The 45087-nt window shown below is 57.6% G+C and carries 38 protein-coding genes; 12 read left to right on the top strand and 26 right to left on the bottom strand.

Annotation, left to right across the window (positions count from 1 at the left end; translation table 11 throughout):
* Both C2U68_RS19735 and C2U68_RS19730 read right to left on the bottom strand, forming a co-directional pair.
* Positions 1-3327 (bottom strand): PAS domain S-box protein (locus C2U68_RS19735; protein ID WP_140914187.1); only part of this gene is annotated, 3327 nt, incomplete at its 3' end.
* Positions 3328-3337: 10 nt separating this feature from the next.
* Entirely contained in the window at positions 3338-4489 is a 1152-nt protein-coding gene (locus C2U68_RS19730) for a PleD family two-component system response regulator (protein ID WP_140914186.1), read from the bottom strand.
* A 167-nt stretch (positions 4490-4656) separates the two neighbouring features.
* Between C2U68_RS19730 and C2U68_RS19725 the strand changes: the two genes are divergently transcribed.
* From C2U68_RS19725 to C2U68_RS19715, 3 genes are all read left to right on the top strand, one after another.
* On the top strand, positions 4657-5073 hold the full coding sequence (locus C2U68_RS19725) for a YeeE/YedE family protein (protein ID WP_140914185.1): 417 nt from the start codon (positions 4657-4659) through the stop codon (positions 5071-5073).
* 14 nt (positions 5074-5087) lie between these two features.
* Entirely contained in the window at positions 5088-5504 is a 417-nt protein-coding gene (locus C2U68_RS19720; protein ID WP_140914184.1) for a DUF6691 family protein, read from the top strand.
* 229 nt (positions 5505-5733) lie between these two features.
* Complete coding sequence (locus tag C2U68_RS19715) at positions 5734-6150, top strand: hypothetical protein (RefSeq protein ID WP_260839416.1); 417 nt, start codon at positions 5734-5736, stop codon at positions 6148-6150.
* A gap of 69 nt (positions 6151-6219) precedes the next feature.
* On the opposite strand, the gene C2U68_RS19710 is transcribed toward C2U68_RS19715, so the two are convergent.
* From C2U68_RS19710 to C2U68_RS19675, 8 genes are all read right to left on the bottom strand, one after another.
* On the bottom strand, positions 6220-8517 hold the full coding sequence (locus C2U68_RS19710) for a PKD domain-containing protein (protein WP_140914183.1): 2298 nt from the start codon (positions 8515-8517) through the stop codon (positions 6220-6222).
* Between the two features lie 162 nt (positions 8518-8679).
* Entirely contained in the window at positions 8680-9645 is a 966-nt protein-coding gene (locus C2U68_RS19705; protein ID WP_140914182.1) for a hypothetical protein, read from the bottom strand.
* Between the two features lie 103 nt (positions 9646-9748).
* Positions 9749-11401 carry a sulfotransferase gene (locus C2U68_RS19700; RefSeq protein ID WP_140914181.1) on the bottom strand — a complete coding sequence of 551 codons (1653 nt, stop codon included), beginning with the start codon at positions 11399-11401 and terminating at the stop codon, positions 9749-9751.
* A gap of 102 nt (positions 11402-11503) precedes the next feature.
* Positions 11504-12250 (bottom strand): hypothetical protein, encoded by a 747-nt coding sequence (locus tag C2U68_RS19695; RefSeq protein WP_140914180.1) that lies wholly within the window; start codon positions 12248-12250, stop codon positions 11504-11506.
* Positions 12251-12450: 200 nt separating this feature from the next.
* Complete coding sequence (locus tag C2U68_RS21350) at positions 12451-13269, bottom strand: PEP-CTERM sorting domain-containing protein (protein ID WP_186289680.1); 819 nt, start codon at positions 13267-13269, stop codon at positions 12451-12453.
* Between the two features lie 389 nt (positions 13270-13658).
* Positions 13659-15161, bottom strand: coding sequence for a hypothetical protein (locus C2U68_RS19685; protein ID WP_140914179.1), 1503 nt, complete (start codon positions 15159-15161; stop codon positions 13659-13661).
* 133 nt (positions 15162-15294) lie between these two features.
* The gene (locus C2U68_RS19680) at positions 15295-16284 is read right to left on the bottom strand and encodes a magnesium and cobalt transport protein CorA (RefSeq protein ID WP_186289679.1); all 990 of its coding nucleotides are present in this window, start codon (positions 16282-16284) and stop codon (positions 15295-15297) included.
* 12 nt (positions 16285-16296) lie between these two features.
* A complete protein-coding gene (locus C2U68_RS19675; RefSeq protein ID WP_140914178.1) occupies positions 16297-17472 on the bottom strand; it encodes a hypothetical protein in 1176 nt (391 codons plus the stop codon).
* Positions 17473-17662: 190 nt separating this feature from the next.
* Between C2U68_RS19675 and C2U68_RS19670 the strand changes: the two genes are divergently transcribed.
* The 3 genes from C2U68_RS19670 (at position 17663) to C2U68_RS19660 (ending at position 23318) form a co-directional block, all read left to right on the top strand.
* The gene (locus tag C2U68_RS19670) at positions 17663-20374 is read left to right on the top strand and encodes a cation-translocating P-type ATPase (protein ID WP_140914177.1); all 2712 of its coding nucleotides are present in this window, start codon (positions 17663-17665) and stop codon (positions 20372-20374) included.
* 396 nt (positions 20375-20770) lie between these two features.
* The gene (locus C2U68_RS19665; RefSeq protein ID WP_140914176.1) at positions 20771-21331 is read left to right on the top strand and encodes a PEP-CTERM sorting domain-containing protein; all 561 of its coding nucleotides are present in this window, start codon (positions 20771-20773) and stop codon (positions 21329-21331) included.
* Between the two features lie 205 nt (positions 21332-21536).
* Positions 21537-23318 (top strand): GspE/PulE family protein, encoded by a 1782-nt coding sequence (locus C2U68_RS19660; RefSeq protein WP_140914175.1) that lies wholly within the window; start codon positions 21537-21539, stop codon positions 23316-23318.
* A 182-nt stretch (positions 23319-23500) separates the two neighbouring features.
* Here the strand turns inward: C2U68_RS19660 and C2U68_RS19655 are convergent, their stop codons facing one another.
* Both C2U68_RS19655 and C2U68_RS19650 read right to left on the bottom strand, forming a co-directional pair.
* A complete protein-coding gene (locus tag C2U68_RS19655) occupies positions 23501-24127 on the bottom strand; it encodes a hypothetical protein (RefSeq protein WP_140914174.1) in 627 nt (208 codons plus the stop codon).
* A gap of 11 nt (positions 24128-24138) precedes the next feature.
* Positions 24139-24561, bottom strand: a complete 423-nt coding sequence (locus C2U68_RS19650) for a hypothetical protein (RefSeq protein ID WP_140914173.1) — start codon at positions 24559-24561, stop codon at positions 24139-24141.
* 247 nt (positions 24562-24808) lie between these two features.
* Here C2U68_RS19650 and C2U68_RS19645 point away from each other — a divergent pair, with 247 nt between their 5' ends.
* From C2U68_RS19645 to C2U68_RS19630, 4 genes are all read left to right on the top strand, one after another.
* Positions 24809-25465, top strand: a complete 657-nt coding sequence (locus C2U68_RS19645; protein WP_140914172.1) for a hypothetical protein — start codon at positions 24809-24811, stop codon at positions 25463-25465.
* A 168-nt stretch (positions 25466-25633) separates the two neighbouring features.
* Positions 25634-26410: a hypothetical protein gene (locus C2U68_RS19640; RefSeq protein ID WP_140914171.1), complete on the top strand. Its 777-nt coding sequence runs from the start codon at positions 25634-25636 to the stop codon at positions 26408-26410.
* Positions 26411-26536: 126 nt separating this feature from the next.
* Entirely contained in the window at positions 26537-27049 is a 513-nt protein-coding gene (locus tag C2U68_RS19635; protein WP_140914170.1) for a hypothetical protein, read from the top strand.
* A gap of 230 nt (positions 27050-27279) precedes the next feature.
* A complete protein-coding gene (locus C2U68_RS19630) occupies positions 27280-27930 on the top strand; it encodes a hypothetical protein (protein ID WP_140914169.1) in 651 nt (216 codons plus the stop codon).
* Between the two features lie 145 nt (positions 27931-28075).
* Here the strand turns inward: C2U68_RS19630 and C2U68_RS19625 are convergent, their stop codons facing one another.
* On the bottom strand, positions 28076-28399 hold the full coding sequence (locus C2U68_RS19625) for an EthD family reductase (protein WP_140914168.1): 324 nt from the start codon (positions 28397-28399) through the stop codon (positions 28076-28078).
* Between the two features lie 364 nt (positions 28400-28763).
* Here C2U68_RS19625 and C2U68_RS19620 point away from each other — a divergent pair, with 364 nt between their 5' ends.
* Positions 28764-29279 (top strand): hypothetical protein, encoded by a 516-nt coding sequence (locus C2U68_RS19620; protein ID WP_140914167.1) that lies wholly within the window; start codon positions 28764-28766, stop codon positions 29277-29279.
* Positions 29280-29369: 90 nt separating this feature from the next.
* Here C2U68_RS19620 and C2U68_RS19615 read toward each other — a convergent pair whose 3' ends face one another.
* The 8 genes from C2U68_RS19615 to C2U68_RS19570 form a co-directional block, all read right to left on the bottom strand.
* Positions 29370-29729: a hypothetical protein gene (locus tag C2U68_RS19615; protein WP_140914166.1), complete on the bottom strand. Its 360-nt coding sequence runs from the start codon at positions 29727-29729 to the stop codon at positions 29370-29372.
* Between the two features lie 265 nt (positions 29730-29994).
* Positions 29995-30450 (bottom strand): YaiI/YqxD family protein, encoded by a 456-nt coding sequence (locus C2U68_RS19610; RefSeq protein ID WP_140914165.1) that lies wholly within the window; start codon positions 30448-30450, stop codon positions 29995-29997.
* A gap of 798 nt (positions 30451-31248) precedes the next feature.
* A complete protein-coding gene (locus C2U68_RS19600; RefSeq protein ID WP_140914164.1) occupies positions 31249-31821 on the bottom strand; it encodes a hypothetical protein in 573 nt (190 codons plus the stop codon).
* A 146-nt stretch (positions 31822-31967) separates the two neighbouring features.
* The gene (locus C2U68_RS19595) at positions 31968-32183 is read right to left on the bottom strand and encodes a DUF2283 domain-containing protein (RefSeq protein WP_140914163.1); all 216 of its coding nucleotides are present in this window, start codon (positions 32181-32183) and stop codon (positions 31968-31970) included.
* Positions 32184-32446: 263 nt separating this feature from the next.
* A complete protein-coding gene (locus C2U68_RS19585; RefSeq protein ID WP_140914161.1) occupies positions 32447-33130 on the bottom strand; it encodes an NrdJb in 684 nt (227 codons plus the stop codon).
* Positions 33131-33191: 61 nt separating this feature from the next.
* On the bottom strand, positions 33192-33440 hold the full coding sequence (locus tag C2U68_RS19580; protein ID WP_140914160.1) for a DUF2442 domain-containing protein: 249 nt from the start codon (positions 33438-33440) through the stop codon (positions 33192-33194).
* Between the two features lie 3 nt (positions 33441-33443).
* On the bottom strand, positions 33444-33713 hold the full coding sequence (locus tag C2U68_RS19575; RefSeq protein ID WP_140914159.1) for a DUF4160 domain-containing protein: 270 nt from the start codon (positions 33711-33713) through the stop codon (positions 33444-33446).
* 20 nt (positions 33714-33733) lie between these two features.
* Positions 33734-35884, bottom strand: coding sequence for an adenosylcobalamin-dependent ribonucleoside-diphosphate reductase (locus tag C2U68_RS19570; protein WP_140914158.1), 2151 nt, complete (start codon positions 35882-35884; stop codon positions 33734-33736).
* 405 nt (positions 35885-36289) lie between these two features.
* Between C2U68_RS19570 and C2U68_RS19565 the strand changes: the two genes are divergently transcribed.
* Complete coding sequence (locus tag C2U68_RS19565; protein ID WP_140914157.1) at positions 36290-36607, top strand: hypothetical protein; 318 nt, start codon at positions 36290-36292, stop codon at positions 36605-36607.
* A 36-nt stretch (positions 36608-36643) separates the two neighbouring features.
* Here C2U68_RS19565 and C2U68_RS19560 read toward each other — a convergent pair whose 3' ends face one another.
* The 5 genes from C2U68_RS19560 to C2U68_RS19540 all read right to left on the bottom strand — a co-directional run.
* Complete coding sequence (locus C2U68_RS19560) at positions 36644-40864, bottom strand: DEAD/DEAH box helicase (RefSeq protein ID WP_140914156.1); 4221 nt, start codon at positions 40862-40864, stop codon at positions 36644-36646.
* Between the two features lie 127 nt (positions 40865-40991).
* Positions 40992-41879 carry a succinate--CoA ligase subunit alpha gene (gene sucD / locus C2U68_RS19555; RefSeq protein ID WP_140914155.1) on the bottom strand — a complete coding sequence of 296 codons (888 nt, stop codon included), beginning with the start codon at positions 41877-41879 and terminating at the stop codon, positions 40992-40994.
* Between the two features lie 9 nt (positions 41880-41888).
* The gene (locus C2U68_RS19550) at positions 41889-43070 is read right to left on the bottom strand and encodes a malate--CoA ligase subunit beta (RefSeq protein ID WP_140914154.1); all 1182 of its coding nucleotides are present in this window, start codon (positions 43068-43070) and stop codon (positions 41889-41891) included.
* Between the two features lie 128 nt (positions 43071-43198).
* Positions 43199-44152 carry an HpcH/HpaI aldolase/citrate lyase family protein gene (locus C2U68_RS19545; RefSeq protein ID WP_140914153.1) on the bottom strand — a complete coding sequence of 318 codons (954 nt, stop codon included), beginning with the start codon at positions 44150-44152 and terminating at the stop codon, positions 43199-43201.
* A 389-nt stretch (positions 44153-44541) separates the two neighbouring features.
* Positions 44542-45087, bottom strand: a 546-nt coding sequence (locus C2U68_RS19540; RefSeq protein ID WP_222101940.1) for a hypothetical protein, incomplete at its 5' end; no start/stop codon positions are given.

The raw sequence follows: 45087 nt of genomic DNA, 5'->3' as shown, positions 1-45087 counted from the left end.
CTGGTAACCGTCCATGACCGGCATTTGAATATCCATCAAAACCAGATCGAACGCCTGAGGGCCGGAGCGCTGAATCAAATCCAGCGCCTGCTGGCCGTTCTCCGCGAACACCACCTCGGCGCCTTCCGTGTGCAGAATGTCGGCCAGTACCAGCCGGTTCAACTCGACGTCTTCCGCGGCGAGTATGCGCAGACCTTGCAATCTTGCACCGCTGGCAGTCAGCGCACCGCTATCCCCGATTTCCGCTGCTGCGGCCGGCAGCGGGACAGTCAACACGAAGGTGCTGCCGACGCCGTACGTGCTTTGCGCCTCGATGTCGCCGCCCATTAATCGCGCCAGATCCCGGCTGATCGCCAACCCCAAACCGCTGCCGCCGAATTTGCGCGTAGTCGAATTGTCGGCCTGTTCGAATGCATTGAACAGGCGCTGCAACTGTTCCGCGGTCATCCCAATCCCGCTATCCATCACCGAGAAGCGCACGTTGTTGTCGCGACGGCTGATTTTGACCGCCACGTAGCCGCTATCGGTGAATTTGACAGCGTTAGCCAATAAGTTCAGCAGTATCTGCCGCAAACGCAAACCGTCGCCGAGCACCCATTCCGGCATTTCGCCGTCGAACTGCACCACCAACGTCAACTGCTTTTCCCGCACCCGTAATTCCAGTAACTCGCGGACTTCACCAATCAGGTCGGCCAGTTTGAACGGATGCGGGTCCAACTGCATTTTGCCCGACTCGATTTTGGAAAAATCCAGGATATCGTTCACCAGATTCAACAGGTGTTGGCCGGCTTCGTAAATTTTGGCCATGTTGGCATTTTCCGCCCCGGCCTTACGTAAATTCATTTTGGCCAAGCCCAGAATCGCATTCAGCGGCGTCCGAATTTCGTGGCTCATGTTGGCCAGAAAATCACTTTTGACTTGCGACAGACGCTCGGCTTGCAAGCGAGCCTGCTCTTGCGCGGCTTGGGTAGCCTTGTGGTTGCTGATATCCCGGATCACCCCGATAAAGATGTTCTCGTAATCGTCGATCAACTCGCTGACCGTCAATTCCAGCGGAAAGGTGCTGCCGTCCGATCTGAGTCCTTCGAATTCCACACAGCGGTTCATGATCGCGCGACTGCGGCTCGTCATATATCTGGCTAGATAGCCATCGTGGCTGGAACGATGGGGTTCCGGCATCAGCAGGCTGACATTGTGGTCTATTAACTGGTTTTCGTCGTAGCCGAACAAGTTACAAACCGCATCGTTAACCAACAGGATAGTCCCAACCTGATCGATCAATACCACACCGTCGGCCATGGTACGCAAAATCGCCCGGTTGCGGGCCTCGCTCGCCACCAGCTCCTGCTTGGCCCGTTTGCGCTCGCTGATGTCGTGCACGGTTGCCTGCACCAGCTCTTCGTCGCCGATGACGATGCGGTTCAGTTGCACTTCGGCAAAGAACAGCTCGCCGTCCGCTCGCTTATGTTGCCACTCGAAGTGTTGAGCGCCCTCCATCAATGTCCGTTCGATGTACAGTGCGGCCAACTCTGCGGAACAACGGCCGTCCGGCTGATATTCCGGCGATAGCAACACCGGGGACAGACTCAACAGATGCGCCAGATCGCGGCAGCCGAACAAGCTGACCGCGGCCGGGTTGGCCGATAAAAAGCCGCGGGCCTGGCTCAAGGTCATGATCGCGTCCAACGAAAATTCGAATAAGGCCCGAAAACGTTGCTCGCTATTCCGCAGAATGGCAGCGGCTTGCCTTTCGAACGAAATATCGCGAATAAAGGCGTTGAATTCGACGGCATCGGCCAATTCGATTGGCGTGATAGCCAATTCCACCGGAAACTCGCCGCCGCTGCGGCGCAATGCGGCAACTTCTATGCGGCGGTTGACCGCGCTGCCTTTGCCGCTACTGAGAAATGTTTTCAAGCCCTGCAAGTGAGCGCTGCGATACCGTTCCGGAAGAATCACATCGTGTAATGGTCGGCCCAAGACTTCCTCTGCTTGCCAGCCGAAGATGACCTCGGCTTGCGGGTTCCAGCCTGTGATTTCGCCATGGCGATTCATTTGCACAACCGCGTCCAAAGCGGTATTGACGATGCTGCGCAAACGGACCTCGTCTCGTTTTCGCTCCGCCATTAACGCGGCGAAGCCGTCTGCCATTCGATTGAAATGCCCGGCCACCCGGCCGATTTCGTCGTCGGAATCCTGTGCCAGCCGTTGCTGCAAATCGCCTTCGGCGAACGCCTTGGCTGCCTTCGCCAAACCGGCGATGCTGGCACTGATCGACAAATGGGCGCCTATCGAAAAATAAGCGATCAACACCAGCAAAAAACCCGGCACACCAACACTCAACGCCAATGAGGTGTGCATTTCGGCTATCCGGCGTTGGATAGCCCGCTCCGTCTCGGGCAAAAAACTGTCGTATATTTGCTCGAAAACGCTGTCTATCGTGATGGTCGCGGTAGAAAAAAACTGATCCGGATCGACGGTAAACCGCTGCTGCAGCATATCGTCGATCAAATGCCCGGCGATCAGAGTAACCGCATCGCGGATACGATCCAACATCGCGGCCATCAGCGGCAGTTGCGCCGGGTTGTAACGCTGGATGTCTTTCGCGGCGTGCTCCAGCGTTTTGACGTCGTCCAATATCCGGCTTTTCAGTACCGCCAGTTCCTGCTTTTGCGCGGCATCGATCTGCTTGGCGGCCAGGATGCCGACCCCCATCGCCCTGACCCGGCCAATGTTTTCCAAGGCCTTTGGCAGTTGCTCGACAACCAGCAAAATCAAGTGGTGGGTAGCCAGACTGGACTCGTTGACCAAGCGGCTTTCCTCGCTGACCAGTGCTGCGAGCTCCAGCAGGCCGGCAATCAAGTTACTATGCAATTCATAGCTGCGCTGCTGACTGATTTCGGTCCCGCCCTGTTGCAACAACAGCGCCCAATCCGTCTGCAGGCCCTCGGCTATCGCGACGCCCGCAGAACCGGCATCGCTAGCGGCCACCAGCTCGGCAAGTGCCGCAGTTGTCCTGGCTTCGACCAAGTCGCGCCGTGCCCGCAAACTTTCAGCTCCGCCGATTAAGCCCGCCGACAGGCCGCGATGCTGCTGAACCAATTGAAACGCCCGGGTAACGTGGGCAATCTGGCTTAATCCGGTCACTTCCCGCTGCGCATAGGACAGCGAGCGATTCAGATTTTGATAAAGGTTAAAAAATACCGCCAGTACCGCCAACAGCGACAACAGCCCGATCACGCTGAACTTTTTGCTAAAGCTCAAGCGGTTCATCACCGCTTCGGCCGGCAAAAACAAGACTTTTATGGGGTTCTGCCCGGTCTTCACGGGTTCCGGCTCACGCTTGCTCGCTTACTTCGGCGTTGCCGGCCAGCAAAGCGTTCTGTTTTTCCAGGATCTGATTCAAGCGCAATGCCAGCTGGTGGTCCTTATCGAACAAGCGGTCCAGCTGAGTCGTTAACTCTTCGACATAGCCGTGCAACAAATACTCCTGGCTATCGGTCAGCCCCAAATGGACGAACGCGTTCTCCATGTTGCTGCGGTGTTGTTCGGACAGATTGACCAGTTGCTGATGGTTGACCTGTTGGTTTTGTTCGATTTCGCTCAACAATGCATTCAATTCGCGAATACCTTCCAGTCTGGCTTTGGCCTGCAATTGGCGCTGCTGCTCGCCGACCATCGCCTCCATCCGGGCGCTGGCGCCCTCCACCAGAATCGCCAGGTGATCGCGCAAGCGGCCTATCGCGTCCGGATCGGTCACATCCAGGCCCATCACCAACAAGGTCACGTTCGGAAAATTCAATACCAGTCGGTCTCCGGCCTGATAGATACGGCCAAGTTTGCTCACATAGCTTAGAATCGAGCGCTCCAACGCCGAACATACCGGCTCCGGCCCGAAAACGTGTTCGCCGCAGCTATCGTCCAGTTTCACCAGACCGCTGGCACCGTATTGCGGCAGCGTCTCGATGATCAATGCCCCCAGTTGCGCCGGGGTCCGGCATTGAAACGAAGTGCGCAGAAAATGCAGGATCGCTCCGGTCTCGCCCAAACTGGACATGGCCGTGAATGCCGTTTGCTGGGCGTAATCGAGCTGAGTGCGTAGATTGCGTTTTTGCTGTTCGGTCTCGATCGCCAATTCGACCTTGCGCAGCAATACTTCCTTCTTGGCATTTTTCGGAATGAAGTCGTTGCCGCCGGCATCGAAGGCGGTTAACAGAATTTCCAGGTCATCGTGCGCCGAGACGAACATGACTTGCACCTCGTCGTTACCGTCGGCGCGAATCTGTCGGCAAACATCGATCCCGCTTTGGCCCGGCATCTCAATGTCCAGCAGAATCAGATTCGGCTGCAGATCCAATGCAGCCAAGCAATCGGCACCATTGGCAAACTCGTGAATCTGATAATTTTGGCCTTGCAACTGGTCGACAATCACCAGCCGCAACAAGGCGTCGTCATCCACAACAAAAATACAGAAGGGTTTATCGGACATCTTATTTCCTCGGTGTCGCGCAAAATCGGGGCGAATACCGTCTACAAGCTTAGTTAATTTCGCCAAACTCACCAGCCGGAAAGGTTAGAAAACCAGGCGAATGGTCCGTTCTCGCCAGTTCCGGGCTTTTCTGTTTCAATAGCGGCTTTTCCTTATATGCTGAATTCATGGATTACTCATCTGCGCTCGCCGCCGTTCTCGGCGGCGTTTTAATCGGCGCCTCCGCGGCCTTACTGTTGTTTACCCACAAACATACCGCCGGTATTTCCGGTATCGCTGCCGGTCTGTTGCCGCCTTGGCCGAAGGGCAACGTCTGGCGCATCTGGTTTCTGGCCGGTCTGGTCGCCAGCGCGCCGCTCGCGAAATTGGCCGGCGCCGACCCGGTCACGGAATTGCAGGCGTCGCCTACGCTTCTGGCGCTGGCCGGACTATTGGTCGGTTACGGTTCCCGCCTCGGCGGCGGCTGTACCAGCGGGCACGGCGTGTGCGGTATCGCCCGCCTGTCGCCCCGTTCTATCGTGGCTACGCTGATTTTTATGTTTAGCGCCGGCATCACGGTCTTCCTGACCCGCCATTGGCTTTGAGAGAGGAAAACGTCATGAAACACGGAGTGATACTCTTCGGCTACGGCCTGCTGTTCGGTATCGGTCTGGTGGTTGCCGGCATGAGTAATCCGGCCAACGTTTTGGCCTTTCTGGATGTGGCCGGAGCCTGGGACCCAAGTTTGGCGCTGGTCATGGCCAGCGCGCTGGCGACCTTGGGCGGAGCCCGGCATTGGCTGCACCGCAATACCGAAGCCGCCGACCACGAACAAGACACCGGTGCGACGCCGGCAGCGATCGACACGCGCTTGGTCTGCGGCGCAGCGATATTCGGCGTGGGCTGGGGCATCTCCGGCTTTTGTCCGGGACCGGCATTGGTCGGTCTCACCGCAGGGCTGGCCGGAAACTATGTCTTTGTTGCAGCCATGTTTGCCGGCTTCTACCTGTTCAAACGCTTTCACCGCAGCAATTGACCGGAAGCGGCTTGCAGCTTTGCCATCCAGTGTCGCCGTATTTTGTCCGCTTTACCACAACAATCCACGCCGATCCGGCGCCGGATCGGCGCCGGCTAACCGGTACGGCCTCGGCTGAGACCGCGACTAGCGGGCCTTCGGCGGTTATTTCCGGACGCTGGCAGCGGACCGCAAATTCTGGAACCGATTTTGCTGCATGTTAAGCAAACACTTGCCCAGGAGAATTACGATGAGTCTATTTATCGCTTCGATGACGCCGGACCGGGCGTTGGAAGACAGCACCATCAGCCAAGCCATCACCAAGATTGCAATCGCTTTGGCCGGCTACCGGCAATTGCCGGTGCAAAAACGTTCACCGGCCCTCGATATCGTATTTATGCTACCCGGCAGCCAGGAGCGCGCCGCGTTCGCCGGATTGCGCATCCGCGGCTTCGACCAGACCGGGCAGAGCTTGCAACTCGAAGCGGCGGTGCCGGACAACATGATAGGCTCGGCGCACGCGGAACGCTACGTCATCGCCGTGATGCAGGACGCGATCGACGCCGGTGCCGAATTTTTCCGCGAACAGCAAATCTTGTTCGATGCGGCGGAGCATCTGGCTTTGAGCGAGGCGCTGGCCGAGAAACCCCGCTACGCCATTAACTGAATCGCCGCTGGCGATCCGGCAATTTGCGGCGGCGATGGGGACGCTTCCGCCCCCATCGAAAACCGTCCCCTACCAGGAAAAACTTCCGGTGACGGAGCCGCCGCCATCGTACAGATAGCCGGTTTTAAACGCACTGTTGACGCTAAAAGCGCAGCTGCCTTTGGCCGAACTGGCAAACGTCGGACTTGTGATGGTGGCTTGGCCGGTGCTGCCGGTAAAACCGATCGCTGAGGTGGCGAGCAAGGTTTTGCTGGTACCGGCAGTCAAACCGCCGCTCCAAACGCCGTAAATCGCCGCACCGGAAACCGTCGAGTTCAAGTACTTCAACGTTACGTTCGCCACACACTGCGCCTTGCCGCCGGGAAGAGTCCGGCGCAGAACCCGGGTAGATGCCACTTTCATACTGTTCGTTACCGGACTTTGCTGGGCTTGCAGACTGACGCTGGCGCTGTTTTTCAAACCGCTGTTGTCGGTCACCGTCAAGGTTGCAGTATAGGTTCCCGGCGTGTTGTAGCTATGGGTAACCGTGGCTGAGCGGCTCACCCCGCTGCCGTCGCCGAAATTCCATTCGTAACCGGTGATGCTACCGTCGCGGTCGCTGGAACCGGATCCGTTCAATTCGACACTCAACGGCGCATAGCCTTGGTTCGGCAACGCGCTGACGATTGCCGTCGGCGCCTGCGCTTCGACAGCTTTAGGGTAGCTGCCGCTGATCTGGTAGCGTCCCAGGCTGCCGTAATCGCTGTATCCGGTGGTCAAGTCGCCGAAGCCGACGCCTTCGATTTGCAGATAATATTGCCCGGGGTTCAGCACCGCAGCGACACTAGCCGACAAACTGTCGGCCGGACTGGCTTCGATAACGGTTCCGCCTTTGGCGTCCAACAGCTTCAATTGAATATCCAAATTTTGCGACACCGGGTCCGGGCTGGCATTGAATTGCACCCCGCCGCCGCCGGTATTAAAGGCAAACACGTCGACGTCGCTGCTGCGTTCGATGATGCCGCTTTGGTCTACGGCACTGGAGTCGCCGGCGATAGGTCCGGCGCCAGCCGAATTGTTGGCATAGTCGTCGACTCTGAGCGGGGTACCGGCAGCGTGAATCACCGTAATATCGTCCTGCAGGTTGTTGGCGCCGGGGTATTCGCCTTTGCTCCATTGCGTGAGCGATTTGTAATAGCCGACCCCCATGATCGGCGCCCATCCGGTGACGCCGCTGCCGTGGCCGGAGTAGTAAGTGGTCGAGGCATTGCCGTCATGGGTCAGATTCAAATTGTGCCCGACTTCGTGCGATACCGCTTCAGCGACGTATTTCGGAAAGCCGTTGCCCAATTTGTCCAGAAACACCCAAGCCGGCTGGTAACGGTCCGGCTTGCTGGCCGAATAGTAGGAGTAGACGTTGACGTAAGCCACGCCGCCGCAAGCCTGATTGCACAGTTGCGGCATCGACCGGGTGATCACGGCCCGCGTGCCGTACTGGCCGTCGTCGGCCGCGGTCCGGAACAATTTATCTGCACTCGGCTCTTCCGTGGTCACATCGACATCGAACGGCGCGTAGTCTTCGGCAACCCGTTGCCAGATTTGTTCGATATTGCTCAATTCGGTGGCGCTAAAAGCCGCCGGATTGCCGTCGATGTCGTAAGCCGGGGCCGTCAAAGTCCCGGAATTCCATGCCGTAGCCGTAGCCACATGGCCGTTGAAATCCAGATAAATCAGACGGTTGGCGCCAGGCTTGCTGTGCAAGGCAAAGGCATCGGTGCTGGAAGCGACGCTCATGCCGCCGCTTCCAGCTTGGGCCGGCGCGGTAGTGGTGGCCTCCTGGCCGCCGGTGTCACCTTGCGGTAACGAATCGATGTAGAGCAAGCGGCCGCTCTCGTCGATCCAGGCAGTCGAGTCGGTGGCTAAAATTTCGGCCAGGCGTTCGGCGGACATATCGTAGGTTCGGGCGACCGCTTCAAGTTTGTCGCCCAGCGCTTCGATCGCCGCTTTGCCGTTTTTCTTTTCGGAAAGGCTGATTTGTATAAACGGACTTTCTCCACCATCTGCAGTCCCATCCGGCGTTGACGTGGCTGTTATGGCGGCCTGGGCCAACGCGATCGGATTGTCGTCACCGGAATCGATCAAACCAGAGACAAAAGCCTGCACCCGACCGTCCGATAAAGTCTTCAAAGCATAGTTGTACCCGACCAAGGCTTTTTCCGCGTCTTCCTTGGACGAGAAATACAAAGGCTCGCTGACCATGCCCGCCCCCGGACTAGGCATGGTTCTGGTTAAATCGTCCGTACTGGAGACATTTTTTTCGGGTTCCGTCGCGCATCCTGCCGCCAAAACCGTCAACGCCAACGAAGTGAGGAATATTTGCTTGTTCATACGCCGCTCCCGAGGTCAATAAATACGCCAGAACAGTATAGTCCTGTCAACGGAGCTTTAGCGTTGGGAGGAAGATTAAAATTGCATCCCCTCGCCAACCAAACAGCGGAGGCTGCTTAACTCAATTTTCAGCCCCCGAGCCCTTGCCCGCTCCGACTGGGTTTACTTGCCGTTTTCTTTCGACAGCAAGCTGTGGCGCAACGCCGACAGCAGCAATACCGAACCGCCGGCCCCGGCCGCAATAAGCATCTCCGCCGTTTGCGGCTGCGCGCTCAACCAAATCAGCACTAGCGTCGCCACGCTCACCAGCAATGCCGCGACAGGGATGGCGCGCAAAACGGCACGGTACGTCCTGACAGGGGCGGTACGCCGGCGCTCGGCCTGCCAGAGATAAGCACCGACACCGACCAGCAATCCGGCTATCGAGAATCCCCAATTCAATATCGACGCGCCCTGGTTGGTCCCGGTTAGCGCTTGCAGATTCCATTGCATCCAAACGCAGCCTTCCGCCAACAAGGCAGCCGGTAGCAGACCACTGGCCCACGTCAGCTCCAGCGCCAAAAACGGCAACGCCAGCGACGCCACACTGGCCGCAGTAAGCAAACTGAGCGGATACGCAACCAACACGGCCAACTCCAAAGCGCTGGCGTCTGCGGCGTTCGGCAGATACAAGGCCAAAATGAAACCCAACAGCGCGATAGTCATCGCCAGGGTATCGAGCTTGACGGCCCGTAACCGGGCTGAAGAAACACGACGGCGCAGCGCTTTTAGCAGGCCGCAGGTGAAACACGGCCCCATCAGCAGATAAAACACATCCGATGGCGCCGGAAACGGATTCCAGTAAAACAGTTCTTGCAGATTCCAACAGCATTGGCCGACAAAATACAGGCCGGTACCGTAACAAAACCAGCGGCGATACCAATACTGTCCGGCGTCCCCATGTAGCGTCCCCTGCCAGGCGATAACCCAGGCCGTACCGGCACTGACCGTCCAATGCGCGCTATCCAGCAACGCCAACCAGCTTTCGCCGGCAAACAGCGACAATACGGCTATGGCCAACAACAACAGGCTGGATACGGTCAGAATCGGTTTCAAATCGGCAGGCGTCATCGGTTGCGGAACGGTCATGCTTCATTTTAGCAACTGTTCCGAAATCCGAACCAAATCGGCGGCAAACGCCTGGCGACAATATACCGCTCCGACTCTGCGGCCCTTATGCTTTAGCCGGCCGTCAAAGGTCCGCCTCGTCGTAGCCGAATGCAGCGACAAACCGTGCCAATTGCGGCATCAGCTCGGCGAAGTTTTGTCGGTATGGCCGCCAGCGTGCCAGTGCCGAGTTGTACAAAGGTTGCGACACCGCGGCGAAGCTGGGCGTCGCCACGTAGCGACCGGCCGTGCGCTCGTGAAAACGCTCGACTTCGGGCCGCCAGTCGACGCCGAGCAGTTCGAATACGCCGCGGAAACTGGCTTCGAAATCGTTGACCACGTCTTCGTAGCGCAGCTCCAGCCAGGCCGGCGCGATCCGGTCGCGCAGGCTCAGCCATAAATCCATCACCGCCGCATACTGTTCGGCCACGCCTTGCCACGACAACAGATTGACCGTGGCCGGCGACGCGGCGAAGGATTGCATCGCGCAACTCAGGCAAACATCGCGCGGGTCGCGCAACGCAAACAGAATCTTGGCGTCCGGAAACAGGCAACTGATCAAGCCGGTTTCGATACTGTTCAACGCCACCTTGTTGACGAAGCGTTTGCGCAAGGCCTCCGGCCCGAACTCCTCCGCCACCCGCTGCCAGTAATAGGTGCGCAGTTGCCTGGCTTGCTCGATCCCGATCCGGGCCAACGCCGCCGGCGTGTCGTCGCCGATGCCGGCCATGGCCGCCAGTTGGGCGGACAGTTCCTCAAGCAGATGGTTTTCGTCGGAGGTCAATACCTGCGGATGGGCGGCAAGCACCTGTTCGGTCAAGGTCGTGCCGGAACGCAGGAAACCGATCAGAAACACCGGAGCCGGCAAGCCGTCGGCCAGTTGTTCCGAGGTCCAGCGTTTCAGCAAGGCGTCGCTATAGCCCTGTTTGAACAAGGCAATCTTTTTAAAAATGTAAGCGGCATCGAGCGCTTGATTCTCCGGCAATTGCCGCTGCAACGCGCCAGCCTTGGCAAACATCGCGAACGCCTCGGCATAGCGTTTCTGCTTATCGTAGACCTTGGACAGTTCCAGGCAGGCACGGGCCAATTGCCGGGTATCGGTTTCGGCGGCGACCACCCGCTCCAGCCGCTGCCGGGCCGCATCGTAGTGTTTGTTGTCGAACTCCAATATCGCCAGCAGGATATGAGAACCGGCATCGTGCGGCACCAGTTTCAATACCTTCTCCAGCGCAGCGATCGCCGCGTCGGTCTGATGCAAGCGCTGCAGGCAAACCGCCACCCCGTAATGGGCCGAAGCATTGTCCGGCATGGCTTTGGCGGCCGCCCGCGCCAGTTGCAGCGCCAAGTCCATATCGCCCCAAATTTGCATTTGTTCGGCAAATCCCAGCAATACCCGGCCGTCGGTTTTATCGGCCTGCCGCAGCAAGGCTTTCGCCGCCCGAGCCAGATAACGTTTGCCTTCGGCCAAACGGTGGCGCCAGCACAAGCCCTGGCCGACGCCGGCCAAGGCCTCGGCATGATTGGGCTTGAGCTCAAGCACCTGGCGATAGCATTGCTCCGCCGCCGCGAAATCGCGGCGTTGGTAGGCATGATAGCGTGCGGTTTCCAGCAATTGCTGCAAGCCGGTTTCGCCTGCCGGGGCCGCCGTCGGCTGCGCGCAGCAGTGTTTATACTTGCGGCCGCTGCCGCACGGGCAGGCTTCGTTACGGCCCGGTTTGGTCGAAGGCTTCGAATTCATGGATGGGTGTTAGGGTTAAACAGCCCGCATCATAACGGGAAAACGCGAAAACGGGAGCACCGCAGCCGGCACTCCCGTCCGCTAGGTCCAAGCCCGGCCGGGTCAGACGGTCGAGGCTTTACGCCGTGCGCGCAGACTCCAACCGGTGACGACGCTGCCGAACAACCAGACCGCGCCCGGCAGCGGTACTTGCGATACGGTAATGCTGTTGCCGTTGCGGGCGAAATTCAGCGTATCGGAACTGAAGGTAATCCGGTAATCGGCGTAGTCCAAAATCGGGTTGGCGTAACCGCCGGGTGCCGAGAAGCTGTCGCCGCTGTTGATGCCTGCGGCGGCTTCGGCATCGGTCAGCCGATAGTCGGCGATTACGAAACGATACGCGCCGGCAGCCAAAGCAATGTCGAAGGCCGGATCGCGGCGAAAATGGATGGAACCGTCGGCCGCGCCTTGCTCTTGGCTGCGGGATGTCAAACTGATGGTACTGTTGCTGACCGTCGCACAGTTATTGGCGATGTCGTCGCAACGGGCCAAGTGGTTGGCTGCGCTCAAGCCCGCAGAACCGTCGTCCAGATACCAGTGGGTGTCCGGGTCCAACCAGGTCAGTTCGCCGTCGCCGTTCAAATCGGCCGTCGCGTAGCCGGCGGTCGCGACATTGCTCTGTGAGGCCTCGTAGGCCGCCAGATTGACGCTAAAACTGCCTGCGGTTTGGATAGCGATGTTCCAAACGTCGAACGTGGTGCCGCCCGCTTGGCGGAACAGGGTGCCGTCGACCACCAGGGTATTGGCTTGCGCCGGCGCGGCCGCCGACAAAACCGCCGCCAAGGTGGCGGACAAAGTATATTTCATCATTTCAGTCTCCGAATGGCCTTTAAGTTGCGCCCGAATCGGCACCGGCGATACCGGAGTTCAGGCTTAGGCCGGACAAACAAAATCGGCCGGGATGTGCGGCCCGGCCGCCAACCCCGGCGTCCCTGCCGGGGCCGGACCGTCCTGGTCCGTAGTCGAGCGTCCTTGAGCGGTCTGACCGTTAACGTCGATTGACGACGGAATTACGCCGATAGCGCTTGGCGTCGTTTCAGGCCCAACATGCCGAACAGCGCGCTGCCGAATAGCCAAACTGCGCCTGGGACCGGAACGGCATTGATCTGCACGTTATAAGACCCCGCCAGCCAGCCGCCGGAACCGTTGGCGGTACCGCAATTGGTCTGGGTATAGCAACTGCCGCCGACGGCCATGATGTAGTAGCCCGGCGCCAAATTCGCCAGATCCAAGGCCGCCCAGTCCAAACCGCCTGTGGTACCGCGGCTGGCACCGGCGCTGCCGCTACCGACCGCATAGCCGGCGCCGTTGGTGAAGCTGCTGTCGGCCGGATTGCTGTTACCGTTCGAATAACCGACGAAACCGGTGACGTGAGTCGAGGTAGCCGGCGGCGTGCCTGCGCCCAAACCGTTCATCCATTGGTTTTTATGGGCGCCGCCGCTCGCTTCCGGGCCGCTGACCTGGCTGTAACGGTGAGCGCCGCTGGAATGGTCGACCGGGCCGTTGACGGACCAAATCGAAAAGCCGGGGTGCAACAAGGCATTGGCGTTATTGGCGCTGACCACGATTTTGACGTCGGTGGCACTCGTAACCTGGAATTGGTACCAGTCGGAGGTATGACCCCAACCGGAACCGGCCGGACCGCCGCCGTCGGCCCAGGCTTTAGCCGCCACGGTATCGTTATGGCTGTAAGAAGATCCGGGCGTCACGGTGGCAACTTGGCCGTTGGCAGTCATCGCGGTCAAGCTGAACGCGCTGGCATGGCTGGCGGTTAACGCCAAAGCCGCGCCGGTCAGTAGTTTGGCAACGGATTTTTTTGCGAATTTCATTTAAATTCCTCGTATGTTTTTTAGTCGGCGGCACGCGAATTCCCCGGTTTCGCGATACCACAGTTTGCATCTTCCAATTTGTTCGGCACGGACAGGCGGTACCGGCATCCCTGCATCGGCCTAAGCCGTACCCTGCCGTCACCGGCTCAACAACGAGCCGATAAGCGTGATGCAAATCACATACCAAAATAAAAACATGAGAATTTACGGATGGCTACATTCGAACTGACTCGACAAAAACCGCGCAACTGCTGGGTGATATGACTGATGCACTATGGCATTTGCCGCAGTTTGCGTATTCCTGCCAGACACCGACTCGGCCAAGGCCGGAACGGCTTCGCTTCCGCCAGACCGATGTGCGTCGCCGCCGGTTGGCGGCGACCTGCGATCTAAACCCGGCTGACGCCGTTCAAGCGAACCCTGCGGCGCGATAGCGCAAATCCAAACAATGCGCCGGAGAACAGAAACGCCGAAGCCGGCAGCGGCACCGGCGCCGCGGCCAGCGGCTCCATCCGCCAGGCCAACGCATAATCCCAGACGAAATCGCCGGCCGTGGCCGCAACCACCCGCAGCTCGTAAGCGTGACCGCCGCGCAAAGCCAGCCACAGGTGTTCGCTGTTGTCGACGCGGCTATCGGATAAACCGACCGTACGCTGCAGCGTGGTGTCGAACAACTCCAGATCCAGATCGTACAAGACCGTGGCCAAGCTGCTGTCGTCGGCGACGCCGATATTCCAGACCAAAGCCGCCGACAATTGCAGATCCTTTAGCGCGGTAATTTTGTAACTGGCGCTCCTATTCGAGTTCAGTCCGCCGAATGCGTCGTCGACATCGAACCCGGCCGGCCGCAGCTCGGCATTGCCGCCGTCCTCGATGCTGTCCTGCTCGCCGCCGGCGATGATCCGGTAACTATTGAACACATTGAGCTGGCCGGCACCGAAGCGGTCGTCCAAGCCGTTGGCGGTCTGGTGGCCGGCGCTGCGGTAATCGGCAAGATTGGCGGCGGTCGAGGTATTATCGGTGGTCCGTTCGGCCCCGGCCATCAGCGCCGCCTTGACCGTCTCGGCGCGTTCGGCGTTATAAACCTGGCCGATGCCGGCAATCATTTGTGCCGCGTTGGACAAATTGCCGGCACCGCTATGACCGGTTTCGACCAGCAAGGCCGCGGCCGCAGCGACCATAGGCGTCGCGCCGCTGGTGGTGGAGCGCGGCGCGACCAAATCCGGCCGGGTGCGGCCGCCGCCGTAGACGCTGTCGACCCGGTCCGAACCCCGGTCGTGGCCGCCGTCGCTGCGGCCGACCGCAATCGTGTTGTAAGCGCTGCCGAGTAACGGCGAGTCGCTCGGCCCATTGTCCATGCCGACCACCTGAATGAATTCGTAACGCTGGACGATGCGGTCCGCCAAACGCAGGTAGGCGCCGATGTCGGTTTCGCTGTCGGCCCTGCCGATCCAGCTATGGTTGGCGATCCGGGCCCCGGCAAGCGGGGCTTCGGCGCTAGCGGCGACCAAGCCGTGCAGCCAGTCGTCGGCGTTGTACACGGCAATGTTGGCGATGCCGGGGGCGATGGAATCGTTACCGAAAAACATGGCGGCAACGCCGGTGGCATGATCGGAGATGCCAGTACTGGCCAGCGGCCCCGGATAACTGAAGGTTTTACCGGCAAACCGGGTTTGCCCGGTGTTGGGGGCAAACACCGGATAGCGCAGCTTGTCGGACTGTGGAACCGTGGAGGCTTCGGCCAGAACGACATTGACGCCGGCCCCGGTCGGCACGGCACTTCCCAGCAACTGCTGCAATTGCCGATAGCCGATATCGTCCCGGTAATCGGCTTGCGCCAATCCGCACCACAGGCTCGCCAGCCCCAAACCCAGCCGTTTCGTCGCACGCATCGCTAACTCCCGTTCCAAGTGACCGCAACCGGCGGGCGGCGCTTGCTTCGGTTCGGCGACTCTAACGCACCAACCGCATCCGCTTGCCGGTCAGGCTACTATAGTCGAGAAACGTGGAGACGCCAGCCGTGGGCTACAACCAGCCGGAGCGCTTGAGGCGCCAGTACAAACCCAGGCTGCCCGCCGCCACGCCGGCCAGTACCAGCGGATAACTGAAGGCCCAATCCAGTTCCGGCATGTGGCGGAAATTCATGCCGTACCAACTGAACACCATGGTCGGAATCGCCAGAATCGCGCCCCAGCCGGCCAGACGCTTGACCACTTCGTTTTGGCGCACCGTTTCGAAGGTCAGATGCACCTGCATCGCCGCCAGCAGCATTTCGCGCATGCCCTGAATCGCTCGATCCACGCGCTTGATATGGTCGGCGACATCGCGAAAATAAAAGCGCACGTCTTTGTGGATCATGCCGCCGTGAAACCGCATCAGTTCGTTGCAAATGTCGATCACCGGATTGATCGCGCCTTCCAGCAGCAGCAACTCGCGCTTCAATTCGTACAAGCCTTCCATGGTCTGCCGGCTAGGCCGGTTCTGGAAGATGGCCGATTCCAGTACATCGAAGCGTTCCTGCAAGCCGTTGATCACCGGCATGTAGTTGTCGACGATGAAATCCATCACCGAATACAACGCAAACCCGGAACCTTTGGCCAGCAATTGCGGCATGGCCTGACAGCGTTCCCGCACCCGGGCCAGACTGTGCGAGGCGCCGTGACGCACCGTAACCAAAAAGCGCGGCCCGACGAACAAATGGGTCTCACCGAAGGCGACGCTGTCGTCGACCAACTGCGCGGTCTGCAATACGATGAACAGCGAATCGCCGTATTCCTCGATTTTCGGCCGCTGATGCGCGGAACAGGCATCCTCGATCGCCAGATCGTGCAAGCCGAACTCGATTTGGATCGCCCGCAAAATGCCGCTGTCGGCCTCGCGCAGCCCTAACCAGACAAAGGTATCCTCCTTCAGCAGCACTTCGCTGATGTCCTCAATGGTAATGTCGCCGATACCGATGCCTTTCTGGTAGGCCACGCAACGCATGACCTTGGAATTATCGATAGCCTGGTTCAAGAGCTTCTCCGCTTATTTGGCAATGGTGATGGTCGGGGCGCCTTGCTGGTTCAAATTGGCGACCGTCATCTGAAAGATCTGGCACAGCAAGCGGAAACCCTCGCGGTTCCACTGGTAGCCGGTTTCGGGTTGCAATGCGTAATTCTGCCCGCCGAATTCGACGCTGAGGTCGCCGTCGTCGGCGCCGACTTGCAAGGCCAGGGTCTGCACCGGATTTTCGCGCACCGCCGGCGTCGCCGGGTGTTTGTCCACCGCAAACTCCGGCTCGTCGCCGAGGCCTTCGCCGATGAAGTTCAACACATTATGAAAGCTGCGCAAGCGGAACACGCCGTGCAGCGGCCATTCGCCGCCCGGATAGCCGGCGCGGATATCGACGCCGACATCGTTATCGGCGCCCTTCCCGGCCTCTTCGTGCAGCCGCCGCCGCTCGTCGTTGCTCAGTAGCGCCGGATCGTAATTGGTCAGCACGATTCGCCCCACCACCCGTTTCTTCAGCCGCACTTGTCCCGATTGCGGCAGAAATTCGACGGCGTAGTCTTTTTCCAGCTCGGCCAGATGTTCCGCCGCCACGCTGCCGGCCGGCAACAGCCACTCGCGCTCGAACATCAGCGGTTCGGCAAACAGTTGGTGCCGGTCCTGAATCGACGACAAATGCAGCACCGCCTGGCGGAACATCCGGTAGCCTGCCGCATCCACCGGCCGATTCGAATAGATGCCGTTTTGCCCGTCGCCGGCCAGACGCAGTTCGCCGGCCAGCAAACGCAGCAACAAATCCACGTCGACGCCCTGGCGCAACAGCATCGTCAACTTGCTCTCCGGAAATGGCGTCAGCATGCGCTTGGTGAATTCCTCGCCTTCGATCGGCACGATGCTGATGGTCGGATTTTCGGAGACGGTGCCGCCGAACACCGGCGTCAACAACGACCCGTTGTCGCCGGTGGCCGCCGGCGTCGCCCCGGCATTCAATTGAAAATTAAAGGTCGCGGCGATATTGGACACCCCGGTGAAATGCAAGGGCTGGTGATGGTGGGCTCGGGCAATGTTCAGCAACAATTGCCGCGACAGCGTATCGGCCGTGGCTTTGTCGTATTCGACCACCGCGCGGTCCAGGGCCAGCGGCGACAAGCAGCCGGACAAGGCCAGCGGCACGGCCAGGCCGAGAATCGCAGTCAAACTGGGGAGCGACATTCGGTAACGAAACAGATTGGGCATCGTGGCAAATGGGTGAAAAAAACCGGCTAAGTTTGCACGCGCAGCCGCCGAAAACACAATCGCATTTTTTCGCCGCCGCACTCTCCGGGTCCGCCGGCCTGCGCCGCGGCCGGAGAAATTTGGGTTTACACTGTCGCCACCCGCCACTTCGCTAGCGTGCCGAACCATGAAAATCCACCATTTGACCGCTGCCGAAGCGCTGGAAAGTTTGGGCTCCAGCCTGAACGGCCTGGACGATGCCATGATCGAGGGCCGGCTGCGCGAATTCGGCTTCAACCGCATCGAAGAAACCCGGAAAACCTCTGCGCTGTTGCAGTTTGCCCAGGAGTTTCTGCATTTTTTTGCGCTGATCTTGTGGCTGGCGGCCGGACTGGCGTTCTTCGCCGAATCGCAGCAACCCGGCGAGGGCATGCAGACCTTGGGTTACGCCATTCTGGGCGTGATTGCGATCAACGGCTGTTTTTCGTTCTGGCAACGACATCAGGCCGAACAGGCCATCTCCGCCTTGCAAAAACTGCTGCCGCGCCAGGTCAAAGTGATTCGCGACGGCGAATTAGGCTTGGTTTACGCCGACGAACTGACGCCCGGCGACCTCTTGGTGTTGCAGGAAGGCGATAACGTGCCGGCCGATTGCCGCTTGGTGGAAGCGTTTGCATTGCGGGTCAACAACGCCACCATCACCGGCGAATCCTTGCCGAAAGGCCGCGACGCACTGCCGTCCGCCGCTGAAGACATCGGCCAGAGCCGCAACATCCTGCTGGCCGGCACCTCGGTGGTAGCCGGCGAAGGCAAGGCCGTGGTCTTCGCCACCGGCATGCACACCGAGTTCGGCAAAATCGCCCACACCCTGAAAACCATGGTGAAAAGCCAATCGCCGCTGCAAAAGCAAATCGCCCGTTTGAGCCGCTTCGTCGCCCTGCTGGCGCTGGCGCTGGGCCTGGCGTTCTTCTTTATCGGCCAGGCCATCGGCCTGACCTTCTGGGAAAACTTCATCTTCGCCATCGGCCTGATCGTCGCCAACGTGCCGGAAGGGCTGCTACCGACCGTGACGCTATCGCTGGCGATGGCAACACAACGCATGGCCAAGCGCAACGCCCTGATCCGCAATCTGCCGTCGGTGGAAACCCTGGGTTCGACCACGGTGATCTGTACCGATAAAACCGGGACTCTGACCGAGAACCGGATGGCGGTCAAGCAGCTGTTTGTGGACGGCCGCCATTGCGTCCCCGCACACTTGGACCAACATAGCCTGCAACAGCACGCCGCGTTTCTGGCCGGCGCCGCCTTGTGCCACAACCTGAAACGGGTGGAAGGTATCGCGGCGCTGGGCGATCCGATGGAAATCGCCTTGGTGGAAATGGCTCACGCCCAAGGCATGCGCATCGATTATCCGAAGATCGGCGAAGTCGCTTTCGACACCGACCGCAAGCGGATGTCCACCATCCACAGTACCCCGTCCGGAAACATGCTGTACTGCAAGGGCGCACTGGAAATGGTAATGCCGCTATGCCGGCAGATTATGTTCGACAATAAGATAGAGACTCTCGACGACGACCGCCGCCAACAATTGACCGACGCGCTACAAACCATGGCCGACCAAGGTTTGCGGGTACTGGCGCTGGCTTATCGGCCGCTGCCGGAGGCGTTACCCGACGATCCGGAACAGGATTTGGTATTCAGCGGCCTGGTCGGTCTGGAAGACCCGCCGCGGCCGGAAGTCGCTGCTGCCATCGGCCAATGCCATCGGGCCGGCATCAAAGTCATCATGGTGACCGGCGACCACCCGCACACCGCGGTCGCCATCGCCCGTCAAATCGGCCTGGTGCGCAGCGAGCATCCCAAGGTCATCGTCGGCGACAAATTGAAGAAACTGACGCCCAGCCAATTGCAAGTCGCGCTGGATGCGGAAGAGATTGTTTTTGCCAGGGTCGGCGCCGACCAGAAAATGCAGATCGTCGAAGCCCTGCAACGCAAGCGGCATATCGTCGCGGTCACCGGCGACGGCGTCAATGACGCTCCGGCGCTGAAAAAGGCCGACATCGGCATCGCCATGGGCAAGGCCGGCACCGATGTCGCCAAAGAAGCGGCCGACATGATTTTGCTGGACGACAACTTCGCCAGCATCGTCGCCGCGATCGAGGAAGGCCGCGCCGTATTCGACAACATTCGCAAGTTTCTGACCTATATACTCACATCGAACATTCCGGAAGTGGTGCCCTATCTGGCTTTCGTGCTGTTCAAGATTCCGCTGCCGCTGACCATCATCCAGATCTTGGCCGTCGATCTGGGCACCGACATGCTGCCGGCGCTGGGCCTGGGCGTCGAAAAACCCGACACGGATGTGATGAAGCAAGCCCCCCGCTCCCAAAAGGAAACCCTGATCGACTGGCGCTTATTGGCTCGCGCTTACGGCTTCCTGGGCGTGTTGGAAGCCGTCGCGGCGATGGCGGCGTTCTTTTTCGTGCTGGAGCGCGGCGGCTGGGAGTACGGCCAAATCCTGCACGGCCGCCAGCCCTTGTATTTGCAGGCAACCACGGCCTGCCTCAGCGCGATCATCATGATGCAGATCGCCAACGTCTTCGTCTGCAAGCAGCGCCAGCGCGGCCTGGTCGGCACGGCGTTGCTGGACAATAAACTGATCCTGTCCGGCATCCTGTTGGAACTTGGGCTGATCCTGGCCATCGTCTACACGCCGTGGGGCAACGCCCTGTTCGGCGCCGCACCGATCGGCGGCGAGGTCTGGCTGTTCACGCTGCCCTTCGTCGTCAGCCTGCTGGTCCTGGAAGAATTGCGCAAATGGCTGGTGCGGCGCTTCCAGCCGTTTCCGGTCCGGTTTAAGCCGGTCAAATTGCGCAAAAATGCACGCACCCAACGCTGAGTGATACCGGGAAGTAAGCCCCGTCGATGTCAGCCGGGCAGGTCGCTGGGCTCGCTGGTGATTGATACCTCAGATGCCGGAAAATTTAACAACTCAGCTCTGCTCTGAGGCCAATGCCGGAATCAGCTAGCGCGCTATACCGCGCCGGCACCCAAGATTTATGCGACATCCAACCCTAAACCGGGACGCATCTGCAAATGATACCGCCCCATTCCTGCGGTGTTGTGCTTGATTCTTCTAGTGTCGTATTTTTTTACAGTTATGTGAAAACCGCGTTACAAAGAATTCATAACTCTCTGATAAAGATCAAAATAGTTTTATAGGCATATTTCATGCTCAATCTAAAGGGAATTTTTCACTTTTTTGTAACTTATATCTCATCGGGGGAGAGACGCCATGAAATTCAAACACTTATACATTGCAGCAATTGCGATCGGCATCGGGTTTGCCGCACCGGTATCGCAAGCCGCCACCTATACGGTCGACAACCTGATCGGGTCGGCAAACCTGGGCAATTCCGGCGATGCCACCGAATTAAACGCATTGAAAGCCTTGTTGGGATCTAGCGGCAGTAATTTGGTGATGGACTACAAAAGCAGCGGCGCGGTAACGGCATCCTCCGACGACGCCGGCAATTGGTACCTCGACGTCGCTCCGGATCAACCTGGCTATTTTCTGCTGAAATTCGGCACCGGTGGCTTGGGTGCAGTGGACGATACCTATTTCTTCGAAAACATCGGAGAAATGACCAAACTGGTTTGGACCAATGCTCTAGTCAGCAACATCACCGGTGGATGCGGTCGGAACAACTGCAATATCGGTAGATTAAGCCACTACGCTTACACCAACGGTACGGGTACCGACAACATTCCGACCATTCCGGAACCAGGCGTCTTGAGCCTGTTAGGTATCGGCCTGTTAGGTTTCGGAGTCAGAAAAATTAACGTCAAGCGCTAATCCGTTAGCGTTTTCATACCAAGCCGGCGTCAGCCGGCTTTTTTGTGTCCAGTTTCCGCCGCATCCTGTTTCCGGATTGGCGCGTCTCAGTCCGCTACGTCAAGCCGCAGTTACCTCGGCAATACGGTTGAAGCCAAAGTTAGGCCACACCGTCCGGCCAATAATTAGCTAGACTAACTTCCCGAATTCACAGCAAACCAAACACATGCGGGAAGAAAGCAAAACCGAAGACCGAAAACTGGAGATTCAACAGGTCATCCGCTGGCTGCAAGAGGACCGGATTCTGTCGGCGCAGGATTTGGAAAAATGCCGGCAATATGCGGCAGCCAAGATCAATCTAAACAAGCATCCGCTCAAGGTTTTGTCAGAATGCGAGCTGTCCGACCAAACCCAGCTGGGCAAGGCGCTGTCGCAAGAGGATCTGACCCAGTGGCTGGCGAAAAAATTGGCCCTGCCATACTACTATTTCGACCCGTTGAAAATCGATGTGCCGACCGTGACGGCCCTGTTCAGCAAGGCCTACGCCGGTAATTACAACATTCTGCCGATCAAAATCAACGACGACGAAATCGTGGTCGCCACCGCCGAACCGTTCATCCGCGCCTGGCAAACCGATCTGGCGAAAATGCACCACGGCAAGATTCGTTGCGTATTCGCCAACCCCGACGAAATCAAGCGCTACCTGGACGAGTTCTATAACTTTTCCAAATCGCTGAAAGGCGCACAAAGCCACAACGACGGCCGCACCGCGGAGGGCCAGAATTTCGAGCAATTGGTCGAACTGAGCAAAACCGCGGATCTGGACGCCAACAACCAGCATGTGGTCAACCTGGTGAACTGGCTGCTGCAATACGCTTTCGACCAGCGCGCCAGCGATATCCACATGGAACCGCGCCGCCTGCAGGGCAACGTCCGGTTTCGGATCGACGGTATCCTGCATAACGTCTACCAATTTCCGATGCCGATCATGAACGCGGTTTTGAGTCGACTGAAAATTCTGGGACGGATGAACATCGCCGAAAAACGGCTGCCGCAGGATGGCCGGATCAAAACCCAGAACAGCAACGGCAAGGAAATCGAACTGCGGCTGTCGACCATGCCGACCGCGTTCGGCGAGAAGCTGGTGATGCGGATTTTCGACCCGGAAGTGTTACTACGCGATTACGTACAACTCGGCTTCAGCAAGCAGGAACTGACGCTGTGGAACCGCCTGGTCGGCCATACCCACGGCATCATTCTGGTCACCGGCCCGACCGGCTCCGGCAAGACCACGACGCTGTATTCGACCCTGAAGCGGCTGGCGACGCCGGAAATCAATTTATGCACGGTGGAAGACCCGATCGAGCAAATCGAGCCGGCCTTCAATCAGATGCAGGTCCAGGCCAATATCGGGCTGGATTTCGCCAGCGGCATCCGCACCTTGCTGCGGCAAGATCCGGACATCATCATGGTCGGCGAGATTCGCGATCTGGAAACCGCGGAAATGGCGGTACAGGCCTCGCTGACCGGCCACTTGGTAATCTCGACACTACACACCAACAACGCGCCGGCCGCGGTGACCCGTCTGCTGGATATCGGCGTGCCGGGTTACCTGATCCAACAGACCGTGCTCGGCATCATGGCCCAACGTCTGATCCGGGTGCTGTGCAAGCACTGCAAAACTGCGGCACCCACCGACGAAAACCTGTGGCGGGGGCTGGTGGCGCCGTTCAAGGTGGCGCCGCCCAAGCAGTTGTTCAAGGCCGTCGGTTGCAAGGAATGCCGCAATACCGGTTTCGCCGGCCGGGTCGGCATTTACGAAATTTTCGAGAACAGCCCGGCACTGGAAAAGCTGATCGTGGAAGGCTGCGACACCGCCCTGCTGCAAAAACAGGCGATCAAGGAAGGCATGCGGCCGTTGCGACTTAGCGGCGCCGAAAAAGTCGCGGCCGGTATCACCACCATCGACGAAATTCTCAGAGTCGCGCCGGAACGTATCGAGTTGTAGTCCGGCCAATCGTCCCTCCCGGATAGCCCGCGCCGACACCGACCGAGTGCGCGGCTGGCCGGCGATTCGTCAAGCGCAAACCGGCAAAACAGCCAGCACACAGCAGCAAATCTCCCTCGCCGGCTCGACCGTGGGCCGGCTATCAGCCCGTCAATGGATCGCACAGCCGGCGGCAACCCGGCTTATTGAGCGGCAGGCGGCGTCTGGAATGCGCCTTGCCGGTAGAGCTGATCGTAAAGATGGTCGCCGATTCGGCCGAACATGGCGTCCTGGTTCTGCTTGGAAAACGGCAACGCAAACAGCATAAACAGTTCGACGTAGCCTTTATTGGATTCTTCGATACTGCCGCTGTACTTTTTGCCGGTCTTGACGTCGGCCAAGGTGTATTGGATGTCGTAACTCTGGGTCACGGTGTACGGGATCAAGGTCAGCGTCAGCCCGCTCAAAATCTGCATCCCGATGCTGGAATCGCCGTATTGGCTGCCGCTCAAGGTCAATTGGTAATCGGCTTTACCGGTAAACTCGCCGGGTTCCACCGCTTCGTGATCGCGGATGTAGCCTTTATCTTGCCAGGCATCCATCACGTTCTGGTTGATCAAGCTACCGGCCAGATTGGACGTGACCATTTTGCCGCCTTCCAAGGTAAACGCGAAGTCGCCGACGGTGTGCTCCACCATCGGTTTCATCGTGTTGGCCGGCGGCGAAATCGGCCCCAGCTTGGTCCCGTCGGTAATGTAAGCGCAGCCCGACAGGGCCATACCGCAGACGGCGGCGATAGAACGCAGGGGTGGGCAAAGTCGTGATGTCATCGGTCCGGTTCCTATTGTGGCGTTTGAGCGAAAAGGTGCCGCCATAACTTGCGGCTAAGTTCCTCGAGTACATTCGGCCGACAGCTCCCGGTCCACCCCTTGCCGACGACTTCCGCGACATTGTCGCCCTGACGCCGCAGTTGCAGCCGAACATTGTTCATCGTCCCGCAGGCTTGCTCGCCCTGGTCGATACCGATCGTTGCCCGCAGCAACAAGGCGTCGTCCGCCAACTCGTCGACAAGACGAAAGCCGGCTGCCGCCAACGCCTGTTTTACCTCGACTTTCTGGCGGGCGGCGGTCACGAAAATCGGCGTCCGCGGGCCGTTCGGCAATGCGGCCGCGGCATCCAGCGGCGGAGCGCCCGGCGTGCAGGCGGCAAGCGCCAGTAGCGGTAACAGCGCCAACCCGAGCTTATCGCGTCTTTCCATCGTCATCGTCATTATGCCTTGTGGTTATCGCCGGTCCGCTCCGGCTCAACCGGCCGACATTTTCCGGAATGTCGGCGCCGGGTGCGGACAAATTCACCTTGGCCAAGTGGAAATGCTCACAGCCGGGCCAGGTCTGGCCCGATACATTACTTCTACCCTTCAAGCCGATTCGGAACCCGGAACGCCGCCAGATCCATCCGGCGCTGCAGACTCCGAGCCGACTTGGGAAAACCGATTTTCCACAGGAGTTATCATGAAATTTACTTTAATCCATATTTTGATTGCAAGCAGCGGTTTATTGTTGCCGCTGTCCGGTCAGGCGCAGTCGATTCGGGTCGATTACACCGGCACCGTCACCGATATCGGTAGTTTGCTGGTCGGTAACGGCGTCGCCATCGGCAGCGCGATGTCCGGCAGTTTTACCTACGATGTCGACACCGGCGTCGTCAGCGCGTTTTCCCACCGTTTCGGCAACGGTTTCACTGCATCGTTGGCAGCGCCGGTCAATTTGTGGGTACAGAACGACCAACAAAACGGTTCCGCCACTTTGCCGGCGGACGGTTTGATCGTCGGCGGCGCCAGCATTTCCAATACCGATTGGAACGGACTTGCCAATCCGGCAATGCAATTCGGCTTGCTCCAAGAGAATGCGACCGGTCAACTCTGGAACGATACGCTGCCGCCGGATTTGTCCGACTGGTCCTCGATCCCGCTGGCGGCCATCAACGGCCCCGATTGGCGCTGGCTGGACTTTAACGTCCCCAATCGGCCCAATTTCGCCGACGACCAAATCCGGTTCTCGGTCGATAGTTTTACGGTTACCGCAGTGCCATTGCCAGCAGGTATCTGGCTGTTCCTGTCCGGCGTGATGGCTACGCTGGGGATGCAAAAACGAAAAAATCTTGCATAAACATACGCATAAGAGTAATGAGGGTTTGCGGCTCGCATCAGCCGCCAGACAACCGCGCCGGGGTCCGGACGTCGACACGGCCGAAACCGGCGTGGACACTTCGATTCGGTGAAGCTAACGCTAAGCGCCCGATCGATGAAAACTAAATCTTGATTGAGGGGAGTCGCTATGGTCATTAAAACTTGGCTAGTCATTCTCGGCGGTCTGACCGCTGTCGGCCTGTTTGCTTTGATATTTTTTCTGGCAAAGAGTATGGGCATCACCTTTGGCGTTTATGCCGGTGCGATGCTGGTGTTTTACATTCTGGCGGCTAGCACCGTCTCCGCCGCGACCGGATTTTCCGAATTCATCCGCGGTATGTTGGTGGGCAGCAATGCCTCGTTAAACGGCTTGCTGATATTCGAACTGCTCAGCCAGACCGGCAATGCCGGCTTGGCGCAGGGCGTGGCGATCGGCTTGTTCGGCTTGAACCTGTTGGCGATCGTCAAATGGATTTCGCAGTTCGAGGTTTACCAGGCCTTGATCGGCTGGTCTAACTGGTTTCTGCCGATGAGTTGGCCCATCGTGCTGCTGGGCTTGCTGTTTCTGTTGTTCAGCCTGTTGCTGGCCGCCGTCACCGGTTTTCAAGTGCAGTACCTGAAACTGCAAGGTCTGCGCGTGGATTGGCCGACCGGCACAATTTTCGTCAAGGGCGGCCTGATCAGCAATCTCAACGTCTGGGATACCGCCTTCAATATGGGTAATTTCGCCTTCGTCGACATGAATTCCGGCGATTGGCACATCGAACACGAATCCGGCCATTCCCTGAATCTGGGCGCATTCGGCTTTATTTTCCATCTGCTGGGCGCGGTCGACGAATTGGTATTCCGTCAAGGCGACGCCTACTCCGAACGCCTGGCCGACAGCAATGCCGGCGGCGGCAACAACATCCCGATGTGGGCCTGAGCGAAGCGGTTCGCTTGAGTTAATCCGCAACGGCATACCGGCCGCGCCGGTATGCCGCTTCTCGCAGCTTGGGTTAAGCGCGATTTTAGGGCAGACTGTGTCATCCTTTGATACCGAATGACGCCGATGCCCGTATTCATAGCCAGCAGCCTGATCCTGACCACCCTGATCGAAACCCATAACCCGGTTTTGCCCTTGCTGAATCTGGAAGCCGTTTGGATGTCCGCAGCCGCAATCGCGGCGATATTCTTGCTGGCGGGCGGCCTGAAACGCCTCAGCAGTACCGTCTGGCAAGACGGTTTTGCCTGCGCCAGCCTATGGGCTTGGTACGGCTACTGGAAACCGCTGTTCAGCGAAGGTTCGCCGCAATTCAGCGTGTTTCCGGTCTATTTCGCTCTGCTCGCCGCCTGGATGCTGTTCGGGTTTATCAACCGCAGCCCGCGCTTCGATTGGGAATCCCAAGAAACCTTCCGCTACTTCGAGACCTACCTGTCCCGCGTCACGCCGGGTTTGATTGCCGCATTGGTACTGGTGTGTCTGGCGCTGCCGGAACATTATCTATCGTTCCCGTTGGCGATGACCTTCTTCATCATCCGGAGTGCGTTCCAGCGTTGTATCGAAATCATAGACCGCCTTTGACCGGCCTAGCCAATGGCTCGCTCCGGCCGCAGCCAAAACGTCGTCGAGATTGCCGCTTACCGTTAGAAACCGGTTACCTTTATTAAGCCATTCGGGTTACGGCTATACTTAGCAGACGAGGCCTAGCAAGCAAGACTCGGAGTAAGGCCAGCCTGGTATGGTACTCCACCGAAACGGCGGAGAGCGGGACACTCAATATTACAAAGAATCAGACTTTGGAGGGTACAACCATGCTGGTGGACGAAGGCGAGAAAATTAAGGCTTTAGTCAGAGAATTCTTTAAAAAAGGCCATAAATCCAGTAATAAGCTATACGACGTGGATCTTGCTGGCTCTGCCATTTTGGCGACTATGAGCGCCAAAGGCATGACCCGATGGCTGGAAGCCGACGAGTCTGACAAACACAGGCTTAACGGCGTCGCGTCGCACTTAGACTTGGCCGAGAAATTGGTGAAGATGACGATCGCCGACCGCTCGGGCAACTGCGGAGAAATGGCGGCATTGAGCGCTTACTACGCTAAGAAAATCTACAATATCAAGCGCGATTTACTCTACATCGGCATCGTTTACGGCAAAGGCGACCACGCTTTTTGCCTGGTTTCGCAGGAAGCGATCCCGGATACGGCGCGCAAATATGCATCGACGGCCGATTTCACCAGCCGCAAGATCGCCCAATCCTGGCTAATCATCGACCCTTGGCTAAATACCGTTTGTTACGCATCCAACTACCTGACCAAAAGCGGCGAGAAACTCGATAAATGGGCCACAGACGGCAAGCGCGTGTCATGGCATGGCGGGTCTCAAGGCCCAGGTTGGTACGTGCCTAACGGCGAATATAAGACCGAGTTCGGCAAAGCGCCGGTGTTTTTGGACGCTTTCTAGCCGGACCGCTCTAACGGCGCAATAAAGCTAACCGCAGAGCGCGAATGCTCGGACTCCGCGACTTAGCTCGGCGAGCGGCATTAACGCCATCGGCCAATCGCCTCTCCGGCGAGCCTTCCCGATCCGGTCAGATCAAGCTGCCGAATTACGCAGAAATCAACACGTCGTTGAGTTGAATCGCCGGTTCTATATCGGTGTAATTCGGCATATCGCCCTGTAGCTCGGCGGCATGCGGCATGAAAGCCGCCAAAAAATCGTCCACCGATTCGAACAGAAAATGACACATCGCGACGTAAGCCGGCTCGCTACCCGGCACCGCGCCGCTAAGCCCCCGCTCGACCGACACCCCGCGATACCCTGGGTGGGCGCTGAGGCGTGCTATCGACAGCGGCATGTGGGAATCCAGGTAATAAGCAAAATCGAAGCGGGCACCCGCCCGGTTAGGATACAGAATACTGATTTTTTTCATCTCCACCTCCTGGTTGCAACCGAAATCAAACGCTATAAAAACAGTGCCGCTCCAGCGTCGGCATAGCCAACACCGAAACCGGGCGGCTTAATCCTGGCCGGCAGACCGGGCCAGCAAGCAGTCCAGTTGGTTGGCGAAGGTTTGCACGTTGCGCGGATTTGCGACGGATACTTTTTAAATGCCGGTCCGCAAACCGGCGTGAAATTTGACTGCGCGGTAGCGACCCCATAAACCCAGGCATTTCAATCACAACATGCACCGGATTACACGATCGACGCGCTACGCTTCGTTCCGCAGCTAAGGCCCTGCAGCGAATTCGCCGGCCGCGCTATAATCCGCCGAAAACAGCCAGCAGGAGAAAATCATGGCGGAATCCGGCCCTAACGCCACCATCATTGCTACCGTAATCACCGTGATCGGCTCGGTCGCGGTCGCGGCGATCAGCAATTGGGATAAAATTTTCCCCAAACCGCAAGTCTCTCCGCCAACAGCAACAGCAGTCACGCCTGAGCCGACCGCCAATGCATCCCATCATCTCAGCAGCAACACCCAAGTTGCCCTGCCGGTGCCGGTCATCGATATCAGCGGCACTTGGTACAACCCCGCCGCACCGACCAACGGCTCGCGCATCGTCCAGCAAAATACCGGTTTTCAATTCAGCAGTTGGGGCATGCTGCCGCAAGGCATAGGCTACGAGTCCAAGGGCAGCGGGACAGTCGTCGCCCAGAACATCAGCTACAACTATTTCGCCCAATATCAAAACGGCTGGACCTCGCAGGGCAATTGCAGCGGCACCGTCAGCAGCGACGGCAACCAGATCACCGCGACCTGCAGCGACAACGTGTTGGGAACCTTCGTTTCCACCGGCATCAAGCAGTAAACTCCGACTACAGGCCGCTAAGCACCGGCAGCCGCAGCCTCAAGAAACCTCGCCGATAAATTGAGGCTTAACAGCGGCGCAAACTAGCGCTTAAGCGGCGGAAATGCCGCAGCAAGGGCATTTCCAATCGGCGTGCGCCGGCGGTTTGGGATGGACGGTATTGCGCAGTTTTTGCGTACCGCCGAAATCGTGAAAGTTGCGGCATACCTTCTCGAACGCCGCTTGTGGCGACACGGCGTAGCTGAACTTGAATTTGGGGTATTTACCGACATGCTGTTTCAACCGCACGTTGAGATCTTCTTCGGCCCGCCCGACATACTTGACGACGAATTTATGCGTGTTTTGATTTATCACTCCCAGGGCATAATTGCCTTCGGAGATTTTGGTAACCAATTCGTCGATCTTAGCCAAGCTCAGATCATAAGCGCCGTACATATCCAGTGAAGCCATAATTTACTCCGGTAAAACCCTGCGTTAAACGTCGGGCAAAATCGCCCCAATGCCCGATCATACTCCCTATTGCAGAAACATCCGGTTTTATTGGGTATCCGCCGCGATCGGCCGTAACACTTTTCGGTCGCGGCCATGATCCAAAGCTGGAGTTGCGGTCGATTGAACTAGCCCAAAACGGACAGAAACAGTCTCCCGACGGCATGGGAGAGTAACGTTGCAGGCAAAATCGAAGCCGACCCAGCTAGCACCGGAATCGAGCAGCTTAACGCTCGCCGGCAGGCCGGGCCAGCAAGCGGTCCAGTTGGTTGGCAAAGGCTTGCACGTCGCGCGCACTCAATGCCGCCGGGCCGCCGGTATCGACGCCGCTGCTGCGCAAGCCGTCCATGAAGTCGCGCATCGCCAAACGTTCGCCGATATTGTGTTCGCTGTAACGCTCACCGCGCGGATCGATAACGTGGCCACCTTTGGCGATCGCTTGCGCCGCCAGCGGAATATCGCCGGTCACGACCAAATCCCCCGCCACCATACGCTGCACGATCTCGTTATCCGCCATGTCGAAGCCGCCGGCGACGCGCAGCATACGAATATAACGCGACGGAGGGATTGGGATGCTTTGGTTCGCGACCAGCGTGGTCGTCAACTGGCAGCGCTCCGCCGCCCGAAACAGAATGTCTTTGATCGCCTTGGGGCAGGCGTCGGCGTCGATCCAGATTTGCATGAGTATGGTGTGTTTTGTTTTAGCGGTGTCGCCATCGCGACGATTGATTTACGTCGGGTCTCGGCCCGACAGCCGAGATACTTTCTTTTGCGTCGCCAAAAGAAAGTATCCAAACAAAAGGCGACCTGGCAGTCCGCCTAGCTCACTCGGCTCATCCCTGAGCCTCGCCCTTCGGATGCTTCGCATGCGAAATAGCGGGACCAACCCCGAACCGGTCCCGCAGGTAATCAGCAGCTTACCGGGCAGCAAAATAATGCTCATTGGTCTGCTTCCGGCCAGCCGGCGTTAAATCAGGCTTCACGATATCTACACAACTAATACAGTTTCTGGTTCCCAAACTCCAGTTTGGGAACTTTAGCTTGAAAGCTCCAGCTTTCGTTAATTTAATCGAGAAGCAAGTCTGGTTCCCACGCAGTGCGTGGGAACCAGAAAACCAGTCAAAAGGGCCGCAACGCGGCCACACCTTTTCGCGCGAAGCGCATACCAAATCCCCTATGCCGCGCCGAGCACCGGAGGGTTTGGGCGGATCAGCCCGACAGGGGCGCGGCAGGGATGCCGCGCGTTTTCGGAGGGCTAGGACAGCCCTTCCGAAAACCCCGCTCAAACCCTTCGGCGCGGAGGATCAAAGCGGCATCGGGGTGGCTTTTTCTTTGGATACTTTCTTTTGGCCAAACAAAAGAAAGTATCGCGGCTGCCGGTCCGCGAACCGGCGTTAAATTAAGCTTCGCGGTAGCGAAACAATATTCTTACAAGTTTTAAATTCCGCGTGGGCACAAAAATCGTGCCCACCCTACCCGGCTAAGATTTAATTCCGGCAAGAATTTTTAACTTTTCAAATGCTACAGTATTTGATAACCGACCCATCAATTGAAGACTCTGATAAATCCTTACCTTAGGATCATCAGGATCAAACACAAAAACCTCATTGTTAAATTCTGAAATAATTTTTTGCTTTTTAATTTGTCCCTCTGGCGAACCAAGATCTTCAATATCGAATATTTTTTGCTGAGATATTGAGGCCTTTGAAATTAAGTTGGCATAAAAAACTTCTAACATTCGATTTCTCGCATATGAAATCTCAACACAAGCATCAAAAAAACGATTGAATGCTGCAAAGTCATCGTATGAAAAATCTGATGCAAATAGATGCTTATATTTTGCCCAGTTATTTTCAGAGATTATATTTTTTAATGACTTATCGACAAGTCCTTTTTCAAGTATGGACAACACTACCTGCTCCGCGTGCCGGATATCCATCACAACAATAGTCGCCGCATTCTGCTTCTCTGAGCGCTTGCTCAGAAAATAAACAAGGAATGCAAATAAACCAACAATAAATGTAACTATACTATTGAGCAAATCTGGATTCATTGGATTCTAACCCTTTCAACTGTAATAGCGACATAAACTATCCAAACTTCGACTCCCTACAACGCGTAACGCGGACCTCGTAAAGGTTCCGCCAAATTGACAATATCGAATTGACGGACGACTATCTGCATCTGCACTAAATATCATCACGCCGCCTGCAACTCCCTCAACGGCAAATGCAATACCGCTAAATTCTGAATATCTGCCTTTTGGCTGGCATGCTGTACATCAATCCCCACCAACGCTCCGTTTTCATCAAAATCCAAAACCACACCATCGCTGACTTCATCCGAATTGACCGAAGGTCTATCGGCTAAATGAATATATAAAGAGTCCGTTGCTTGGTCGTAACTTAGTTTCATGGTTTAAATCTCCGGTCGGGAAAGGCGTTATGCACGGTTAATCCATCATCCAACGTAACAACTCGCAAATATTTATTCAGTTCGGCTACGAATAACCAATGACGAATTCGTCCGTCTTCTTGAATTTCGCGGCGCAAGGGTTCAGCTAATGCTGCTTGGCACCATTCGAGTTTTATGTAAGGCCTTTTCAGCAATACATCATTTCGAAAGTATTCGGTCGTCGCTAACTCGGTCATGGCTGGATTATAACGAGCCGCGTAGCGTTAACCACATTTGGACTCCCCACAATTCAAACAAGTCATACACCCATCCATCAACACCATCGCCTTGGTCGAACACTTCACACACAACACCGCTTTTTCCGGAAACGCCTGGGCATCCGACTCACCATGCGCGGCTTCAAATTCCCGGCGTTTTTCGGCCAGGAACTGTTTTTGGTGGTCGGTCATTTTTTCCGGCTTGATCATGCCGATGTGTTTCATGTGCGATTCGATCGCCGAACCGATTTCCGCCACCAAGGACGGCATGAACACGCCGCCTTTTTTGAAGTAGCCGCCGCGCGGGTCAAACACCGCTTTCATTTCTTCTACCAAAAAGGTGGCGTCGCCGCCTTTACGAAACACCGCCGAAATCACCCGGGTCAAGGCCAGCACCCATTGGAAATGCTCCATGTTTTTGGAGTTGATGAAGATTTCGTAAGGCCGGCGTTCTTCGTGGGCGGTGCCCTGGTTGAGGATCATGTCGTTGATCGTGATGTACAAGGCGTGCTCGGACTGCGGGGTTTTGATTTTGTAAGTCGAGCCCAGCAAGACTTCCGGCCGCTCGACGTTTTCGTGCATCGACTCCAACGAGGGTTTTTCGGCTTCCGCTTGTTGTACCGCTTCCGCGCTGTCTTTGCTCAGCACTTTGTAGCCGACGATTTTTTTGTTGATTTTGTGTAGGGTCATCTCGTTTACCTAAAAAGGTTGTCGACTCGCCTGTGTAACGAGCCGTGTATGTTCTTAAAAATTAGGAGGCGTTTGCCCGTTTTACCGAATCGAGGTAGAGCGTATCCGGGCAAATATCCTGCTCGTGCGGCCAGACTACCGTGCCGTCGACCACTGCGGCGCGTTTGAAATACTGCCTGTCGCTCAATTCCTTGAATACGCCGAAATCCAACAAGGGTGTGCAGTCGTAAACGCCCTGGCTACCGTCGGTGAATTCCAGCATTAACGAGTAATCGTCGCCGGCTTGTACCGATTTGACTCTCGGGTTCATGGCTTACCTCAACGGTTCGATTTTATAGGGTTGCTCGCCGGTAACAGCCAATTGCCAATCGGCCATCAGTTCGTCCTTATGCAGTTCGATCCAAGCCTGCAGCAATTTCATTTGGGCTTTGGGGATCTCGCCTTCCAGAACTTCGCCTTCGGGAATCGCGACTACGACTTCGCAGTCTTGGTATTTGGCATGGATATGCGGCAGTTTGTGCTGCTTGTTATCCAGAAAATACATGTAGACGATGATGCCGTAAAACATTGAAATCGCTGGCATGGCAATTCTCCCAAGACGAATCAAAACTTCCCGTAATAGCCTTCCTTCAACGCATCGAACAAGTTGGCCGCGGTGTGGATTTCGCCGTCGTATTCCACTTCGTCGTTGCCTTTGAATTCCACGACGTGGCCGTCTTCCAGCGTGAATTGGTAGGTGGTGTTTTCCAGATCGGACTCTTTGACCAGCACGCCCTGGAACACTTCCGGGTTGAAGCGGAAGGTGGTGCAGCCTTTCAGGCCTTGCTCATAGGCGTATTCGTAAATCGACTTGAAATCTTCGTACGGGTAGTCGGTCGGCACGTTGGCGGTTTTCGAGATCGACGAGTCGATCCAGCGTTGGGCGGAGGCCTGGATGTCGACGTGTTGTTTCGGGCTGATATCGTCGGCGGCAATGAAATAATCCGGCAGTTTTTGTTTCGGGTCGTCGCTGTAAGGCATCGCGTCCGGGTTGACCAGATGGCGGTAGGCCAGCAGTTCGAACGAGAACACGTCGATCTTTTCCTTGGACTTTTTACCCTCGCGGATCACGTTGCGCGAATAATGGTGGGCAAAGCTGGGCTCGATGCCGTTGCTGGCGTTGTTGGCCAAGGACAAGGAAATGGTGCCGGTTGGGGCGATCGAGCTGTGGTGGGTAAAGCGACAGCCGACATCGGCCAGTTCCGCCACCAACTCCGGCTCTTCCTGGGCGACTTTCTGCATGTAACGGCTGTACTTGGCGTGCAAAACCCGGCCCGGCACCTGGTCGCCGAGTTTGTAGCCGTCGGCTTTCATTTCCGGGCGTTTGTGCAGCATTTCGCCGGTCACTTCGAACATCTGCTCCATGATCGGCGCCGGGCCTTTTTCCTTGGCCAGCTCCAGGCCGGTGCGCCAGCCTTCCAAAGCCAGTTCCTTGGTGACTTGCTCGGTAAAGGCCAGCGAATCGGCATCGCCGTATTTCATGCCCAGCATGGTGATGGTCGAACCCAAGCCTAAGTAGCCCATGCCGTGGCGGCGCTTACTGGTGATTTCGTCGCGCTGTTTTTCCAGCGGCAAGCCGTTGATTTCCACCACGTTGTCCAGCATGCGGGTAAAGATGCGGATGGTCTTGCGGTAATCGTCCCAATCGAATTTAGCTTCCTTGCCGAACGGTTGGTGGACGAAGCGGGTCAGATTGATCGAACCGAGCAGGCAGGAGCCGTAAGGCGGCAACGGCTGTTCGCCGCAGGGATTGGTGGCACGGATGTGCTCGCAGAACCAGTTGTTGTTCATCTCGTTGACCTTGTCGATCAGAATGAAACCCGGTTCGGCGTAATCGTAGGTGGAGGACATGATGATGTCCCACAGGCGGCGCGCCGGCATCACTTTGGTAATGCGGCAAGCCACCAGGCCGGCGTCGTTGACCACGTAGCCTTTTTTATTGGGCAGATCGCGCCAGATGATTTTGCTGCTGTCGGTCAAGTCCAGTTGGTCGGCCTTGGCTTCCCGCTCGGTGATCGGGAACGACAACGGCCACTGACCGTTGTTTTTGACGGCTTCGACGAATTCGCTGGTAATCAATAGCGACAGGTTGAACTGGCGCAAACGGCCGTCTTCGCGCTTGGCGCGAATGAAATCAACCACGTCCGGATGGGCCACGTCGAATGTCGCCATTTGCGCACCGCGGCGGCCGCCGGCGGACGACACGGTAAAGCACATCTTGTCGTAAATATCCATGAACGACAGCGGGCCGGAGGTGTAGGCGCCGGCGCCGGAGACGTAAGCGTCGCGCGGCCGCAGAGTCGAAAACTCGTAGCCGATGCCGCAACCGGCTTTCAAGGTCAGGCCGGCTTCGTGGACTTTGCGCAAAATGTCGTCCATCGAGTCTTCGATGATGCCGGATACGGTGCAGTTGATGGTAGACGTGGCCGGTTTATGCTCCAGCGCGCCGGCATTGGAAACGATACGGCCGGCCGGAATCACGCCTTTGCGCAAGGCCCACAGAAATTCCTTGTAATGCTTTTCCTGCAAGGCTTTGGTTTTCTCCACACTGGACAAGGCCTTGGCCACCCGCTTGTAGGTATCGTCGATGGTGTCGTCGATGGCGCGGCCGTCCTTGGTCTTCAAACGGTACTTGCTGTCCCAGATGTCCAGCGAAGCGCTTTGCAGCGGAATATCGGTATCGTTTGACGTCACAACATGAAGTTTTGCGGTCATTCGTAGCTTCCCTTGTTATTTTTGAGTTGATTACGGAACGGTGTTGCCGGCTGGGCCGGTACGCCGGAATGTTCGATGCGGCAAGCGGTGCGACATAAATGATGCCCGCTCAATGCATACTGGATATAGTGCTTTGTAAAAATACTAGCACAATATATTGTGTTGACCACGGATTTTTTTACTGGTGATTCGCTACTTTCGTACTTGTTTTTTTAACTCAACGGTTTAGCGAAAACTGTTAATTCGGCAGGCTACAATTGCCGGCGGTTTGCGGCGGCGGCGGGTTAAGGCGGGGTTAATAAATCCGGCTAAAATGCGGATACCGGTGCAGTATCTCTAACGCGCCGGACAGCCACCCTGCGGCATCAGCGGCGGTGGGACAAACCTATTTTCGAAGAGGCGAACATGAACAACTTTACTAAAGCCGGCCTGCTGGCCGCTATGGCGCTTTGCCAAACCGCCTGGGCCGGGGTCGATATGCCGCGCGTCGACCGCCGCCAGGAAATCCAGGAACAACGTATCGAGCAAGGCATCGAGTCCGGCGAGTTGACCCGGCGCGAAGCCAACCGCCTGGAGCACCAACAGATGCGGATCGAACGCCAGGAAAACGCGGCTCAGGCCGACGGCGTCGTGACGCCGGCGGAGCGGGCCCGGCTGAATCACCAGCAAAACAAGGCCAGCCGCAACATCGCCCGCAAAAAACACAATCTACGCCAACCATGAGCGTTCGGAAAATCCGGCTGCGGCCGGATTTTCGCGTTAAGCGTCCCCTTTCATCAAACTCAGCAATTCGTCCGCCGAGACTTTGCCACTGACGTCGGCGCCGTCCAGCAGGCTATCGGCCAGATCGCGTTTGTGGCTATGCAAGGCGACGATTTTTTCCTCGATGGTCTGCTTGGCAATCATCCGGTAGATCGTCACCGGCCGCTGCTGGCCCATGCGGTGGGCGCGGTCGGAAGCCTGGTCTTCCACGGCCGGGTTCCACCACGGGTCCATGTGGATCACGTAGTCGGCGGCGGTCAGGTTTAACCCCACGCCGCCGGCTTTCAGACTGATCAAAAACAATTCACCGTTGCCGCGCTGAAAGGCATCCACCCGTTGCTGGCGTTCTTTGGCCGGGGTGCTGCCGTCCAGATATTGGTAAGCGATGCCGCGCTGCTCGACGTATTCCTTGATCAATTGCAGATGGTCGACGAACTGGCTGAACACCAGCGCTTTGTGCTTGTTCTCCAGCAATTCGTCGACAATATCGCCGAAGGCCGCCAATTTACTGCTGGGCAAAGCCACCCCGGAATTGACCAGGCGGGTATTGCAGCAACTGCGCCGCAGCTTGCTGATTGCGGCCAGAATCTGCAATTGTTTTTGCCCGGCCGGCGTCTCGGCAGTGGCCAAGGCTTCCAGCGTTTGCCGGCGTAGCGCTTCGTAAAACGCCATTTCTTCCGCGCTGAGTTCGACGTAAACCGGTATCTCGGTCCGCGGCGGCAATTCCTGCAACACCTGGGTTTTGGTGCGGCGCAGGATGAAAGGCTGGATCAGTTTCTTCAACCGGTAGCGGGCCTCGGGGTTGGCATCACGCTCGATCGGCCCGGCGAATTGGCGGTTGAATTGTTCCAGCGAGCCCAACAAGCCGGGGTTGATGAAACGGAACAAGTTCCACAATTCGCCCAAATGGTTTTCCAACGGGGTGCCGGTCATGATCATTTTGAAATCGGCCTGCAAATTCATCGCGCCTTGCGAGCGGCGGGTGGCGATGTTTTTGATCCATTGCGCCTCGTCCAGAATCACGGTCCGGAACCGGATCTGGGCCAGTATCTCGGCCACGGTTTCCTGCTGCAGCAAGCCGTAACTGCAAATCAGCAGATCGTAAGGCCCCAGGCTTTCTATCACACCCTGGCGGTCGCCGCCGGCCAGGATTTGCGGGTTCAAGGTCGGCGCAAAGCGGCGCGCCTCGTTTTCCCAATTCATGCAAACCGAAGTCGGCGCGACGATCAGGCTGGGCCCGTCCGGCGCCCGCGCCAACAACAAGGCCAAGCCCTGCACGGTCTTGCCCAGGCCCATGTCGTCGGCCAGACAGGCGCCGACGCCCCAATGCGCCAGCCGCGCCAGCCAGCGAAAGCCGGCGGTCTGGTAGTCGCGCAGCTCGGCCTGGAAGGTCGACGGCAGTTGCGGCTGGTAGTCGCGCGAGTCTTTCAGCCGTTGCAACTGGTTCTGCCAATGCTGGTCGGCCTGAAATCCAGCCTCGTCCTGCCAGTCTTCCAGCGTCAATGCCGCCAGCGGATTGAGCCGGACTTTCTTACCGCTCAGATCCGCGTATGCTCTAAGATCTTCCAGCCGGCGGCGGAATTCTTCGGTCAACGCAAAAAACTGGCCGTCTTTCAATTTGAGGAAGCGGCCCTGGCGCTCGTCCAACAAACCCAGCAATTGGCGGATTTCGACTACGGTATTGTCGTCGACCCGCAATTCGCCCTGGACGCTGAACCAGTCGTTATCGCGTCTGACTTGCACGCTCAACCCGGTGCCCACCGTCTGTCCGAGCAGCTTGAATTTGACGCCTTCCGGCCACTCCAGAATCGCCACCCCTTCGTTCAACCCCTGCAATTGCAGCAATAATTCCAGGCACTGTTCGACCTGCTCCAACAAATATTCGCCGGCAGCGTCTTGTTCGGCCATGCTCAGCACCGGACAAGCTTGCAACAGGTCGGCTGCGCGCCGCTTTTCCAAGGCCAAATCGCGCACGGCCTGCACCGGGCGGCCGTCCAGCTCGGCCAGCACGCTCTCGCCGCCGTGGCCCGGACGGTAGTAGGCGCCGCCGTCGGCCAAGGGCCGAATCAAAACCGCCACCCGCAAGCCTTCACCCAGCGGCAGGAGATGCACCCGCGGCGTACTGTCGGCGGCAACCTGCTCGGCGTTGGCGGAGCTGCCGCCGATATCGGAATGTACGGTCAACACGCCGGAAATCGCCGTCAGGGCCTGCAATACCCGTTCTTGCGCCGATGCCGGTGCTTCGAGGCCGTTTGGGCCAAGGACGCCATGAATTTTATGGTGCTCGGCGCTGAATTCGATCACCCGCAATCGGGTCGGGGTTTCCTTGCCGACATGAAATTTCTGCTCGTAACCGGGTTGCGGTTCCAGCGTGATCTTGATTTTGCCGCCGCCGTCCAGTTTCTTGACCCGCAACTCGGCATCGCCTTTCAAGACTTCCACTTTAGCGTCCGGCGTATCGGCCCAAAACAATAGCGGGTGGCCGATCAAGGCTTGCGGCATACCGCTGTCGAAATCGAAGAACGTGGTACCACCGTACCAGCCGCTATCCCGGTATTCCTTGATGTGGGAGCACAGTTTCAAGTCCTGTTCGGTCAAATAATCGAACTGGTCGGTTTCCTGCGCCAGCCGCTTCAAGGCCACCGCCCGGCCCTTGCTCCAACCACCCTTGGCTTGCAACTTTTGTTCGCGCGGCTCGATCCGCACCCGATGACCTTGCTCGTCGTAAGCCAACAGCCAGACCAATCGGGTCGGTTTGTCCACGGCGGGCGCACTGGCAGTTTTTTTATCGGCCACCGGGAGATTCGCCAGCGCATCCAGCGCCACTTCCCAATCGGCACGACTGGCGAACAGATCTCTCAAAGCCGGACGGCCTTGCAAAAATTCGCTATCCCATTGCTTGGAACGCGGCGGCTCGATGACTTTGAACACGGTTGCCAACTCGGCGGCCGGCCAGCGGTAGCCGTTATCCTGCAGGTGCCGGTATAGTTTCTGGGTCAGCGGATCGACTCGTTGGAAATGGTCGGCTTTGACCCAAAACTTGACCAGCAGCGACATCAGGGGCAATAGCAGCGGCGGCGTGTGTAAGGTCTCCGGTAACCCGCTGTCGCGATAACCGTCGCCGATTTTGTAGGGTGGCTCGGGCGCCAGCAATTGGCTGCGCAGCTGCAGTTCGCCTTGCAGGAAACGATTGAACAAGGCCAGATCGTGGTAAACGCCGATCCAGTAACCGTCGCCCTTGATCGCTTGGTTCAGCAGCGTACCCAGCTTGGCGCGCTGTTTGGCATCGTTGTGCTTCAGAATCGCCAATGGATAAAACACGCCGGCCAGACCGTAGAAGTAGGCGTTGCGCTGACCGGCCAGCTTGCGCTGCGCCGCCAGCGCGGCATCGTAGAGTTTGACGGCTTCGGCATAGTCGCCGCGCAGAAAAGCCAACGCCGCGGCCAGCGCCTGCAATTCGGGATCGGCGGCGCCGCAAGTCCGAGTCGCCACCGTTTCCCAGTCGCCGCGCAGCAATTGCAACTCCAGACCGATCCGATTCAGAAACCCGAGGCCTTCGCCGTTATCGGCGAACATCAAACTCGCCAGCAATTCGTCGAGTTTCGGATCGGCATAAAGGTACAGCAGCTGATGCATTCCGGCGTAAGCGGCCAAGCCGACCAACAATTGCGGATGGTTTTTGCTGAACCAGGCGCTATCCAGCGGATTCAAAAACCAGGACAGATACAACTCATTGGCCGGCGGCAACTTGCCCAGATAGCGCTCGCCGCTTTCCAGGCATTCGTCAACCTTGCGATAGTCGCCGCGGTAAAACTGCAACCGGGCATCGCGGATACAATCCTCGACGCTGCCGTAACGGTAGTAGCCAATACCGGGCGGATTGGCCGCCAACACGGCCGACGCATAGCGTTTGAATTCGCCGGCATCGACCATTTGCCTGGCGATGACTTCCACCAAGGTCCGGCAACAACGGCTACCGCCGGATTTGGCGTTTTCGTCGATCAGCCCCAATTTCAATAGCGGCTTCAGGCGGCTTTTGACGACATCGGACTTCAATGCTTTACCGGCTTCCTTGATGCCCAAGGCGGCCAAACATTTGGCCAGATTGGTCGGTGAACTGTAACCGTAATACAGGGCCAGCAGCTTCATGACGGTCTGCTGGTCGGCGGTCAGCGATTGGTAAGCTTTGAGGCGCTCTACTAAACGTGCGGATTGCATGATGCGACGGAAAACAAAAACTAACGATGGTAACAGCTTGCCGCCGCGGGATGAAGCCGGGATAACGCGCAGGACAAAAAAAAGCCCGCTTAGCGGGCTTTCTCTGGTAAGTGCCGGACTGCTCGGCCTAGAGCTTGGCCAGTACTCTGGCCACGGTTTCGCCCATCGCGGCCGGCGTCGGCGCGATGGTGACGCCGAGTTCTTGCAACATTTCGACTTTTTCCGCCGCCGATTCGCCGGACGCCGAAATGATCGCGCCGGCATGACCCATGCGCCGGCCTTTGGGCGCGGTCAAACCGGCAATGTAGGCTACCACCGGTTTGCTCATATTTTCCTTGGCAAACACGCCGGCTTCGACTTCCTGCGGTCCGCCGATCTCGCCGATCATCATGACCACTTTGGTTTCCGGGTCCTGCTCGAAACGCTCGAAAATGTCGCGATGCGAGCTGCCGTTGATCGGGTCGCCGCCGATACCGACCGAGGTCGACACGCCGATGCCCAGCCGCTTCATTTGGTCGGCAGCCTCGTAACCCAAGGTACCGGACCGGCCGACGATGCCGACGTTGCCCGGCATGTAGATGTGGCCCGGCATAATGCCCAGCATCGACTTGCCGGGGCTGATGGTGCCGGCGCAGTTAGGACCGGTCAGCACCATGCGCTTTTCTTTCGGAAACCGGCTCAGGAAGATTTTGACTTTCATCATATCCTGGGTCGGGATGCCGTCGGTGATCGCGACGCAGTATTTAATCCCGGCTTCGGCCGCTTCCATGATCGAATCGGCCGCGTAAGCCGGCGGCACGAAGACGATGCTGGCTTCGGCGCCGGCTTGGTCGACGGCTTCCTTGACGGTATTGAATACCGGCCGGTCCAGATGTTTCTGGCCGCCTTTGCCGGGGGTAATGCCGCCGACCACGTTGGAACCGTAGTTGATCATGTCCTGAGCGTGAAAGGTACCGATCTTGCCGGTAAAGCCCTGGACGATGATACGAGTGGATTTATCGATAAAAATTGCCATGTTGTTTCCTTATCCTAGGGCCGCGACGACTTGGTTACGGGCTGCAACCGCCTTCTCGGCGGCTTCCGCCAAAGTGTCGGCAGTGATGATCGGTAAGCCGCTGTCTTCGATGATTTTACGGCCCAACTCGACGTTGGTACCGGACAGGCGTACCACCAGCGGCACTTTCATATCGATGTTTTTCACGGCCTGCACCACCCCTTCGGCAATCCAGTCGCAACGGTTGATACCGGCGAAGATGTTGACCAGCATGGCTTTAACGTTTTTGTCTTGCAATACCATGCGGAAGGCTTTTTCGGTCCGTTCCGCCGAAGCGCCGCCGCCGACGTCCAAAAAGTTGGCCGGCTCGCCGCCCGCCAGCTTGATCATGTCCATCGTCGCCATCGCCAGGCCCGCACCGTTGATCATGCAGCCGATGTCGCCGTCCAGGCCGACATAGCTCAAACCGCGGTCGGCCGCGGCCATTTCCCGCGGGTCTTCCTGAGTCTTGTCGCGCAATTCGGAAATTTTTTGGCGGCGGAACAAGGCGTTGTCGTCGAAGCCCATTTTCGCGTCCAGGGCGATGATGTCGCCGTGTCCGGTCACGACCAGCGGATTGATCTCGACCATGTTGGCGTCCAGGTCGCGCATGGCGCGGTAGCAGCCTTGAATCAGTTTAACCGCGTGCGGCACCTGGTCGGCGTCCAGGCCCAGCGCGAACGCCATTTCCCGCGCCTGAAAATCCTGCAAGCCGACCGCCGGCTCGATGTGGATTTTTTTGATCGCATCGGGGTTGGTCTCGGCCAGTTCTTCGATTTCCATACCGCCTTGCGCCGAGCCGACCATGACGATTTTTTCGTGAGCGCGGTCGATCAGCAAGCTGAAATACAACTCTTTGGCGATGTCGGTGCCGGCTTCGACGTACAGGCGCAAACATTGTTTGCCGGCCGGCCCGGTTTGGTGAGTGACTAGGCGTTTACCCAACAAGGCATTGGCGGCGTCGCTGACTTCCTCGTGGGTTTTGCAGACCTTGATGCCGCCGGCTTTGCCGCGGGCGCCGGAATGAATCTGGGCCTTGACCACCCAGACATGGCCGCCGATTTCGCGTGCGCGTTGCACGGCGTCCTCCGGGCTGTAGGCCAAGCCGCCGTCGGCGATCTTTACACCGTATTCGGACAGCAATTGTTTTGCTTGGTACTCATGAATGTCCATGGGTTCTCTCGTGGAATTGGAAAATGTAGGTTGGGTTTACCCTTCGGGCATAAAAGCGAAGCGTAACCCAACATTAAAAGCCGTCGTGTTGGGTTACGCCTATCGGCTAACCCAACCTACATGTTTTTTTATTGGCTTTTCGCGGCGATCGCCTCGGCCATGCGCACGATGTTGTTGGCCATGCGCTCGGAGGCGGCGTCGATCAGGCGACCGTCCAGTGCGGCGGCGCCTTTGCCTTGGGCGGCGGCTTCCTTTAAAGCTTCCAGAATGCGTTTGGCTTTTTCGACTTCGGCCGGCGGCGGGGTGAAGACTTCATTGGCCAAGGCAATTTGCGACGGGTGAATCGCCCATTTGCCTTCGCAGCCCAGCGCGGCGGCACGGCGGGCACCGGCTTTGTAACCTTCCGGGTCTTTGATATCGCCGAACGGGCCGTCGATCGGCCGCAAACCGTAAGCACGGCATGCCACCGTCATCCGGCTGATCGCGAAATGCCATTGGTCGCCCGGGTAATCCGGATTCAAACCGCCGATGTTGACGGTGCGAGCCCGGTTGCTGGCGGCATAATCGGCCACACCGAAATGCAAGGCCTCCAGCCGACCGCCGATCGAGCCCTGTTTGGCGATGTCTTCGACGTTGGCCATGCCCAATGCGGTTTCGATCAAGGCTTCGATGCCTATCTTGTTTTTCAGCCCTTGCTGCATTTCCAATTGATTCAGCATCGCTTCGACCATGTAGACATCGCCGTAAACGCCGACTTTCGGGACCAGCAAGGTTTTGATCTTGCTACCGGCCTGTTCGACCAGATCGACCACGTCGCGCACCATATATTGGGTATCGAGGCCGTTGATCCGCACCGACAGCGTGATGCCGTGGCCTTCCCAGTCCAGATCGTTGATGGCCTGGATCACGTTTTTGCGCGCCTGCAATTTGTCGTCCGGCGCTACCGCGTCTTCCAGATCCAAAAAGATGTAGTCCACACCGCTTTTCAGGGCTTTTTCGAACATATCCGGATTGGAACCCGGCACAGCCAGTTCGCAACGTTGTACACGTTGAACATTGGCTTGGTAAAGAGTGTGGCTCATGAATGCTTTTCCTAAGGGTCTGAGAGTGTACGGCCGAATCAGCCGGGACAAGTTGGCTAAAAATAGCCGGTCATTTTACTTTCGGGACCGTTAATGTCAATGTTTCCGGGCGCTTACGCGGCCATGAAAACTCAGTCCTGGCTTTAGAAGCCTAATCATGAAACGGATTTTGTCTCAATTTAACGTCGTAATCTAACGACAAACTGACTGGACGTATTTGGATTTCTGCGGAGGGCGCATGGAAAGTTGTTTTGCAGGAATAAGATAGTTTTGAACAATCAAGAAACATCACAAGTGTACAGGCCGCACATTCTGTCGGCCGCAGAAGAAAAATCGGGAATCCGCAACAATGGCCAACGCAAAATAAGGAAGGCCGCGGAACCAGGAATTTAACGAGTCTTGGCCTGTTCCGCCAACTTAGCCTTACCGATTTGCAACATTTTTTCCTTATACTCAGGCAACATCGCTTTAAATTCGTTTTGAACCGCGTTCCGTTCCTGCTGATTGCCAAGGCTATTATCGAATCGCTCGATATCACGTTGAGCCGAATTCTCAATTGATTTGGCCTCCTCGGACAAGACCCTCAATTCACTTCGACTCGGTATGTCGGTCGGCTGTGTCGACGGCGACGGGGGGAGGAGCGGTCTTTCGCCCGAACCATCGCCTGAACCCGCGTTTTTCAGTTGAGCTGTTTCGTTAGCTTTCTCAGACCGGGCTTTTTCAGACGTAACAGCCCCCTCTTCGCCGGAACAGCCAACCAAGGTTGCGGAACTTCCACCCAATACCGCCACAATGGCTAAGCTCTTGACCAGTTGCATAATCGGCGAATAACTTCCCCGCCGCAGCCGGATCGAATGACCAGCGAGCTCCCGAAACATATTTACACTCCGTTCTGGTTGCATCTTATTGCACCCCCGTCGTAAATGTCCAATAGG

Source organism: Methylomonas koyamae, from assembly GCF_006483455.1.
In the GTDB taxonomy this organism is placed as follows: Bacteria; Pseudomonadota; Gammaproteobacteria; order Methylococcales; family Methylomonadaceae; genus Methylomonas; species Methylomonas koyamae_B.
The sequence above is the reverse complement of the archived record's forward strand: the minus strand, read 5'-3'. Positions and strand labels throughout refer to the sequence as shown.

Excerpts from the sequence above, each read along its gene's own strand:
- C2U68_RS19655 (WP_140914174.1), bottom strand. The coding sequence starts at position 24,127 with ATGACATCACGACTTTGCCCACCCCTGCGTTCTATCGCCGCCGTCTGC.
- C2U68_RS19585 (WP_140914161.1), bottom strand. The coding sequence starts at position 33,130 with ATGACCCTACACAAAATCAACAAAAAAATCGTCGGCTACAAAGTGCTG.
- C2U68_RS19720 (WP_140914184.1), top strand. The coding sequence starts at position 5,088 with ATGAAACACGGAGTGATACTCTTCGGCTACGGCCTGCTGTTCGGTATC.
- C2U68_RS19595 (WP_140914163.1), bottom strand. The coding sequence starts at position 32,183 with ATGAAACTAAGTTACGACCAAGCAACGGACTCTTTATATATTCATTTA.
- C2U68_RS19650 (WP_140914173.1), bottom strand. The coding sequence starts at position 24,561 with ATGACGATGGAAAGACGCGATAAGCTCGGGTTGGCGCTGTTACCGCTA.
- C2U68_RS19725 (WP_140914185.1), top strand. The coding sequence starts at position 4,657 with ATGGATTACTCATCTGCGCTCGCCGCCGTTCTCGGCGGCGTTTTAATC.
- C2U68_RS19645 (WP_140914172.1), top strand. The coding sequence starts at position 24,809 with ATGAAATTTACTTTAATCCATATTTTGATTGCAAGCAGCGGTTTATTG.
- C2U68_RS19665 (WP_140914176.1), top strand. The coding sequence starts at position 20,771 with ATGAAATTCAAACACTTATACATTGCAGCAATTGCGATCGGCATCGGG.
- C2U68_RS19685 (WP_140914179.1), bottom strand. The coding sequence starts at position 15,161 with ATGCGTGCGACGAAACGGCTGGGTTTGGGGCTGGCGAGCCTGTGGTGC.
- C2U68_RS19615 (WP_140914166.1), bottom strand. The coding sequence starts at position 29,729 with ATGGCTTCACTGGATATGTACGGCGCTTATGATCTGAGCTTGGCTAAG.
- C2U68_RS19640 (WP_140914171.1), top strand. The coding sequence starts at position 25,634 with ATGGTCATTAAAACTTGGCTAGTCATTCTCGGCGGTCTGACCGCTGTC.
- C2U68_RS19715 (WP_260839416.1), top strand. The coding sequence starts at position 5,734 with ATGAGTCTATTTATCGCTTCGATGACGCCGGACCGGGCGTTGGAAGAC.
- C2U68_RS19710 (WP_140914183.1), bottom strand. The coding sequence starts at position 8,517 with ATGAACAAGCAAATATTCCTCACTTCGTTGGCGTTGACGGTTTTGGCG.
- C2U68_RS19575 (WP_140914159.1), bottom strand. The coding sequence starts at position 33,713 with ATGCCAGCGATTTCAATGTTTTACGGCATCATCGTCTACATGTATTTT.
- C2U68_RS19700 (WP_140914181.1), bottom strand. The coding sequence starts at position 11,401 with ATGAATTCGAAGCCTTCGACCAAACCGGGCCGTAACGAAGCCTGCCCG.
- C2U68_RS19570 (WP_140914158.1), bottom strand. The coding sequence starts at position 35,884 with ATGACCGCAAAACTTCATGTTGTGACGTCAAACGATACCGATATTCCG.
- C2U68_RS19635 (WP_140914170.1), top strand. The coding sequence starts at position 26,537 with ATGCCCGTATTCATAGCCAGCAGCCTGATCCTGACCACCCTGATCGAA.
- C2U68_RS19630 (WP_140914169.1), top strand. The coding sequence starts at position 27,280 with ATGCTGGTGGACGAAGGCGAGAAAATTAAGGCTTTAGTCAGAGAATTC.
- C2U68_RS21350 (WP_186289680.1), bottom strand. The coding sequence starts at position 13,269 with ATGAAATTCGCAAAAAAATCCGTTGCCAAACTACTGACCGGCGCGGCT.
- C2U68_RS19565 (WP_140914157.1), top strand. The coding sequence starts at position 36,290 with ATGAACAACTTTACTAAAGCCGGCCTGCTGGCCGCTATGGCGCTTTGC.
- C2U68_RS19695 (WP_140914180.1), bottom strand. The coding sequence starts at position 12,250 with ATGATGAAATATACTTTGTCCGCCACCTTGGCGGCGGTTTTGTCGGCG.
- C2U68_RS19625 (WP_140914168.1), bottom strand. The coding sequence starts at position 28,399 with ATGAAAAAAATCAGTATTCTGTATCCTAACCGGGCGGGTGCCCGCTTC.
- C2U68_RS19545 (WP_140914153.1), bottom strand. The coding sequence starts at position 44,152 with ATGAGCCACACTCTTTACCAAGCCAATGTTCAACGTGTACAACGTTGC.
- C2U68_RS19730 (WP_140914186.1), bottom strand. The coding sequence starts at position 4,489 with ATGTCCGATAAACCCTTCTGTATTTTTGTTGTGGATGACGACGCCTTG.
- C2U68_RS19550 (WP_140914154.1), bottom strand. The coding sequence starts at position 43,070 with ATGGACATTCATGAGTACCAAGCAAAACAATTGCTGTCCGAATACGGT.
- C2U68_RS19610 (WP_140914165.1), bottom strand. The coding sequence starts at position 30,450 with ATGCAAATCTGGATCGACGCCGACGCCTGCCCCAAGGCGATCAAAGAC.
- C2U68_RS19705 (WP_140914182.1), bottom strand. The coding sequence starts at position 9,645 with ATGACCGTTCCGCAACCGATGACGCCTGCCGATTTGAAACCGATTCTG.
- C2U68_RS19600 (WP_140914164.1), bottom strand. The coding sequence starts at position 31,821 with ATGAATCCAGATTTGCTCAATAGTATAGTTACATTTATTGTTGGTTTA.
- C2U68_RS19670 (WP_140914177.1), top strand. The coding sequence starts at position 17,663 with ATGAAAATCCACCATTTGACCGCTGCCGAAGCGCTGGAAAGTTTGGGC.
- sucD (WP_140914155.1), bottom strand. The coding sequence starts at position 41,879 with ATGGCAATTTTTATCGATAAATCCACTCGTATCATCGTCCAGGGCTTT.
- C2U68_RS19560 (WP_140914156.1), bottom strand. The coding sequence starts at position 40,864 with ATGCAATCCGCACGTTTAGTAGAGCGCCTCAAAGCTTACCAATCGCTG.
- C2U68_RS19580 (WP_140914160.1), bottom strand. The coding sequence starts at position 33,440 with ATGAACCCGAGAGTCAAATCGGTACAAGCCGGCGACGATTACTCGTTA.
- C2U68_RS19675 (WP_140914178.1), bottom strand. The coding sequence starts at position 17,472 with ATGTCGCTCCCCAGTTTGACTGCGATTCTCGGCCTGGCCGTGCCGCTG.
- C2U68_RS19660 (WP_140914175.1), top strand. The coding sequence starts at position 21,537 with ATGCGGGAAGAAAGCAAAACCGAAGACCGAAAACTGGAGATTCAACAG.
- C2U68_RS19620 (WP_140914167.1), top strand. The coding sequence starts at position 28,764 with ATGGCGGAATCCGGCCCTAACGCCACCATCATTGCTACCGTAATCACC.